The sequence below is a fragment of the Priestia sp. JNUCC 25 genome (genome assembly GCF_053667915.1).
This window is the reverse complement of the sequence record NZ_CM132211.1, coordinates 154,616-212,286: the sequence shown is the minus strand read 5'-3', so window position 1 is coordinate 212,286 and position 57,671 is coordinate 154,616. Positions and strand designations below refer to the sequence as shown.

General features: G+C 39.3%; 50 protein-coding genes, 20 tRNA genes, 4 rRNA genes and 1 pseudogene (2 of these 75 running past the window's edge). 8 read left to right on the top strand and 67 right to left on the bottom strand.

The window, feature by feature from the left end; translation table 11 throughout:
* The 13 genes from JNUCC25_RS01260 to JNUCC25_RS01200 all read right to left on the bottom strand — a co-directional run.
* Positions 1-303, bottom strand: a 16S ribosomal RNA gene (locus JNUCC25_RS01260) (it extends 1,249 nt beyond the left edge of the window).
* 81 nt (positions 304-384) lie between these two features.
* A tRNA-Gly gene (locus tag JNUCC25_RS01255) sits at positions 385-458 on the bottom strand.
* 4 nt (positions 459-462) lie between these two features.
* Positions 463-539 (bottom strand) — tRNA-Arg (locus tag JNUCC25_RS01250).
* Between the two features lie 90 nt (positions 540-629).
* Positions 630-715 (bottom strand) — tRNA-Leu (locus tag JNUCC25_RS01245).
* A 22-nt stretch (positions 716-737) separates the two neighbouring features.
* Positions 738-820, bottom strand: a tRNA-Leu gene (locus tag JNUCC25_RS01240).
* A 12-nt stretch (positions 821-832) separates the two neighbouring features.
* A tRNA-Lys gene (locus tag JNUCC25_RS01235) sits at positions 833-905 on the bottom strand.
* 4 nt (positions 906-909) lie between these two features.
* A tRNA-Gln gene (locus JNUCC25_RS01230) sits at positions 910-984 on the bottom strand.
* A gap of 10 nt (positions 985-994) precedes the next feature.
* Positions 995-1,070, bottom strand: a tRNA-Asp gene (locus JNUCC25_RS01225).
* Positions 1,071-1,098: 28 nt separating this feature from the next.
* Positions 1,099-1,174, bottom strand: a tRNA-Val gene (locus JNUCC25_RS01220).
* Between the two features lie 24 nt (positions 1,175-1,198).
* Positions 1,199-1,273, bottom strand: a tRNA-Glu gene (locus JNUCC25_RS01215).
* A 9-nt stretch (positions 1,274-1,282) separates the two neighbouring features.
* Positions 1,283-1,373, bottom strand: a tRNA-Ser gene (locus JNUCC25_RS01210).
* A gap of 3 nt (positions 1,374-1,376) precedes the next feature.
* Positions 1,377-1,451 (bottom strand) — tRNA-Asn (locus tag JNUCC25_RS01205).
* Between the two features lie 134 nt (positions 1,452-1,585).
* Positions 1,586-2,035, bottom strand: coding sequence for a SprT family protein (locus tag JNUCC25_RS01200; RefSeq protein ID WP_013055015.1), 450 nt, complete (start codon positions 2,033-2,035; stop codon positions 1,586-1,588).
* A 109-nt stretch (positions 2,036-2,144) separates the two neighbouring features.
* Here JNUCC25_RS01200 and cmpA point away from each other — a divergent pair, with 109 nt between their 5' ends.
* Positions 2,145-2,261 carry a cortex morphogenetic protein CmpA gene (cmpA, locus tag JNUCC25_RS01195; protein ID WP_013055014.1) on the top strand — a complete coding sequence of 39 codons (117 nt, stop codon included), beginning with the start codon at positions 2,145-2,147 and terminating at the stop codon, positions 2,259-2,261.
* Between the two features lie 57 nt (positions 2,262-2,318).
* Here cmpA and JNUCC25_RS01190 read toward each other — a convergent pair whose 3' ends face one another.
* From JNUCC25_RS01190 to acpS, 14 genes are all read right to left on the bottom strand, one after another.
* Positions 2,319-4,493 (bottom strand): Tex family protein, encoded by a 2,175-nt coding sequence (locus JNUCC25_RS01190; protein WP_140456581.1) that lies wholly within the window; start codon positions 4,491-4,493, stop codon positions 2,319-2,321.
* A gap of 84 nt (positions 4,494-4,577) precedes the next feature.
* A complete protein-coding gene (locus JNUCC25_RS01185; protein WP_013081423.1) occupies positions 4,578-5,183 on the bottom strand; it encodes a PP2C family serine/threonine-protein phosphatase in 606 nt (201 codons plus the stop codon).
* Positions 5,183-5,977 carry an RNA polymerase sigma factor SigB gene (gene sigB, locus JNUCC25_RS01180; protein WP_013055011.1) on the bottom strand — a complete coding sequence of 265 codons (795 nt, stop codon included), beginning with the start codon at positions 5,975-5,977 and terminating at the stop codon, positions 5,183-5,185. The genes JNUCC25_RS01185 and sigB overlap by 1 nt, the downstream gene beginning before the upstream one ends.
* The gene (gene rsbW, locus JNUCC25_RS01175; RefSeq protein ID WP_013055010.1) at positions 5,943-6,428 is read right to left on the bottom strand and encodes an anti-sigma B factor RsbW; all 486 of its coding nucleotides are present in this window, start codon (positions 6,426-6,428) and stop codon (positions 5,943-5,945) included. Before rsbW ends, sigB begins: the two co-directional genes overlap by 35 nt.
* Positions 6,425-6,757 carry an anti-sigma factor antagonist gene (locus JNUCC25_RS01170; protein WP_013055009.1) on the bottom strand — a complete coding sequence of 111 codons (333 nt, stop codon included), beginning with the start codon at positions 6,755-6,757 and terminating at the stop codon, positions 6,425-6,427. Before JNUCC25_RS01170 ends, rsbW begins: the two co-directional genes overlap by 4 nt.
* A gap of 59 nt (positions 6,758-6,816) precedes the next feature.
* On the bottom strand, positions 6,817-7,827 hold the full coding sequence (locus JNUCC25_RS01165; RefSeq protein WP_013055008.1) for a PP2C family protein-serine/threonine phosphatase: 1,011 nt from the start codon (positions 7,825-7,827) through the stop codon (positions 6,817-6,819).
* A 13-nt stretch (positions 7,828-7,840) separates the two neighbouring features.
* The gene (locus tag JNUCC25_RS01160) at positions 7,841-8,242 is read right to left on the bottom strand and encodes an anti-sigma regulatory factor (protein ID WP_013055007.1); all 402 of its coding nucleotides are present in this window, start codon (positions 8,240-8,242) and stop codon (positions 7,841-7,843) included.
* 3 nt (positions 8,243-8,245) lie between these two features.
* Positions 8,246-8,602, bottom strand: a complete 357-nt coding sequence (locus JNUCC25_RS01155) for an STAS domain-containing protein (RefSeq protein ID WP_013055006.1) — start codon at positions 8,600-8,602, stop codon at positions 8,246-8,248.
* 2 nt (positions 8,603-8,604) lie between these two features.
* Positions 8,605-9,441: an RsbT co-antagonist protein RsbRA gene (locus tag JNUCC25_RS01150; RefSeq protein ID WP_013055005.1), complete on the bottom strand. Its 837-nt coding sequence runs from the start codon at positions 9,439-9,441 to the stop codon at positions 8,605-8,607.
* Positions 9,442-9,598: 157 nt separating this feature from the next.
* A complete protein-coding gene (gene ndoA, locus JNUCC25_RS01145; RefSeq protein ID WP_013055004.1) occupies positions 9,599-9,949 on the bottom strand; it encodes a type II toxin-antitoxin system endoribonuclease NdoA in 351 nt (116 codons plus the stop codon).
* Between the two features lie 4 nt (positions 9,950-9,953).
* A complete protein-coding gene (locus JNUCC25_RS01140) occupies positions 9,954-10,235 on the bottom strand; it encodes a CopG family ribbon-helix-helix protein (protein WP_013055003.1) in 282 nt (93 codons plus the stop codon).
* A gap of 200 nt (positions 10,236-10,435) precedes the next feature.
* Positions 10,436-11,596: an alanine racemase gene (alr, locus tag JNUCC25_RS01135; protein WP_407728263.1), complete on the bottom strand. Its 1,161-nt coding sequence runs from the start codon at positions 11,594-11,596 to the stop codon at positions 10,436-10,438.
* A gap of 143 nt (positions 11,597-11,739) precedes the next feature.
* Complete coding sequence (locus JNUCC25_RS01130) at positions 11,740-12,798, bottom strand: LolA family protein (RefSeq protein ID WP_013055001.1); 1,059 nt, start codon at positions 12,796-12,798, stop codon at positions 11,740-11,742.
* A gap of 58 nt (positions 12,799-12,856) precedes the next feature.
* Positions 12,857-13,222, bottom strand: coding sequence for a holo-ACP synthase (gene acpS / locus JNUCC25_RS01125; protein WP_029325479.1), 366 nt, complete (start codon positions 13,220-13,222; stop codon positions 12,857-12,859).
* A 64-nt stretch (positions 13,223-13,286) separates the two neighbouring features.
* Here acpS and JNUCC25_RS01120 point away from each other — a divergent pair, with 64 nt between their 5' ends.
* Entirely contained in the window at positions 13,287-13,889 is a 603-nt protein-coding gene (locus tag JNUCC25_RS01120) for a rhomboid family intramembrane serine protease (RefSeq protein ID WP_013054999.1), read from the top strand.
* 8 nt (positions 13,890-13,897) lie between these two features.
* Here the strand turns inward: JNUCC25_RS01120 and uvsE are convergent, their stop codons facing one another.
* From uvsE to JNUCC25_RS01100, 4 genes are all read right to left on the bottom strand, one after another.
* Positions 13,898-14,869 (bottom strand): UV DNA damage repair endonuclease UvsE, encoded by a 972-nt coding sequence (gene uvsE, locus JNUCC25_RS01115; protein WP_035439664.1) that lies wholly within the window; start codon positions 14,867-14,869, stop codon positions 13,898-13,900.
* A gap of 94 nt (positions 14,870-14,963) precedes the next feature.
* Positions 14,964-16,475 (bottom strand): DEAD/DEAH box helicase, encoded by a 1,512-nt coding sequence (locus tag JNUCC25_RS01110; RefSeq protein ID WP_029325477.1) that lies wholly within the window; start codon positions 16,473-16,475, stop codon positions 14,964-14,966.
* Positions 16,476-16,671: 196 nt separating this feature from the next.
* Positions 16,672-18,054: a UDP-N-acetylmuramoyl-tripeptide--D-alanyl-D-alanine ligase gene (locus tag JNUCC25_RS01105; protein WP_029325476.1), complete on the bottom strand. Its 1,383-nt coding sequence runs from the start codon at positions 18,052-18,054 to the stop codon at positions 16,672-16,674.
* Positions 18,055-18,150: 96 nt separating this feature from the next.
* A complete protein-coding gene (locus JNUCC25_RS01100) occupies positions 18,151-19,233 on the bottom strand; it encodes a D-alanine--D-alanine ligase (RefSeq protein WP_013054995.1) in 1,083 nt (360 codons plus the stop codon).
* A gap of 293 nt (positions 19,234-19,526) precedes the next feature.
* On the opposite strand from JNUCC25_RS01100, the gene JNUCC25_RS01095 reads away from it, so the two are divergent.
* Genes JNUCC25_RS01095 through JNUCC25_RS01085 form a run of 3 tightly spaced genes read left to right on the top strand, consistent with a single transcriptional unit; the run spans position 19,527 to position 21,854 of the window.
* Positions 19,527-20,039: an FMN-binding protein gene (locus JNUCC25_RS01095; protein WP_029325475.1), complete on the top strand. Its 513-nt coding sequence runs from the start codon at positions 19,527-19,529 to the stop codon at positions 20,037-20,039.
* 11 nt (positions 20,040-20,050) lie between these two features.
* Positions 20,051-20,983 (top strand): FAD:protein FMN transferase, encoded by a 933-nt coding sequence (locus JNUCC25_RS01090; RefSeq protein ID WP_064471258.1) that lies wholly within the window; start codon positions 20,051-20,053, stop codon positions 20,981-20,983.
* Positions 20,967-21,854: an RnfABCDGE type electron transport complex subunit D gene (locus JNUCC25_RS01085; protein WP_029325473.1), complete on the top strand. Its 888-nt coding sequence runs from the start codon at positions 20,967-20,969 to the stop codon at positions 21,852-21,854. The genes JNUCC25_RS01090 and JNUCC25_RS01085 overlap by 17 nt, the downstream gene beginning before the upstream one ends.
* A 16-nt stretch (positions 21,855-21,870) precedes the next feature.
* Here the strand turns inward: JNUCC25_RS01085 and JNUCC25_RS01080 are convergent, their stop codons facing one another.
* The 10 genes from JNUCC25_RS01080 to mscL all read right to left on the bottom strand — a co-directional run bounded on the left by JNUCC25_RS01080 (position 21,871) and on the right by mscL (position 32,449).
* Positions 21,871-23,106, bottom strand: coding sequence for a sensor histidine kinase (locus JNUCC25_RS01080; RefSeq protein WP_029325472.1), 1,236 nt, complete (start codon positions 23,104-23,106; stop codon positions 21,871-21,873).
* Entirely contained in the window at positions 23,099-23,776 is a 678-nt protein-coding gene (locus tag JNUCC25_RS01075; protein WP_140456580.1) for a response regulator transcription factor, read from the bottom strand. The genes JNUCC25_RS01080 and JNUCC25_RS01075 overlap by 8 nt, the downstream gene beginning before the upstream one ends.
* A 145-nt stretch (positions 23,777-23,921) precedes the next feature.
* Complete coding sequence (locus tag JNUCC25_RS01070; protein WP_029325471.1) at positions 23,922-25,034, bottom strand: acyltransferase; 1,113 nt, start codon at positions 25,032-25,034, stop codon at positions 23,922-23,924.
* Between the two features lie 218 nt (positions 25,035-25,252).
* The gene (locus tag JNUCC25_RS01065; protein ID WP_029325470.1) at positions 25,253-26,326 is read right to left on the bottom strand and encodes an ABC transporter substrate-binding protein; all 1,074 of its coding nucleotides are present in this window, start codon (positions 26,324-26,326) and stop codon (positions 25,253-25,255) included.
* Positions 26,323-27,129 carry an ABC transporter permease gene (locus JNUCC25_RS01060; RefSeq protein WP_013054988.1) on the bottom strand — a complete coding sequence of 269 codons (807 nt, stop codon included), beginning with the start codon at positions 27,127-27,129 and terminating at the stop codon, positions 26,323-26,325. Before JNUCC25_RS01060 ends, JNUCC25_RS01065 begins: the two co-directional genes overlap by 4 nt.
* A gap of 1 nt (position 27,130) precedes the next feature.
* Positions 27,131-27,931, bottom strand: coding sequence for an ABC transporter permease (locus tag JNUCC25_RS01055; RefSeq protein ID WP_013054987.1), 801 nt, complete (start codon positions 27,929-27,931; stop codon positions 27,131-27,133).
* Entirely contained in the window at positions 27,921-29,030 is a 1,110-nt protein-coding gene (locus JNUCC25_RS01050; protein ID WP_025601794.1) for an ABC transporter ATP-binding protein, read from the bottom strand. Before JNUCC25_RS01050 ends, JNUCC25_RS01055 begins: the two co-directional genes overlap by 11 nt.
* Before the next feature lie 20 nt (positions 29,031-29,050).
* Complete coding sequence (locus JNUCC25_RS01045; RefSeq protein WP_013054985.1) at positions 29,051-29,593, bottom strand: helix-turn-helix domain-containing protein; 543 nt, start codon at positions 29,591-29,593, stop codon at positions 29,051-29,053.
* A gap of 195 nt (positions 29,594-29,788) precedes the next feature.
* Positions 29,789-31,858 (bottom strand): LTA synthase family protein, encoded by a 2,070-nt coding sequence (locus JNUCC25_RS01040; protein WP_029325468.1) that lies wholly within the window; start codon positions 31,856-31,858, stop codon positions 29,789-29,791.
* Positions 31,859-32,053: 195 nt separating this feature from the next.
* Positions 32,054-32,449, bottom strand: coding sequence for a large conductance mechanosensitive channel protein MscL (gene mscL / locus JNUCC25_RS01035; RefSeq protein ID WP_013054983.1), 396 nt, complete (start codon positions 32,447-32,449; stop codon positions 32,054-32,056).
* 280 nt (positions 32,450-32,729) lie between these two features.
* On the opposite strand from mscL, the gene JNUCC25_RS01030 reads away from it, so the two are divergent.
* On the top strand, positions 32,730-33,266 hold the full coding sequence (locus JNUCC25_RS01030) for a L,D-transpeptidase (protein WP_454222669.1): 537 nt from the start codon (positions 32,730-32,732) through the stop codon (positions 33,264-33,266).
* 37 nt (positions 33,267-33,303) lie between these two features.
* Here JNUCC25_RS01030 and JNUCC25_RS01025 read toward each other — a convergent pair whose 3' ends face one another.
* The 12 genes and pseudogenes from JNUCC25_RS01025 to sigW form a co-directional block, all read right to left on the bottom strand.
* Complete coding sequence (locus JNUCC25_RS01025; protein WP_013054981.1) at positions 33,304-33,789, bottom strand: VOC family protein; 486 nt, start codon at positions 33,787-33,789, stop codon at positions 33,304-33,306.
* Positions 33,790-33,878: 89 nt separating this feature from the next.
* A complete protein-coding gene (locus tag JNUCC25_RS01020) occupies positions 33,879-35,021 on the bottom strand; it encodes a mannitol-1-phosphate 5-dehydrogenase (RefSeq protein WP_029325466.1) in 1,143 nt (380 codons plus the stop codon).
* 5 nt (positions 35,022-35,026) lie between these two features.
* Positions 35,027-37,117 carry a BglG family transcription antiterminator gene (locus JNUCC25_RS01015; RefSeq protein ID WP_035439658.1) on the bottom strand — a complete coding sequence of 697 codons (2,091 nt, stop codon included), beginning with the start codon at positions 37,115-37,117 and terminating at the stop codon, positions 35,027-35,029.
* Between the two features lie 60 nt (positions 37,118-37,177).
* The gene (locus JNUCC25_RS01010; protein ID WP_013054978.1) at positions 37,178-39,070 is read right to left on the bottom strand and encodes a PTS mannitol transporter subunit IICBA; all 1,893 of its coding nucleotides are present in this window, start codon (positions 39,068-39,070) and stop codon (positions 37,178-37,180) included.
* Positions 39,071-39,230: 160 nt separating this feature from the next.
* On the bottom strand, positions 39,231-40,550 hold the full coding sequence (locus JNUCC25_RS01005; RefSeq protein ID WP_454222667.1) for an SH3 domain-containing protein: 1,320 nt from the start codon (positions 40,548-40,550) through the stop codon (positions 39,231-39,233).
* 159 nt (positions 40,551-40,709) lie between these two features.
* Positions 40,710-41,427: pseudogene (locus tag JNUCC25_RS01000) on the bottom strand (YebC/PmpR family DNA-binding transcriptional regulator).
* Positions 41,428-42,320: 893 nt separating this feature from the next.
* Complete coding sequence (gene glmS, locus JNUCC25_RS00995; RefSeq protein ID WP_013054974.1) at positions 42,321-44,123, bottom strand: glutamine--fructose-6-phosphate transaminase (isomerizing); 1,803 nt, start codon at positions 44,121-44,123, stop codon at positions 42,321-42,323.
* A gap of 430 nt (positions 44,124-44,553) precedes the next feature.
* On the bottom strand, positions 44,554-45,900 hold the full coding sequence (glmM, locus tag JNUCC25_RS00990; protein ID WP_013054973.1) for a phosphoglucosamine mutase: 1,347 nt from the start codon (positions 45,898-45,900) through the stop codon (positions 44,554-44,556).
* A gap of 28 nt (positions 45,901-45,928) precedes the next feature.
* Positions 45,929-47,482, bottom strand: a complete 1,554-nt coding sequence (locus tag JNUCC25_RS00985) for a CdaR family protein (protein ID WP_029325464.1) — start codon at positions 47,480-47,482, stop codon at positions 45,929-45,931.
* Positions 47,475-48,296, bottom strand: coding sequence for a diadenylate cyclase CdaA (cdaA, locus tag JNUCC25_RS00980; RefSeq protein ID WP_013054971.1), 822 nt, complete (start codon positions 48,294-48,296; stop codon positions 47,475-47,477). Before cdaA ends, JNUCC25_RS00985 begins: the two co-directional genes overlap by 8 nt.
* Before the next feature lie 192 nt (positions 48,297-48,488).
* The gene (locus JNUCC25_RS00975) at positions 48,489-49,094 is read right to left on the bottom strand and encodes an anti-sigma factor family protein (protein WP_013054970.1); all 606 of its coding nucleotides are present in this window, start codon (positions 49,092-49,094) and stop codon (positions 48,489-48,491) included.
* A gap of 14 nt (positions 49,095-49,108) precedes the next feature.
* Positions 49,109-49,672: an RNA polymerase sigma factor SigW gene (gene sigW, locus JNUCC25_RS00970; RefSeq protein WP_013054969.1), complete on the bottom strand. Its 564-nt coding sequence runs from the start codon at positions 49,670-49,672 to the stop codon at positions 49,109-49,111.
* Positions 49,673-49,836: 164 nt separating this feature from the next.
* On the opposite strand from sigW, the gene JNUCC25_RS00965 reads away from it, so the two are divergent.
* A complete protein-coding gene (locus tag JNUCC25_RS00965; protein WP_013054968.1) occupies positions 49,837-49,998 on the top strand; it encodes an aspartyl-phosphate phosphatase Spo0E family protein in 162 nt (53 codons plus the stop codon).
* Positions 49,999-50,080: 82 nt separating this feature from the next.
* Here the strand turns inward: JNUCC25_RS00965 and rocF are convergent, their stop codons facing one another.
* The 14 genes from rocF to JNUCC25_RS00895 form a co-directional block, all read right to left on the bottom strand.
* Positions 50,081-50,980, bottom strand: a complete 900-nt coding sequence (gene rocF, locus JNUCC25_RS00960; protein ID WP_013054967.1) for an arginase — start codon at positions 50,978-50,980, stop codon at positions 50,081-50,083.
* Between the two features lie 163 nt (positions 50,981-51,143).
* Positions 51,144-51,219 (bottom strand) — tRNA-Ala (locus JNUCC25_RS00955).
* A 21-nt stretch (positions 51,220-51,240) separates the two neighbouring features.
* Positions 51,241-51,315: transfer RNA gene (locus JNUCC25_RS00950), tRNA-Gly, on the bottom strand.
* A gap of 9 nt (positions 51,316-51,324) precedes the next feature.
* Positions 51,325-51,397: transfer RNA gene (locus JNUCC25_RS00945), tRNA-Lys, on the bottom strand.
* 4 nt (positions 51,398-51,401) lie between these two features.
* Positions 51,402-51,476, bottom strand: a tRNA-Gln gene (locus tag JNUCC25_RS00940).
* A gap of 7 nt (positions 51,477-51,483) precedes the next feature.
* Positions 51,484-51,567 (bottom strand) — tRNA-Tyr (locus tag JNUCC25_RS00935).
* Between the two features lie 8 nt (positions 51,568-51,575).
* Positions 51,576-51,651, bottom strand: a tRNA-Thr gene (locus JNUCC25_RS00930).
* A 4-nt stretch (positions 51,652-51,655) separates the two neighbouring features.
* Positions 51,656-51,731, bottom strand: a tRNA-Val gene (locus JNUCC25_RS00925).
* Positions 51,732-51,754: 23 nt separating this feature from the next.
* Positions 51,755-51,829, bottom strand: a tRNA-Glu gene (locus JNUCC25_RS00920).
* Between the two features lie 3 nt (positions 51,830-51,832).
* Positions 51,833-51,907, bottom strand: a tRNA-Asn gene (locus JNUCC25_RS00915).
* 9 nt (positions 51,908-51,916) lie between these two features.
* Positions 51,917-52,032, bottom strand: a 5S ribosomal RNA gene (rrf, locus tag JNUCC25_RS00910).
* 110 nt (positions 52,033-52,142) lie between these two features.
* Positions 52,143-55,078, bottom strand: a 23S ribosomal RNA gene (locus tag JNUCC25_RS00905).
* A gap of 226 nt (positions 55,079-55,304) precedes the next feature.
* Positions 55,305-56,856 (bottom strand): 16S ribosomal RNA (locus JNUCC25_RS00900).
* Together the 16S, 23S and 5S rRNA genes with 9 tRNA genes alongside form the textbook arrangement of a ribosomal RNA operon.
* 255 nt (positions 56,857-57,111) lie before the next feature.
* Positions 57,112-57,312 (bottom strand): hypothetical protein, encoded by a 201-nt coding sequence (locus JNUCC25_RS00895; RefSeq protein WP_014462000.1) that lies wholly within the window; start codon positions 57,310-57,312, stop codon positions 57,112-57,114.
* A gap of 135 nt (positions 57,313-57,447) precedes the next feature.
* Between JNUCC25_RS00895 and pdaB the strand changes: the two genes are divergently transcribed.
* Positions 57,448-57,671, top strand: partial view of a polysaccharide deacetylase family sporulation protein PdaB gene (gene pdaB, locus JNUCC25_RS00890; protein ID WP_014462001.1) — the 5' end (the start) only. Its footprint extends 541 nt past the window's final position; 224 of the gene's 765 nt are visible here — the first part of the coding sequence; its start codon is at positions 57,448-57,450; the stop codon falls past the right edge of the window.

Below are 57,671 nucleotides of genomic sequence, written 5' to 3'. Positions count from 1 at the left end.
GGTCGGCTATGCATCGTTGCCTTGGTGAGCCGTTACCTCACCAACTAGCTAATGCACCGCGGGCCCATCTGTAAGTGATAGCCGAAACCATCTTTCAATCATCTCCCATGAAGGAGAAGATCCTATCCGGTATTAGCTTCGGTTTCCCGAAGTTATCCCAGTCTTACAGGCAGGTTGCCCACGTGTTACTCACCCGTCCGCCGCTAACGTCATAGAAGCAAGCTTCTAATCAGTTCGCTCGACTTGCATGTATTAGGCACGCCGCCAGCGTTCATCCTGAGCCAGGATCAAACTCTCCGAAGAAATGTTTGACTTGCTCATTTAAAAAATAAAAATTAACGTTGACGTTTGTCGCTTTGTTCAGTTTTCAAAGTTCAATATATTTGGAGCGGGTGATGAGAATCGAACTCACGACATCAGCTTGGAAGGCTGAGGTTTTACCACTAAACTACACCCGCAATATGGCGCGCCCGAGAGGAGTCGAACCCCTAACCTTTTGATCCGTAGTCAAACGCTCTATCCAATTGAGCTACGGGCGCTTCTTATGATGTTTACCGCCGTTGTTTTGGCGACTTTATTATAATATCATTTCTATTTTCTTATGTCAACACTTTTTTAAAAAGTTTTTTTGGTGCGGCCGAGAGGACTTGAACCTCCACGGGGTCGCCCCCACTAGGCCCTCAACCTAGCGCGTCTGCCATTCCGCCACGACCGCTAAATACATAAAATGAATAAGATGCGGGTGAAGGGACTTGAACCCCCACGTCGTAAAGACACTAGATCCTAAGTCTAGCGCGTCTGCCAATTCCGCCACACCCGCAAGAAATGAAAATGAGCCATGAAGGACTCGAACCTTCGACCCTCTGATTAAAAGTCAGATGCTCTACCAACTGAGCTAATGGCTCTTTATGGCTGGGCTAGCTGGATTCGAACCAACGCATGACGGAATCAAAATCCGTTGCCTTACCGCTTGGCGATAGCCCAATAATTTAAATGGCGGTCCCGACGGGAATCGAACCCGCGATCTCCTGCGTGACAGGCAGGCATGTTAACCGCTACACCACGGGACCATCCAAAATTATGTATAAAACAGTCAAATGGTGGAGGATGACGGGATCGAACCGCCGACCCCCTGCTTGTAAGGCAGGTGCTCTCCCAGCTGAGCTAATCCTCCACAGAATATGTAAATAAAAATCAATGGTGACCCGTACGGGATTCGAACCCGTGTTACCGCCGTGAAAGGGCGGTGTCTTAACCGCTTGACCAACGGGCCATTATAAAATGGCGGAGAAGGAGGGATTTGAACCCTCGCGCCGCTTACACGACCTACACCCTTAGCAGGGGCGCCTCTTCAGCCACTTGAGTACTTCTCCATATGGCTCCACAGGTAGGACTCGAACCTACGACCGATCGGTTAACAGCCGATAGCTCTACCACTGAGCTACTGTGGAATAATATTCATCAGACTTCTTACATTGTAATCGACATTATATGTAATGTCAATAAGTTTTTGTAATTTCTTTGCCGTTTATTTGAGACGGCTTTATTAATTTATCATAATCAATCTATTTTAGTCAAGCATCTTCTACATTTTTTTTAATTTACCTTTACACTTTCCACAAACATATTTAACCGTGTTCACTTTTCTTTTTCGAACATATTTTTGATCACACTGCATACATACATATATGTGCTCTTTTTTCTTTCCATCACTTTCTTTTTTCAATGCCTGACAAAAGCGGGGGGCGCCTACTTCTTTCATTAGCCTTTTAAAGTCTTGATCTCCATGCTTATACCCTTTCCCCTCAATATGCAAATGATAGTGACAGAGCTCATGTTTAATAATTTCTACTATTTCTTGTCTGCCATATTGTTCAAAGTATTTGTAGTTTACTTCTATATTAGATGTACGTAATAAATACCTTCCACCTGTCGTACGTAAACGAGAATTAAAAGTGGCTTCATGACGAAATGGTTTGTGAAACAGCTTCAATGAAATTTCTTCTACAAGTATTTGTAAATCCTTATCATTCATCTTATATACTCCTCTACTGTATGAAATCACCTGACTAGCTCTTTGGGCATACACTTCATTACATACTCACTATTCACCTTATCATAAATGAAAAGGAGTGATTGTCCTTATGCCAATGTGGCTACAAAAACAAATGAGGCGCGCTTATTCTGAAAAAGACCGTGCACAAATAAAATTGCTCAATCAATGTTGGTTTTTTTATCAAAAAAATAATTCCGCTTCTTAAATCACTTCTTTTTACAAATAAAATTGCCTTTTCAGATTTTCTGAAAAGGCAATTTTATTATTGATGAGGCGGAATCATCGTCAGTGCGACTCTTCCTTTTTTCATATCTACGTCTTCTACCCACACATTCACCAAATCTCCTACTGAAACGACATCGAGGGGGTGCTTAACGTACCGATTCGTTAATTTAGAAATATGGACTAGACCATCTTGCTTAACTCCTATATCGATGAACGCTCCGAAGTCTACGACGTTTCGCACCGTACCTTCAAGCTGAATACCTTTGGCAAGATCCTCTAACTTCAAAATATCCTGACGGAGCAAAGGTTTTGGCAGTTCATCACGAGGATCTCTTTCCGGTCTTACGAGCGCTTCTATAATGTCTTTTAAAGTAAGCTCCCCTATACTTAGTTCTTCTGATATTTCAGGTAAAGAAATATGTTTTAATGCTTCTTTTACTTTCTCCGTTCCAAGCTCAGTCTCTTTCACTTCCGCCTTCTTTAAAAGCTTTTTAACGTCTCCATACGTTTCAGGATGGATACCCGTTCTGTCTAAAGGTTCTTCACCTTCTATAATACGTAAAAACCCAATACACTGCTCATACGTTTTAGCGCCTAGACGCGGAATTTTCTTCAACTGTTTTCGGTTAGAGAATTTTCCGTTTTCATCCCGATATTTTACAATGTTTTGAGCAACTGTCTTATTTAGACCAGCAACGTATTGTAGAAGCGAAGCAGAAGCCGTGTTTGCATTTACTCCTACCTGATTTACTACTGTCTCTACAATAAAAGTCAGTGAATCATTTAATTGCTTTTGGGACACATCATGCTGATACTGCCCTACTCCTACCGACTTAGGATCGATTTTCACAAGTTCAGCCAGCGGATCTTGCAGCCTTCTGGCAATCGATACAGCGCTTCGCTCTTCTACTTGAAAATCAGGAAATTCCTCTCTAGCAACATCAGAAGCCGAATATACGCTTGCTCCCGCTTCATTCACAATCAAATAATAAACTGGGTTTTCAATTTCTTTAAGAACATCCGCTACAAATTGCTCCGTTTCGCGAGATGCCGTTCCGTTTCCAATGGCTACTACTTCAATAGGGTATTCAGCGAACATTTTCTTTAATTTATTTTGCGCTTCAGCTGCTTTTCTCACAGGAGGATGTGGATAAATAACATCAATTTTTAATACCTTGCCTGTTTCATCTACTACAGCTAATTTGCAGCCTGTTCGAAAAGCTGGATCTACTCCTAATACCACTTTCCCTTTCAATGGAGGCTGGAGAAGAAGTTTTCGTAAGTTTTCAGAAAAGATGTGAATGGCTCTTTCTTCCGCTTTTTCTGATAGCTCTTTACGGATTTCGCGTTCAATAGATGGTTCTATTAAGCGTTTATAAGCATCTTCTATAGCTGAGATGATATAACTTTCAGCTGAAGAATCCCTTTTTTTGATTACTTGTTTATGTAAATATGAAAGAATACGATCTGTAGGCGCATCAATACTCACTTTTAAAATACCGTCTTTTTCTCCTCTATTCATAGCTAAGATACGATGAGGAACGATTCGCTTTACCGCTTCTGTATATTCGTAGTACATTTCATAGATATTTTTTTCATCTTTTTCCGGATCTTTGACTGAAGTAACAATTATGCCATCTTTTACAGTGATCGTACGAATCCATTGACGGTAAGATGCTTCGTCAGAAATTTGTTCCGCTACAATGTCTAGGGCTCCCTGAATAGCTTCGTCAGAAGATTGAACTCCCGCTTCTTCATTTATGTATGTTTGCGCTTCATTCTTTACGTCAGAACGTGGAAAACTTAGTAGCCAATCTGCTAATGGTTCAAGACCTTTTTCTTTTGCTACAGTTGCTTTTGTACGTCGTTTTTGCTTAAAAGGGCGGTATAAATCTTCTACTTGCTGTAATTTCTTCGCTTGATGAATTTGAGCAGCCAGTTCCTCAGTTAATTTCCCTTGCTCTTCAATTAATCGAAGAACTTCCTCTTTACGCTCCTCTAAATTCATTAAGTAGTTCCAGGAATCTAAAATATTCCGGATTTGGACTTCATCCAAAGCACCAGTTTGTTCTTTTCTATATCGAGCAATAAAGGGAACTGTATTACCTTCTTCTACTAAAGCAATTACGTTTTGTACTTGCTTTTGTGAAATCTCCACCTCTTTACTTACACGTTGAACAATTTGATTATCTAATTTCGTTGCAACAGACACAGCTTATCCTCCTACCTAAATGAAACTTTGTCTCTATTGTAACAAAACTCACATGCAATAACACATGTGAGCTAAAAAGAAAGGCTATGCAGTTGGAAGATGACCAGCGATATAAGTAATATCGTCATTATGAGATCGAATTGCTGCCTGTAGCCGTGTCGACAATTGATCTACATTCATCGAGTTAGCAAAAACAGATTTAATCTCTTTTAATTCTAAGCCATCTGTATGAATCAAAAATTTAGAACCGGAGTCATATGGGAAGGTTTGTGTGCGGAACTTTTGAATTTTCCCTGATAAAAAACCTTGAATTGGCAGAGGGTACGTTAATTTCCCCTCCGGAGAATACAGATAAAAGCGGATATTGCCTACATTTGTATAATGAAATTCGTTATGTTTTTTATCAATTTTCAAAATAGCTACTGCCGCGCCTCTTGTATGTCGAGTAGCTTTGTTGCACTTAGAAATGATTTCATCCACATCTAGATGATGATGAGCTTTCGCTACATCCGTAACAGCTACAGAAGCGGCTCTAGCTTGTTCACCGCTTCCTAATCCATCTGCCACTGCACATAGAAAATAGTCATCCGTTTCTTTGACATAGTAACTATCTCCACAACATACGTTCCCTTGCTTTGGCTCTTGGTATATATGAGTTTGAATCAACTTTGTATTAGGGTCTACTGTCATCACGACATATACTCCGAATCGTTAGAATCCGAGCGAGCTGCAGTCCTTAGCTTATCAAGAGCTCTTCTTTGCAGTCGAGATACATGCATTTGAGAAATCCCTAACTTCTCACCGGCATCTTTTTGACTCAGATTTTCAATAAATGTATAGCGAATCACTTCTTTTTCTCTATCGCTTAATACATGAAGAATCTTTTCTAACACTAAGCGCTGATCAGTTTTCTCATAACCCGACTCTTGTTCACCTACTAAATCAAGGATTGTAACAGTACTTCCATCAGAGTCTGCTTCAATGGAATGATCAACAGACAACGCTTGATAACTTTGCCCCATCTCCATCGTTTCTAAAATTTCTTCCTCTGTCACTCCGATATGATCAGCAATTTCTTTCACTTGAGGAGATCGCTGTAAACGGGTTGTTAGCTCTTCGACAGCTGCTTTAATTTTAGGACCTAATTCTTTGATGCGGCGCGGTACGTGAACACTCCACGTTTTATCGCGTAAAAATCGCTTAATCTCTCCAATGATTGTAGGAACAGCAAACGATTCAAAGCTTCTTCCAAATGAAGCATCATACCTTCTAATAGCTCCTAACAGTCCTAGCATCCCTACCTGCACAATATCTTCATGTAAGCTTCTGCCTTTTGAATAACGACGTGCAATAGATTCAACAAGGTTCTTGTAATGTACTACTAGATCACTTTGTGCTTCTTCATCCTGCGTTTTTTGAAAGCGCTCAATTCGTTCCTGAACCTGTTCTTTAGTTAATTTCATAGGTTGAGACTGTGTTTTCATCACTCTCCACCTGCTCTCTTTGCACATACTTAGTCATCATTAGCGTTACACCTTTTGAATTGACCATTTTCACTTCGTCCATTAGTGTTTCAATTAAATATAAACCTAGTCCACCTTCAGGAAGAAATTCAACTTCTTTTGATGTTTCATAAGGTCCTATATGTTCCTTAAGCTCTTCAAAATTAAAACTTTCACCTTTATCGACCACCATGATTTCTAAACGGTCATCAAATAAACCAAAACCTACTCTCACTTCACCATTTTCTTCATTCTTGTAAGCATGCTGCACGGCATTCGTACATGCCTCACTCACAGCAATTTTCATATCTTCAATTTCATCATAAGAAAAACCCATCCGGTTCGCTACACCAGACAGCGTCAGTCGAATAATCGCTACGTAGTCTGGCTTAGCAGGAATCTTCATCTCAACAAAGTCATAAGGCTGTTTCATTTTACGCCACCTTCTACTTGTGAATTCACGTTTAAAATGTCTGTGAGGCCCGTAATATCAAATAAGCGCTTGATGCGCTCTGATACACCAACAAATTTCAAAGAGCCGTTATTTTTCTTATTGGCTTTTAACAATGCAATAAATACACCTAGTCCTGTACTATCCATGTATGATACATCGGTTAAATCGACTATAATTTCCGGTTCAGTATGTTCAGTAATTTCCATGAATTTTTCTTTTAGCTTAGGTGCTGTATATGCGTCAATCTCTCCAGCCAGCTTAATACGATATGCTTGACCGTCCTTTTGTATATCTATTTTTAAATTCATCGTATTAGTAGACCCCCTCTAATTTTGTGCTATCTTTTCTGTACCCTTTTTTAGAATACTTAAACTAAACTCTTCAAAATAATCAATGTAAAGTCATCCCTCAATTGAAAATGCTGTAATTTTTCCAGCTCTTTATATACAGATTCTACAATTTCTTGAGGAGACAAATGCATGTATTTTCGAATTAATTTTATGATGTCCAATCTTTCAATAAATCCTTCTTCAGTTCTGCATTCTGTTACGCCATCTGTTAACAGAACAATCATATCGCCTTTTGAAAGCTGCTGCTCGTACTGAAGATATTTCACATGGCGATCGACTCCTAGCACGAGTCCTTTTGCCTCCAAATCTTCAAATGAATCAGCTTTTGCATCATAATAAAAACCTGGCTCATGCCCTGCAGAAGCATAATCAAATAAGTTTGTCTCGGGATTATAGCTTCCGTAGAACATCGTAATAAACATACTTGGATCTACGTTTCGCTCTACAATATTATTCAAGTTCTCTAATACATAACTTGGATTTTTTCTTGAGTCTGGTAAGCTGTCCATTGCATATTTGATCATAGACATACACATTGCAGCTGGAATTCCTTTTCCGATCACATCGGCAATGGCAATACTTAACCCACCGTGCTCTTCTTCTACAAAGTGAAAATAATCTCCGTTCATCTGTTTAGCCGGTACGCTAATCGCACCAATTTCTAAAGTTGAACTAGCCGGAACCTTTGTCCCCAACAGCGTCTGCTGGACGTTAGCAGCAACTTCAATCTCAGAACGAAGTTCCCGCTGCTTATTTTTTAATGTTTGATGCTCACGAAGAGCAAGACCGTAGCTAATCATTACCTCAAGTAAAAAGTCCAGAGAATGCAGCACTTTTTCTGGAATATCAGAATAAATTTCTTCAATCACTTCTTTATGAATGCTCACAATATCTTCTGGCGATATTTCATTCTCTAAAGATTTTCTACTTAGTTTTTGTCCTTGATACAAAATTTGTTCATTTTGTGTTTGGATATAGTTCCCCAAAATATCTTTGTATAAATCTCTCATCTCTTTATCAAAAGACATTATCTATTTCCTCCTACCGGAGCCACTTAACTGCTTTAATCTCAGTACCTTCTCCGACATTTGTTTCGATGTCAAACTCATCCATCAATCGTTTTACCCCAGGAAGCCCAGCTCCTAGTCCACCCGATGTTGAGTATCCATCCTCCATTACTTTGCGAACGTCGGGGATACCTGGCCCTTCATCTGTTGCTACGACAAGAAGACCGTTTTTTCCTCCACGATTTAATTTCTCAATATAGATTTGACCCTTACCCGCATATAGGTAAATATTACGAGCTAATTCAGAAATGGCGGTTGTAATACGAGCTTGGTCAACTGTTCCAAACCCTAGCTCTTTCGACACATTTCTACCTAATTGGCGTGCCGCTACGATGTCCCATTCTGTTACGATTTTTACGCTGGATTGGAATTCCATATACTAATCCCCCAATTCCGATTGGAGTTTCTCAAGACCTTTTTCTAAATCGAGTGCAGTAAGAACATCATTTAGGCCAATCCCTAACTCAACAAGTGTAATAGCTACTGCAGGCTGGATACCTGTTAATACTACTCTAGCCCCCATCAAATTAGACATGCTAACCACGTCACCTAACACTTTTGCGATGAATGAATCGATCATATCAATTGAAGTTAAATCGATTACCACTCCTTTTGCTCCAGTTTGATGAATTTTACTTAGCAAATCTTCTTGGAATTGAATAGCCGTTTGATCATCCAGCTCCCATTGAATGGATACCAATAAATAGTCGTACAATTTCAAAATGGGTATTCTCACGTTTATTCCTCCGATTCTATATCAACTATTTTCCGCTCAGTCATTTCTAACGCAAACTCTACGCCTTTTTTTAATGAGTTTTTCGTAATAATTTCGTTTAAGTTAATACCTAAGTTCACAATAGTCTGAGCAATTTCCGGACGAATTCCTACTAACAAACACTTGGCTCCAACCAAACGTACGGCTTCAGCAGCTTGAATGATATGATGGGCAACCATCGTATCCACTACTGGTACTCCGGTAATATCTATTAATACGACCTCTGATCGGTGCTTTACGACACCCTGCAATAAATTTTCCATAATTTTCTTCGCGCGATCAGTGTCAATTGTTCCCACAAGCGGCATTACTGTAATTTTATCAAATACCGGTATTAATGGAGCAGACAATTCTTGAAGTGCAACTTTTTGCAACATAACTGTATTTTCCCACGAGTTGGAGTATTGTTCTACTATTTTGTTATAAATAGGGCTTAACCACTTATCAAACCGATAGAATAATTCAGAATGAGTTTGGTCCGCCTTCACATGTTCACTGTTTACATACCCTTCAACCACTACGTGACCCAAGTTACGTACACCCTGTGTCAAATAAGCAAGAGGCCATCCTAAACTCACGACTCGTCCTACTACTTCCTCTAGTTCCTCTGCAAAATTTTCCTGATCACGGAATGCTTTTGCCAAAAGTAAATTTACAAAATCAGAGCTTACATTTACGTACACTTGCTCGGATACAATATTTTTAATCCGCTCTGTTTCCACATCATTCATTAACACTAGCCATCGATCAAAAATTTCTGATTTATGATTTTGTATATAATTGAATAAATCTTGATTCATGAGGTCCTCCTTGTGAGTCAATACACTCATTTATATCTATATATATATTATCATTTTTAAAACGTTTCTTATTACAATATACGTTTACTGATTATTCCTAGTCAAATTAAAAAAGTTGCTCATAAAGGAGCAACTTAGTATAAATGGAAGTATAATTCTAAAAGTCGATAAGTCCTACACTGATTTGCAAGGCTTCATCCACTCTGTCCATCATTTCATCATCTAAATGGGTAATCTTGTCTGTTAGCCTCTGTTTATCAATAGTACGAATTTGTTCTAGTAAAATAACTGAATCTCGCTCAAATCCATAGCGCTTTGCATCAATTTCAACATGCGTAGGTAACTTTGCCTTTTGAATTTGAGCAGTGATCGCAGCTACAATAACAGTTGGGCTAAAACGATTGCCTATATCATTTTGAATGACAAGTACAGGGCGAACGCCTCCTTGTTCTGAGCCAACAACAGGAGATAGGTCAGCAAAATAAACGTCGCCACGTTTGACTACCAAGTCATTACCCCCCGCTTACTAAACGATCCACAGTATGATCAGCTTCATACTCTGCTAGAAAAGCCTCGGAAGCAATATTTAAGTTTATCTTTGCCATCTCCATATATCCACGTCTCATTGATTCGCGAATATGGCGTTTTTTTCGCTCACGAAGGTACAATTTTGTTGCTTGGTGAATAAAATCACTTCGGTTGCCATTTTCTTGTTTAACCATAAGATCGAGCTCCGATACTAAATTTTTCGGTAATCTTACTAGGATTTCTGTAGTTGCGCTCGCTTCAGACACAAACATACACCTCCAACATCAATACACACACCAATAGTCTCATCTTTCCTTATCATAACATTGATTAGCTTTAATGGAAAGTTAATTCTGTCAATTTCTACACTATTATCGTCAATTGATACCCTCTTTTATGCATGGAAGTTATTATTTTATTGTCTTTTGTTCGCAGACTTTTTATGTTGACTCAGGAAGATGTATATTCAGCGCAAGATATAATTATTAACATCAATATGCTGCGAATCTCTTGTATAAACCCTCGGAACCCTTGCTGCAACCATGCAAGGGATTTCATAATTAATTGTTTCAAGATGCTTCGCTACTTCATCAATTGTAATTTCAGCACCTTTTTGTTTTCCAATAAACGTTACTTTTGTACCCATTTTATACATTTTAGGTAATTTAATCATCAATTGATCCATGCAGATTCTACCAACAATTGGCACTTTAACTCCATCTACTAATACTTCAAAATTGCTTAATTTACGAATCCAGCCGTCTGCGTATCCTACTGGAATAGTAGCAATCCATTCATCTTCTTTAGCTTCATAAGTAGCTCCGTAACTGATATGACTCCCTTTTTTGACTTTTTTAACATGCACAATACGGCTGTGCAGCGAAAAAGCTTGTTTTAACGGAATTGGCAAGACTTCTTTTAATTCCTCAGAAGGACTCAAGCCATACATAGAGATACCTAAGCGTACGCCATTAAAGATATCTTTCGGACGACGAAGCAAGGCTGCGCTATTTGCACAGTGAATCATCGGAGGTGTAAAATTATACTCTTTCACAATTCGAACCATTTCTTCAAAGAATGTGTATTGTTCTTCAAAATAAGACGAGTTTAGCTCGTCTGCTGTTGCAAAGTGTGTAAACACTCCATCCAGCACGAATCCCGAATGAGAAGCGATGATCTTCATCGTTTCGTGTAATTCTTCTTTTGTTCTAACTCCCAAGCGACCCATGCCTGTATCTATTTTTAAATGCATATGCAGCTGACTGTTTTCATCTAGAATGGACGCCGCTTCTTCAATCCAAGCTTTGCTATAAGCAGTGACCGTTACATCCCACTCCAATGCAGTTTGAATGTGTAGGGTAGGCACGGCGCCTAATACTAAAATGGATTCCTTTATCCCTTTTTTCCGAAGAGCAATAGCTTCATCCAAAAAAGCTACGGCTAGCATATCAGCACCAGCTTGAAGCGCAATCTCTGCTACTTCTTTATCTCCATGCCCGTACGCATTCGCCTTCACTACGGCCATTAACGTTTTATGCCCCGGTATCAATTCTCTTACATGATTCACATTTTGAAAAATGGCTTCTACATCAATTTCTGCCCATGTTTCTCTATAAAATGCATCCATTACTACGACACTTCCTTTTTTCAGAACCATTCTAAACGTACTTTCCTCTGTTAGTATAATACATCTATAGCCAAACTTCATCTCGATCTTTATTCAAATTAAGCAAGAACAAGCCTACATATATGCAGGCTTGTAAGCTTCTCTTATTTTCCCATCTGACTTTGCACAGATCTAGCAACTGTACTCAATTCATCTGGTGTTAGCTGATCAGAAGCCAGCATAAAGTCTACTCCATTATATGTCCAAGATAGACTTTTATCCGTTAAAGCTCCCACAGTAAAACCTAAATCAAACGGCTCTCCGGCAGTAACTGTAGATGTTGCTGTTTTAGCTACTTGCGCTTTTTCTTGTACAAGCGTAAACGGCTTTTCTCCTTTGTACATTAAAACGACTCTCTCGCCATTTTCCGTCTCAATTTTCTTTTCCTTGGACAGCTTTGTACCTTTTGGAACATCCTTAGGATAAAGGACGCTAAATGATTTCTGCTGAGCTAATGTCGGAACGTCAATCTTTGCACTTGTCATGTTTCTTTTTGTATCAAAAGCCCCTTTATCAAACTTAGAATCGAATTTCACCTTAGAGAAATCAACTTTTATTAACACTTTATTATCCGTATCCATAATTTTAACAGAAACAGGCGCTAAATCACTTTTGTTCAGCGTAATTTCTTGTTTAGGAAGCATCGTGCTATTTTGATAGTTGGTTTTTGTTTCAAAAATATAATGCTTATCCGTTGATTTAAAACTTGCCTTTTCATCCTTCACAATATCTTGGACCAGGGATTCATACAAATAAGCTTGGCTGCTATTTTGCGGCCAGTCACTTTGAAAACGAAAGCTTTTATTTAAGGCAGGCGTTAAAACAAAAACCCCTTCATCATTACGCAAAATCATTTGGCTTTGATCTTTCTTTGTATTTTTCAAATTCACTCGATAATACATAGGCTTACTATGCCAAATCTCTACATCGTATACTTGAGCATCTTTCCCTGTATTCAATGTCATCTTAGCATCTGATTTATACCCCGCCATTTCTTGTACCTTGGCATCCAATGCATCTGTTACATCCTGCTGACTTTTTTCACCGCATGCTGATAAGGCTAAGAGAAAAAAGGCGCAAACAAATAAGCCAATCCATTTTTTATGCATTTCCCCAACTCCTTTATTTCGTATATTCACAGCTAAACGGAGAAGCAAGAACATATCTTGTCTCCCCTATCCACACTATGAATATATGAACAAGAAATAGTGAATATGCAGACTAGCTTGACAAGCGTTCAATAATTACTTGAGCAATCGCATAGTGTGCACTGTGGGAAATAGATACGTGTACGGACGCGTCCAGTGGTTGTTTTGTAACAATGTGGGGTTTTCCTCTTTCATCATTCATAATTTCGATATCTTGGAAGCTGAAATCTTTTCCTATTCCTGTTCCAAGAGCTTTCGAATATGCTTCCTTCACAGCAAACCTTCCTGCTAAAAATTCGACCTTACGTCGGCTTGATAGCTTTTCATAGCGTTCTCTTTCATTTTTTGTTAAAATCCGAGTAACAAAAGCACTTTGACGCTGCACCATTTTTTCAATCCGCTCTAACTCTGTAATATCAATTCCAGTTCCTATAATCATTTTCATTTAATCCTCTCTTACAGAATAGTATATAAAAATGCCTTTATAAAAAGGAGTGACAAATATGTTCGTACGCACAGAAAATGCAGCTGAATTTAAACGTTTTTACCCTGTTACCTTCACGCTTATCTGCATCCACATTGCGCTATGGTTACTTGCCGCTCTTCCCTCACACCTTGCAGAATCTTTTATACATCAGCTTATTGGTGTGAATAGCTTAATTTCTCAAGGAGACTACTGGCGACTTTTCACACCTATCTTTTTGCATCTAAGCTTTTCACACCTTCTTTTTAACTCATTTTCATTGTTCTTGTTAGGGCCAGGTGCTGAGCGTATTCTTTCTTCTTATAAGTTTCTTCTATTCTACCTTACGTGTGGATTGCTTGGAAATATCGTTACATTTTTAATCCAATCTTCTTTTTACAGCCATGTGGGTGCATCCGGTGCCATTTTCGGGCTGCTTGGGTTTTACCTCTACCTTGTAATAAAACAAAAGCATATGCTTTCTCAAAGTAACCAGCAAATCATTGTCGTCTTTTTAATTATTGGATTACTTTCAGGTCTGCTAACGCCAGGAACCAACAACACAGCTCATTTCGTTGGAGGTATTGCTGGATTTCTTCTCGCTTTTCTCGCGTTCAAACAGAAAAACAAGCCACAGATATGAGGCCTGCTTTAAGATTTAATATAAAAAGTGGATGAGTTAATAAATTCCACATCTTCATAAGACTTCAAGTCTCTTACTAACTGAAAGAGCGCTTCATCTTTTTTCTTAGCTTCAATCATGCAATCAATTTGCGGTATCGTTCCATTTACTTCTTTTAAAAAGCTGTAAAACCCATTGACATCGATATAATCTGCATGGGCTCTAAATTCTTTATCACTTTTAGGACTAGATATATGCATTTTTAGAGGAAGCGTTTCCTGTTCCCACGTTCTAATGATACGGTCCCAATGCTCTTGCCATGAAGTTTCATCATTGTTTGCCTGATGATGATGAAGATCAAAAATGATTGGGACATTTAGTTTTTCACATAAATACAAGACGTCCTTTATATGAAAGGTTGTATCGTCGTTTTCTAACATAATCATTTGCTGAAGGGATTGAGGTACAAGCCCCCAATTATGAATAAACTGCTCCAGTGCTTTTTCTTTATCATTATAAGCCCCTCCCACATGTAAAACACAGCGATTTTTAAGCGGAATGTCCATTCCTTTTAGCAACTTTTGATGCATGCGAAGAGTTTGGATAGAATGCTTAAAAACCTCTTTATCCGTTGAGTTTAAAACAACAAAATGATCCGGGTGAAAATCTACTCGCATTGGATGTTCCTTCAAAAATACAGAAATACGCTGAAGAGCATCCTTTAAAGGAGCTATGTAGTTCCAATCTTTTAGCGCCTCATGGTTAGCTAACGGAATTAACTTAGAACTGAATCGAAAAAACTCAATTTCACTCCACGCATTATGTTTTAATAACCGTAAGCAGTTTTCTAAGTTGGATATTGCAATACGTTCGAGCTTGCGAATGGCCGCTTCATGGTCTTTCACACGCTGAAATTGTGCAAAAGTCATTGTTTGAGAAGGAGAACTATTTTCCAAATGAACGCTCATCGCCACATAACCTAAACGAACAATGGTCGACATCAGTGAACACCCCATTTTATTTTACTCATAGTGTGCACCAATAAAATAGCAATTAACACATAAAAAAACGAGCCTTAACAGGCTCGTTTTTATTTTACGCTTTGCTGCGAGAATCTTTACGATTACTGCTGCTATTACGATTTCTATTATCACTGCCGTTGCTTCCACCGCGACGCTTGTCACCAAAACGCTTTGAGTTTCCACGACGATTTTGCTGTGAGTAGTTTTTAGAGTTAGAACGTGAACGACCTCCGCCATTTCCACGTTTGTTTTTATCACCTTTTGCAATTACCGGTGGTTCAGCAGTTAATTGAATTGGTGATTCGTTTGGTTCTTTTGTAAATAATTTGATTGCTGCTGCCACTAATGAAACTGAATCGTGCTCTTCAAGTAACTCTTCTGCCAACTGTTTGTAGTAAGATAAGTTGCCTTGTGTCACAGATTCTGTTAATTTGTCAGCTGCAATACGCTGTTGACCTTCCATTGCTTCATCAAGCGTTGGAGGAGTAAGACGCTCCATTTTACGTTTTGTTGTACGCTCAATATTGTGTAACTGTCCAGTTTCTCTTGGCGTTACAAATGTCATAGCAGCACCCATTTTACCAGCACGTCCTGTACGTCCGATACGGTGTACATAGCTCTCTGGATCTTGAGGGATATCAAAGTTGTATACATGAGTAACACCAGAAATATCAAGTCCGCGTGCAGCTACGTCCGTCGCAACTAATACATCAATAGAACCTTCTTTAAATTGACGTAGTACAGATAGACGTTTCGATTGCGTCAAGTCACCGTGGATACCTTGTGCAGAATAACCACGCATATTTAATGCTTCTGATAGCTCATCAACACGGCGCTTTGTACGACCAAAGATGATAGCTAATTCAGGTGATTGCATATCTAAAAGACGAGTAAGGATATCAAATTTACGCTTTTCTTGTACTTCTAAATAATACTGCGTAATGTTTGGCATCGTTACTTCTTTTGCTTTTACTTTTACCACTTTTGGTTCGTTCATGAATTTTTCAGCAATGCGACGGATTGGAGTAGGCATTGTTGCTGAGAATAAAAGTGTTTGGTGGTTCTCAGGTACGTTTGATAAGATTTTTTCAATGTCTTCGATGAATCCCATGTTTAACATTTCATCTGCTTCATCTAAAATAACTGTATGAACATCTTGTAGACGAAGTGTACGACGATTAATATGATCTAGCATACGCCCTGGTGTCCCTACGATGATATGAGGGTACTTTTTCAATGCACGAATTTGACGACTGATATCTTGACCACCGTAAATTGATAGCACGCGTACGCGCTTTGTTTGACCAATTTTGTAAAGTTCTTCAGATACCTGTACAGCAAGTTCACGAGTAGGAGCAATAATTAACCCTTGAATTGCATCTACGTTTACATCAACTTTTTCAATAAGAGGAATACCAAATGCCGCTGTTTTCCCTGTTCCTGTTTGTGCTTGTCCGATCAAATCGTGACCTTCTAGTGCTAATGGGATAGTTTCTGATTGAATTGGTGTTGCTTCTTCAAAACCCATTTTACTCACAGCTTTATTAAGCTGTTGACTTAATCCTAAATCTTGAAATAATGCCAAGTTTTTCAAACTCCTTTTATATTTAGACTATCTATATTTTACAAAAAAAAGCATTCTCCGAGGAAACGGAAAATGCTCTAAACGACTACTTCAATAAATTCAACGTTTAGAGTATAAGCGCCTCAAGACACTCAGACTACATCATAACACTATGGCTTTCCGTTTGCAATAGAGCTTACTTATACTCTTTTTAATATCACGGTAATTTATGCATCATTTTTGAGATAACTTCCTCAAGCTTCATCCCTCGAGATGCTTTCACTAAAACCACATCTTCTCTTGTTGTAATCGCTGTTAATTTTTTAACAAGCTCATCTTTCTCCTCAAAGTGCATTACCTTATCTTCTGCAAAATTATTTTTTGCTCCTTGCTCAATTTCAACAGATAAGGGGCCGTATGTTAGAACATAATCAATTTTTTCTGCTTGAATAAACTCTCCCACTTCTTTGTGGAACTCTTTTTCCTGATCACCTAATTCAAGCATATCGCCGAGAACAAGAATTTTTTGCTTATAGCCTTCTAAATCATGCATCAACGTGATAGCAGCTTTAACGGACGTTGGGCTTGCATTATATGCGTCATTAATGAAGGTCAGGCCATCTGTTCTTTTCACGAGCTCCATACGCATATTGGTTAGCTTTAATTCTTTTAATCCCTTAGCGATTGTTTCATTGTCTAGTCCAAAATAATGACCTACCGCAATAGCAGAAAGCGCATTGTGAACATTATGTTTACCTAATACCGGGATAAAGAATGAACATGTTGTTTCACGTGAAACAGTGAATGTTGTGCCTAACTCTTCAGCTGAAATAGCACTTGGATACAAATCGTTTTGTTCTGAGCTGCCAAATGTCACCGTTTCAAATACTGGATTAACAACGCGCGACGTTAAAAGTGGCTCATCACCATTATAGACAAGCTGACCTGTTGGCGCTAAGCCGCTTGTAATTTCTAATTTTGCCTCCGCAATTCCATCACGGCTTCCTAAGTCTTGAAGGTGCGATTCTCCGATATTTGTAATAATGGCCACATCAGGCTCCGCTAAATTAGAAAGAAACTCAATTTCCCCTCGGCTGCTCATGCCCATTTCTAAAACTGCAATATCATGAGTTTCATCTAAACGCAAAATAGTAAGCGGCATGCCAATGTGATTATTAAAGTTTCCATCTGTTTTCAGCACACGATAAGTTGTATCGAGCACAGCTTTCACCATGTCTTTTGCCGTTGTTTTTCCGTTACTTCCTGTAATGCCCACTACTTTAATATCTAACTCGTGACGATAAGATTTCGCTAATTGCTGAAGAGCTACTAGCGTATCATCGACTAAAATAACACTAATGTCTGTCGGTGGATTTTCTTCATCTTTGTTCCACAGTGTAGCGATCGCTCCGTTTTCAATTGCTTTATGAACAAATGTATGCCCGTTAAAACGTTCCCCTTTGATTGGGATATATAAATTACCTTGCTGAATGGTTCTCGTATCAATTGAGACTCCCTCAATTACAGCTGCTTCGTTCCCGCTATGAAATACACTTCCTGGAATCATTGTAGCTAGCTGTTTAAGCGTACGTTTAATCATTGTTGGTTTGCTCCTCTCGATATAAAGTAAACTATGGATAACATTAATTGAAACTAAACACAGAAACACTATTCATGATGAATAGTGTTGTGTGAGTTACATTGTGTGTTTAATTTGCTGCTTTTCGGTATGACGTTCAATTGCTAGTGATACAAGTTTTTCAATTAAATCTGGATATTCAACACCTGCGTGTTTCCACAATAACGGGAACATACTGAAAGGTGTAAAACCAGGCATCGTATTCACTTCATTAATAATGAATTTACCTTCTGATGTTAAGAAGAAATCTGCACGTACAAGACCAGATCCATCAATTGCTTTAAATGCTTTGATTGCTAGTGCTGACATTTCTTGATGCTGCTCTTCTGTAATTTCAGCTGGAATAATAAGACCTGTATCGCCGTCTTCATATTTGGCTTTGTAATCGTAAAACGCTTTTTTAGGTAAGATTTCTCCAACTACTGAACAAGCTGCTTCATCATTCCCTAACACACCAATTTCAACTTCACGACCAACTGCTGCTGCTTCTACAATGATTTTCCGATCGAATAAGAAAGCTTCAACAAATGCCGCTTCTAACTCTTCGCGGTTATCACATTTGCTAATCCCAACGCTTGAACCTAAGTTTGCTGGTTTAACAAAGCAAGGGTATCCAAGTGTTTCTACTTTTTCATAAGCAGCCGTTCGATCTGCTTCCCACTCGCGGCGGATAAATGATACGTACTCTACTTGAGGCAGACCTGCCTGTGCAAACAGCTGCTTCATTACAACTTTATCCATACCAGCTGCTGAAGCTAATACACCGTTTCCAACATAAGGAATATTCAATAATTCTAATAATCCTTGTACCGTACCATCTTCTCCATTTGGACCATGAAGAAGTGGGAAAATAACATCTAGCTGATCATCTGTTTTTGAATCTGTTAATGCAAACATTTCCGTATTCAATGAAACTGGTGAAATAGCAGTTCCGTTATCTTGAATTTCTAATTGAGCAACTGTTTCAAGCGGACCAGTCAGCTGTGTGCCGCGAATCCACTTTCCTGTTTCTGTAATGTAAATTGGATGCACTTCATATTTATCGTGGTTAATTGCTTTTGAAACTGCTAGAGCTGTTTGTAAAGATACTTTATGTTCAGCGGATTTTCCTCCGTATAAAAGGCCAAGCTTAATTTTCACTGATGTTCCTCCTAACACATATTCATCTTTTCTATTTTATCATGCACGTTTAGATAGTAAACAGAAATATTAACTATTATTACGTATGTCAAAATAGCTAGGCTTGTGAAAGAAATTCCATCGCCTACCTTTATTATTTAGAATCATCTTTTCCTTTGGCCCATTTATTTTTGAAAAAACTTTCTTGATTTTAAATCTTTTTTAAAAGTTTATTTGTAAAGTTTATTTATGCTAAAGACAACCATCAATAATCGAAACTATAGTTCTGGTACAAATCAGGAGGTTCAACAAACATGAGTAAAATGGGAAAGAAGATGATTGCTGCATGCAGCGTAGCCATTGGAAGTATTTATGCAACTGGTTATATAAACACTCTATCTGATGCACAAGCTGTTCAAGTCACACCTGCTCATCATCAGAAGAAAACGACAGATCAGACAGACAATCAAACGATTGTCAATGACAGCTGGGGAGAAGATATTGCTTCCTCTCATAAGAAACAGTCATCAGCGAGTGCCGAAAGTTCTGCTCCTAAAACAAAATACAAAGATGGAACGTATTCTGGCCAAGGAAGCAACCGTATCGGAACTGTCTACGTATCCGTGACCATTAAAAACGACCGAATTGATACCGTTGAAATTACAGAAGTGGATACTCACTATTCGGAAAGTTACATTGAGGGCCTTCCGACTCAAGTCGTACAAAGACAAAGCTCAGATGTCGACGTCGTGAGCGGAGCAACGCTTAGTACAGAAGATTTTCAAAATGCCGTGGACGACGCACTTCAGCAAGCAATGAATGCATAAGGGAGAAACGAATGATGTCCATAAAAACGTATAGCCGCTCTGTCTTATGTATGGGAACAACCGTGTCCATTCAAGTAATTGCTCCGCAATCAGATGAGGCAAATGTCCTTCACCACATCTCAAAGGCATTTACTATTTTTAAAACCGTTGAAACGACGTGCAGTCGATTTGATGCCAAAAGCGAAGTTATGAAACTAATTAGACATGTCAAAGAACCCGTTTCTGTTAGTGCTCTATTATTTGAAGCCCTTCATTTCGCTGTCTTAGTAGCAAATGAAACAAATGGAATCTTTGACCCAACGGTAGGAAAACAATTAGAAAACCGCGGTTTTAACGAACACTACTTATATGGAAAGCCCGTACAAGTGGACGAAGCAGTCGATTCTGGAAGTTATAAAGATATCGTATTGGATACACATAAAAAAACGGTTTGTTTACAAAAACCGATGATTATAGATCTTGGAGCGGTCGCCAAAGGGTTGGCGATTGATTTGGCTGCCCGCTCCCTTCCTTATCAGCATTTTATGATTAATGCAGGAGGAGACATCCTAGTTAAAGGACGCAATCAACACGGAGAGTTATGGAAAGTCGGGATTCAGCACCCTGGAATTCAAACGCAGTCATTACTGACTTTACGTGTAACAGATACGGCTGTCTGCACATCAGGAAATTATGCTAGAAAAAATAAGACGCAACCATTCATGCATCATTTGGTTAATCCCTTATCTCCATCCACTGGAAGCAGTCTACTGAGTTGTACAGCTATTTCTCCTTCTGCCATGCTGGCCGATGCATTATCTACGTCAGCTTTTATTTTAGGAGCGGAAAAAGGAATAAATTTATTGAATGATGCCGACATAGGCGGCGTACTCTTCGATTCTAGTTTCACTCCTTTTTTTACATCAGATATGGAGGAATTAATGAATTATGACCACACGTTCTGAACGAAGAAGCGGTGTTAAATATATTAGTACACCAAAAGGTTATATTATTGTAGATAAAAACAAACCAAAAGAAATAAGTCCTTGGGCGCAGCTAGTTAAAACACCTAAAAGATACGTGATGGCTATGCTGCTGCTTTTAACCTTATTAGGTGAATTCAACTCTTCTGCCTTTCAAGGATTAGGACACCTACTGCTTGCCGTATGCTCGGCAGCCGCCTTAGATTTAGGATTTTCTTTTGCCTATAAAAAGAAAATTCAGCTTCCTGACGGCGGAATTATTACTGGATTAATTATTGCCTTAGTGCTCAGCACCTCTACACCTGCTTGGGTCACATTTTGCACTGTAGCTGTTGCGATTTTATCGAAGCACTTAGTAAAAGTAAAAAAGAAGCCTATTTTTAACCCTGCCGCTTTTGGTCTTCTCTTTTCACTTATTGTCTTTTCAAACGGCCAAAGCTGGTGGGGAAGCTTATCTTTACTACCCGTATGGCTCATTGTATTCGTGTTTGTGACGGGGTACCTTGTGACCAGCAAGGTAAATAAATTCCCTCAAGTATTTGCTTTTTTGGGCGTGTATTTTGCTATTTTTACGATTATGTCATTAATAGGAGTAGGCGATGTAGCGGATGCTTTACGAGCTCCTTTTGTCAATTCCGCTTTATTTTTAGCCTTCTTCATGGTGACTGATCCGCCAACTTCTCCTGCCAAGTATAAAGACCAAATAAAATTTGGACTGCTTGCGGGGGCGATTAGCGCTGTAGATTACTTAGTTTTTGGCGGCCTTGCCTATTTATTAATTGGCCTGTTACTTGCTAATGCATGGAAAGCGTGGAAGACTGCCAACAAAAAAGTGATGAAAAAAGCTGCCTGATAATAGGCAGCTTTTTTCATAGCGGAATTTTCACATGAAATTTCGTACCCACGTTTTTTTGGCTAAAAACCTTAATTTCTCCGTCATGAGCTTGTACAATCCATTTGGCAATCGCGAGACCTAAACCTGACCCTCCTTCGGCACGTGCTCGGCTCTTATCACTTCGATAAAAGCGATCAAACACATATGGAAGGTCTTTCGCTTCAATTCCAACGCCTGTGTCCCTAACGATTAACGTCATAGAGTGATGGTGTTTCTTTAGACAGATGTGAATGCTTTCTCCAGATGGGGTGTATTTAAAAGCGTTATCTAATAAAATCATACATAGCTGATGAAGTCGTTCTTGATCTCCTCCGCACATTAACGATTCAATTTCCCTTGTGAAGTGTAGCTCCTTTAGTTCAAATATGGGCTCAAATTGATTAGCTACTTTATCAACCAGCTCGCCCATATTAAAGACCGTTTTGTTTAGCAGCTGCGCACTTGAATCAGATCTAGCCAGTGTTAGTAAGTTACCCACCAGCTTCGTCATCCGCTTCACTTCGTTTAAGCTTTGATAAATATTTTCGCTTTCTTGCTCGATCGTATGATTTGGTCGTCTAAACAATAGCTCGAGATGCGTTTGCATCACGGAAAGAGGCGTTCTTAACTCATGGGAAGCATCTGCAATAAATTCGACCTGTTTGTTCCACGACTTTTGTATAGGTACAAGCGCTCGATTAGCTAAAAACAAGCCAGCTACAAGCGAAAGAAGCAGTCCAATAAACGCTGAAATGATAAGAAGAAAAGCAAGGTGCTCTAAGGTTTGAGTTTCTGGATCTACGTTTAAGACAAGTTGAATCGTTGAAACGCCTTGGTCTTTTATGTATCCTTCGTTTTTCACATTCATCACTCGATAAGCATGACCGTTTACCTCTTGCGACGTTTGGTTTTTTCCTTCTGAGAGCGCAGGCTTAAAGTCGTCAATATCGTTTGTATATAAACCTTTTTTAGGTGTGATTTTGATTAGTTTTTTATCACTGCTCCAAAGTAAAAACGCAACGCGTCTTTCTGTTTCTCTCTCATTGTTTTCCTGAATTTCATGTAAGTTTCTTTTTTTAATTTGCTCGCTCATCTCACTTAACCGATTGTCTGGATTTAAAAAAATAACATGCTGCATATAAACATATAAAACTAAACTAAAAATGCTCAAAATAACCATCAGCACGATTGTGTTAAATAACACAAGCCTGATTCTCGTCTTTTTAAACATGCTCTTCCCCTTTTAACATAAAGCCTACGCCTCTCACTGTACGTACATAACCGTCACAATTAAAAGGCTGAAGCTTCTTTCTTAAATGGTGAACATAGACATCTACTACACCCACTCCTACGTCAGATGTAAATCCCCATACCCGATTAAAAATTTGATCTCGAATAAGGATTTGTTCTTTATTTCGAATAAAGTATTCCAAAAGCTGAAATTCTTTAATCGTTAACGTTAGGGCACTCCCATTTATCATAACTTCATGATTGGCTTCTCGTATAGAAATGGGACCATATGAAATCATGCCTTCTTCTGCCTGCAAGTCTCTGAGCATCACCCTTAACCTTGCAAAAAGTTCAGCCATAGCAAAAGGCTTAACCAAATAATCATCAGCTCCATAATCGAGCCCTTTCACTCGATCTTCTACACTATCTTTTGCAGTGAGAAAAATAACTTTCGTCAGCACCTTTTGTTTTCTTAGCCTTTTTAGTATGTCAAGCCCTGTCATACCCGGCAGCATAATATCTAAAATCAAGGCATCATAAATATTCTGCTCTGCTAAAAACAAACCTTCATCTCCTTCAGACGCACAATCAACTTCATATCCTTCTTCTTTTAAGCCTTCTACGATACCGTGTAATAATGAAGCATCATCTTCTACCACAAGTACACGCATATCAAACTCCCCCTTTTGTGAGTATCTAAGTAAGCATTATCTTAGCATGTCACTTTTAAAAATATTTTAAAACTAGCGTGTTATCATCTCTTATACTTTATAAAAAAAGTTATGCCTGCAAGCAGACATAACTTTTAACTAAACGCTATTTATGATCCGGACGTCGGTAAATGAACACCGCTTCTTTTGGCAGTTTACCAAACAAAAAGCTAGCAAACGGTAAAAGACGATGACATCCCCAAATGATGAGGTAACAGCCCGCTAATGTTAGAATATAGCGTGCCAAGGTTTCAAAGTGAAACATGTAGTTGCCTTGTATTGGTAATGCTTTTGCCACAAAGTTTAAAACCATTGGGTGAATCAAGTAAAATCCAAACGAGTACATGGCAATATTTTTAACAATCGTCACAGACTTCACAGAAAGCTTTTCAGCTAATATCTCTGCAATTCGGAAGAAGAAATAACTTCCAGCGACCAAATAAAGCGTATTAACAGCCTCATACGTAAAGCCTGAAATTTGGATTGTCTTCATTGTGTACAAGTGATAATTTAACAGTGAAATAGCTATTCCCGATCCGAGCGTCACTAGAAATAATACAATATTCGAACGACTGTACTTTTTATCCACTTGCTCACGATAATAAATGCCAATCCAACCGCCGAGTAAAAACGTAGCCATTGTATTTAAAAATAAATTAAATGAAGTGATATGATACGCATTGTTAAGCATTAAATAACCAAGCTGAATGATAATGCCAAACAGCCACATGTATTTTTTAAAAATGGTTACTTTTTGTGCTAGCCATACAAAAACAGGCAGCACGAGATAAACTTGTACAATTAAAAAGATAAAATGAAGCTGATAGTAGGACTCTCCGCGTAAAATACGTTTCACAATATCCGCTGCATTTAATTCTGTTGCTCCTACATAGTACGAATAAAATTCATAAATAAGTGCCCAAATAATATAGGGAACCAAAATATATGTCACTCTTCGAGCATAATACGTTTTCCATAAAGTCTTTGTTAAAGGCTTGTTAATATAACTATAAAAGAAAACCAAACCTGTGATCACAATAAAGATCCCTGCTTCAATTCGAACAATTCGGTTAAGAAAATGATATTTCTGATAAGCTTCGCTTGCAAATGGCAGTACCGTTGCATATGCTGCTGTTACATGTACGAGCACAACCATCATCATAGCGAATAATCGTAAAAAATAAATGGATTGAATATGCTGCTTTTGTTTTTGCTTCACTTTTTCTCTCCTATATAATGTGAAATATAAATTCTAGATGAATAATAGAACATTCAATTTTTTCTTATCTTTCCCGTTTTACAAATAAAAAAGCTAATAACATAAAATAAATGTTATTAGCTTTACTCGTTTGTATTTTATCTTTCCTCTTTCTATCACGCAACTGAATTTACAAAAACAATAAAGAACTTAAGTATAAAGACCTAATTAAGTTCCTTTTATTTACGGTGCATTTTAAATTCTAAAAATAATTCATTGTAATAAGCAAGCATTCGTTTGCCTAAGTTATTATATACTTCAAGCTTTTTTGTTAGTTCTTCCTCTGGATAAAAACGTTCATCTTCCGCTACTTCTTTCGGCAAATAATCTAACGCTTGTTTATTAGGCGTAGAATACCCTACATATTCCGCGTTTTGAGCAGCGTGTTTAGGATCTAACATAAAATTCATGAATTTATGTGCGCCTTCTACGTTTTTAGCCGTTTTGGGAATAACCATGTTATCAAACCATAAATTTGAACCTTCTTCTGGAACAACGTAATTCAGCTTATCGTTTTCACTCATAATTTCAGAAGCATCGCCTGACCAAACAACGCCAATTGCCGCTTCTTCATTTGCTAGGAGCATCTTAATCTCGTCTCCTACAATGGCTTTAACATTTGGTGTTAATGTATCAAGCTTTCTTTTTGCTTCTTGAAGATGGGCTTTATTCGTATCATTTAATGAATAATTTAAGCTGTTTAGCCCCATTCCCATCACTTCTCTAGCGCCATCTGCAAGTAAAATTTGATTTTTCAGCTTAGGATCCCATAAATCATCCCAACTTTTTATCTTCTTACCATGAATCATATCAGAGTTATACACAATACCCACAGTTCCCCAAAAATAAGGAATAGAGTACTTATTGCCAGGATCAAAGGATAAGTCTAAAAAACGCGGATTAATGTATTTTAGATTAGGCAGCTTCGAATGATCAATTGGCAATAGTAAATTTTCTTCACGCATCTTGCTAATCGCGTACTCAGAAGGCACAGCAATATCAAATGTCGTACCGCCTTGTTCAATTTTGGTCATCATTGCTTCATTCGAATCAAAAGTCTGATAAATGACTTTAATTCCGGTTTCTTTTTCAAACTGATTCACTAAATCAGGATCAATATAATCTCCCCAATTATAGACAGTCAGCGTATCTCCTCCAGAGTATCCTTCGGCATTGTTCAAATGATGAACCACATACATAAGAACGAAAGAAAGGATGACGATGAAGATAAACGGCTTTGCTAATTGCTTCATTTTCCAGTCGCCACCCCTTTCACTTTATTGCTATATCGCTGACTGATAAAGTAATAACCAATTACAATCAGCACGGTAAACATGAAAATAAGAGTAGAAAGAGCATTGATTTTCAGCGAGACCCCTCTTCTTGCTAACGAGTAAATTTCTACTGAAAGCGTGGAAAAACCGTTCCCGGTCACAAAGAACGTAACCGCAAAGTCATCCAAAGAGTAAGTTAAAGCCATAAAAAAGCCTGCAAAGATACCAGGACGAATAAATGGCAATACCACTTTCGAAAGTACTTCAAAGCGGCTTGCTCCCAAATCACGGGCTGCATCGAGCAGTGTGGGACTCATTTCCTGCAGCTTAGGCAGAACCATGATGACCACAATCGGTACACTGAATGCAATATGCGCTAATAATACCGATATAAATCCGAGCTTTACACCGATAATGGTAAATAGAATTAAAAAAGATGCTCCAATAATAACATCTGGACTCACAATTAACACATTATTAAATGTTAACAGCGTATTTTGAACACGTCTGCGCTTCACGTATACGATAGCAAGTGCCCCTATCACGCCAATAATAGTTGAAATAACCGAAGACAATAGAGCAATAATAAGGGTATTCAAGACAATAATAAGCAAACGTGTGTCTTGAAACACTTCTTTGTACCAATCTAACGTAAACCCTTCAAATTCACGCATGTTCCCTCCGCTGTTAAAAGAGTAATACATTAAATAAAAAATGGGCGCGTATAAAATGAAAAACACAAAAAATAAATAAAGGTGGCTGAACTTCCACTTTCTCTTCATTTTACACACCTCTCTTTCCAGTGCCTGTTATGAGCATCATAACGGCCATCGCAATAATTAAAAAGACGGCTATTGTGGCGCCCATGCCCCAATCCTGCGTCACTAAAAAATGTTGTTCAATCGCTGTTCCCAGTGTAATGACGCGGTTTCCAGCAATTAAACGCGTAATCATAAAGAGTGATAGTGCTGGAATAAAAACAGCCTGACAACCTGATTTAACCCCTTCTAGCGTTAGCGGAAATACCACGCGCTTAAATGTCACCCATGAAGATGCCCCCAAGTCTCGCGAAGCGTAGATAAGCGAGGGATTAAGTTCTTCTAAAGAGTTAAAGATCGGCAAAATCATAAAGGGGATAAAAATATACACCGATACAAATACAAAACTAAAGTCAGTAAATAAAATTTGATGAGTACCAAGTCCCAGAAATTCAGTAAACTTATTAACCGTACCATACGTGCCAAATATACCTAAAAAAGCATAAGCTTTTAATAATAGGTTAATCCACGTCGGTAAAATAATCAGTAGAAGCCAAAGCTGCTTGTGCTTAAGCTTCGTTAGTAAATAAGCTGTAGGATAAGAAAAAACCAATGAAAATAACGTAATTAAAAAAGCATACCAAAATGAACTCAGTGTCATCTGTAAATAAACTGGGGTAAAAAATTTCTTATAGTTTTCAAGCGTCAGCTCATTATCGATGCTGAAAAAAGAATAATAGACAACTAATACAATGGGAGCAACTACAAAAAGCAAAATCCATAACACGTAAGGGACTAAGTAAATATTTCTTGATTTAGTTTGCATCGTAATCCTCTTCATAACCTTCGAGTCGCTTATCGAATTCTTCTTCCGTTTCATTAAATCGCATAACATGAATAGCTTCAGGTTCAAAATATAAACCAATTTCTTCGCCAACCGTTGCCTTTTTCGTAGAGTGAACGAGCCACTCATTCCCTGCATGGTCATAGCCTAAAATTTCATAATGGACTCCTCTGAACAGCTGTGAATCTACACGAACCTGCAGCTTTCCTTGATCGGAGCTTGTAATGGCTAAATCTTCAGGACGAATCACAATTTCAACCTGCTCATTTTGGTTTAATCCTTGATCCACACATTCAAATTGCTGGCCGCCAAACTCCACTAAAAAGTCAGCAATCATTTTACCTGGTACAATATTTGATTCACCAATAAAATCGGCAACAAAACGATTAATTGGCTCATCATAAATATCTGTAGGTTCCCCGCTCTGCTGAATTCTTCCTTTATTCAAAACAAAGATTTCATCGGACATCGCAAGCGCTTCTTCTTGATCGTGCGTAACAAAAATGAACGTAATACCTAGACGACGCTGTAATTCTCTTAACTCGTATTGCATTTCCGTACGCAATTTTAGATCAAGAGCTGAAAGCGGCTCGTCCAGCAAAATGACTTCGGGCTGATTTACAATTGCTCGTGCAATTGCTACGCGCTGTCTTTGGCCGCCCGACATTTCCTTTATTTCTCTGTTTTCATATCCTTCTAAGTTAACAAAACGAAGGGCTTCTTTAACTTTTATTGTAATATCAGCATTTTTCATCTTCTTGATTCGAAGACCAAATGCTACATTTTCAAATACATTCAAATGGGGGAAAAGCGCGTAGTCTTGAAAAACCGTATTAACCTGACGTTTGTTAGCCGGAACATCATTAATTCTTTTCCCATTAAAATAAATCGTTCCGCTTGAGGCTTCCGTAAAGCCTGCAATTAATCGTAAAATCGTTGTCTTTCCACATCCCGATGGACCTAAGAGGGTATAAAATTTCCCTTTTTCAATTTCAAAGCTTACATGATCCAATACAACTGAATCATTATCATATTGCTTGGTCACATTTTCAAATTGAATAATTGTATTCGTAGATGTCATTTCACTTCACCTCTTTTGTTCTATAAATAAGACTCTGTCGCCACGATAATTAACTCTGTTATTCCGTCATGAGCATTTAAAATCTGATGTTCTTCAGAAGCTTGAAAATAGATGGTTTCTCCTTGTTTGGCTTCATATATTCTGCCTCCAAGCTTCACCTTCACACACCCGCGCAAAATGTAGCCAAACGTTTCTGAAAGGGAAGGCTCAAATCTCTTAAATGCACCTTTTTCATGAAGAATAAGACGAATTGGCTCCATTTCTTTTTCATTTGATTCATGCACAAGCCACTGAATATGGTAACCTTTTTCATCTTCGCAATAACTCGTGTAGTCTTCCTCTCTGTATACAACCTTTTGAACATGCGTATCAATTTCGAAGAATTCTTTCGGTTCGCATCCTAGCACTTCCAAAATACTAAAAAATGTTTCTAAAGACGGCGAACTTAAATCGCGCTCTAGCTGCGAAATATAGCCTTTGCTTAAATCAGTACGTTCTCCTAGCTCTTCTTGTGTTAAACCTTTTTTTAATCGTAAATTTTTAATTTTCTTTCCTATTTCCATACTCTCGATCCTCAACTGTATTTAAAATTAGCAAACAGCATGAATGATTGTTCATGCTGTTCCAAACTCAAGTTTTGTTTTACTTAACTTAAAGTTTACTTTTAACCTTAAAATATTATACATGAATTATTTTTTAGTACAACCTTAAACACTTAAAAAATAAAAACTCCTTTTATTTAAAAGGAGTTTTTATTTTTATTTATACAACTTATGCGTTTCGTACTGTTTCCCGGATAATGTATCAAACTCAACTTCATGGTAATCTTGAAGGTCTTTTGCAGCTTTTTTAGATAGCGCTGCCGGATCATCCACTAGCTTTCCTTTTGAATCTATATACATATTTGAACGAAAAGCCGGCACTTCTGTTTTCATTTGATTCAACTGATCGTAGAACAGATTACTTTTGTAACCAAGAGATTGAGCAAGCGTCGGAGCAATATAAATAGGACTCATCGTACCGAGATTTTTATCTATTTTCGTATCGTAATTAGATAAAAATAAGAGCGGCGTCTCATAAAATTTTTGAGATGTTTGCTGTGTTTTCTCGTTTCCAAAACCCGTTTCTTTGTAAGCTTGAAGGTTTTGTCCAAGTGCTGGCAAATGATCTCCCCAAAATACTACAATGGTTGGCTCGTCCAGCTTTTGAATTTCATCGTTCAATCGTTTTAAAGCAGCATCTGAACGTTTAATTCCTTCAGCATAAATTTCAATTTCCTTTTGCATTTCCGGTGATAACCCTTTACCGGTTACTTTAATGGTTTCCTGACCGTTATACTTATCCGCTGAATAAGGAAGATGATTTGCAATCGTTACAGCATGCACAAATGCAGGCTTTTTCGACTGACGAAGCGTATCGAGTACTTCATCAACTACCGCTTCATCAGAAACAAATTCTTTGTTATCTTTTTGCGTATGCTTCATTTGATCAATAAACTTCACTTGATCAAATCCCAAATTTGGATACACATTTTGCCTCATATAAAGCATACCGCTGTTTGGATGCATAGCTGTTGTAGCATAGCCTTGTTTTTCTAAATAAGAAACAAAAGACGGATATTCTTTTTTACTCAATACATGCTGATAAGGAAGGCCTCCAGGGTTAAAGAAAGACAAAGAGTAGCTCGTCAGCGCTTCAAATTCCACATTAGCTGTCTCCCCGCCAAATGAAGGACTTAAAGACCACCCAGAAGGATATTTCTTTTGAAGTTCTCTTGTATTTTTCATTGGATCTTCAGAGAACGTCACGCTAAGCTTTGTTGGGTCCCAAAACGTTTCGTTCATCACAAACACGACGTTTGGTTTGACTTCAGCATTGCTTTCTTGTGTTTTCTCTTCCTTTGACTGAATCCGCTTTGCCACTTTGGCCATTACTTCTTGTGAGTAGTCATCCGGCTCTTGCAGCACATCTGTTTTAACATTTGAAATCATGCCAATAACAGGTCCATTATAGTAATAATTATTTTGCTGATTCCAAGGCATCAGCGCAGCATATTGATCATAATATTTTTGAGCAAACGAGTGTTCAAAGAATAAAAATGATTTCATTAAAAAGATGAGCGGCAGAATCATAATAATTCGAAGAAACCATCGAATTTTAATTTTCGGCAACAAAAACCAAAGAGCGATCAGTACGACAATGGATCCAATAACTCCTATTACAATAGGAATTGAAATCGAATCTTTAATCATCGGAATAACTTCTTTTAACTGACTCGCCTGAATAAAATCGTTCGGGAACAATGGTTCATTTCGAAAGATTTTTTTATAATAGTTTACAAGAGCTAAAATAAAATACAGAACAAAGGTAATCCCAGCCCCTAAATAAGCTTCTCCTACTAGCATAATGATCGCTAGTGTTAACAGCGAAAGTAAAAATACCGTAAAAAGATAGCGTTCGGGATATGCTTGCATCCACTCTATTGTTTTGCCTGGATTATGTATATCAATATGATATATAACAAAAACCATAGCAGAAACCGCTGCTACCGCAATTGAAAACACAATTGCCGTAAAAATGGCATACCACTGCGAACCTTGTATTCTCTCTATCTGATTAAATCGAAGTAGCAAATAGAAAGTGAGCGCCCATAAGACAAGTGAGCATCCCCCTATTAATACTACGAACCCAGCTGTATGGATTTGGGCCCAGTCAAACAACATTTTTGTGTCATTTGATACATTAAACATAACAACACTGTATAAAAAAACGCTAAGCAGGCCATACGCTGCCAGCATTGGCAAAGAACGATACAAATGTTTAAACATAACCTTAAGCCTCCTATTTACAATATCTTAACACTTTTAATATGATTTTAACATTCCTATCTCTCTCACTTTCACGCCTAATTTTCCCATGATTATACCACTAACATTTCCCGAGAAATTCCACACGAAAAAAGCCCGCTTTTCTTATGAAAAGACGGGCCTCTTAGCCGTTTTATACATATGTAAAAATTGTTGTTATGAACGCTCTTTCACTGCTTCTGCTTTTAGCAGATCACGAATTTCTGTTAAAATCTCTTCTTCTTTTGACAGAACAGCCATTTCCTCCTCTACTTTCTCTTCTTCTTTTCTCTTAAAACGATTAAAGAAACGAACAAATAAGAAAATCGAGAATGCGACAATTAAGAAATCAACAATTGTTTGAATAAAAGATCCATATAATACCGTAGCTTTTCCAACCGTGAAGGATAAATCTTTAAAGTCTATCCCTGCTAACAACAAACCAATCAGCGGCATAATAATATCATTTACAAGAGACGTTACAATTTTTCCAAATGCCGCTCCAATAATAACACCGACAGCTAAATCCAATACATTTCCACGCAAAGCAAACTCTTTAAATTCTTTAAGCATCTGTTTCTTCCACCTCCTGCCCTTCATTTCAAACTTTCATGATAATACATCCTAAATTAAACATACAAGGTGCATTTTCACTTTTCTCTTTTTTATGAGATATATACCAGACCTTTAGTTGTATTTCTGCCCAGATTTTTACTTTATATTCGCTTATAAATAAAATGCACTTTCAGTTTTCCTTCAGGAAAGGTTCATATTCAGTCCATTTTCCTTTTATACACTAATAGCATGTAATTCATCAAATATGTAAACGAACAATAGAGGAGATGGCTAGAACGTGAGAAAAATTATACTGCGAGCAGCTGCTTTATGCCTCGCAGCTATTATCAGCATTTCTTATACAGCAAGTGCGGCGAATGCAAGTGAAAACGCAACAAGTGGAGATTTAATTATTATTAATAAAAAAACAAATCAGCTTGCTTATTTTCATAATGGAAAGTTAGAAAAGACGTATTCAGTAGCTACGGGAAAAACATGGAGCGATACGCCGGTAGGCTTTTTCAAGATTGTTAACAAAATTAAAAATCGCCCTTACTATACAGGGCATATTGCAGGAGGCGCTCCTAATAATCCTCTTGGCTCTCGCTGGCTAGGGCTTAATGCAAACGGCACAACCGGCGACACATACGCTATTCACGGCAATAACTCAGAAGATAGCATCGGCAAATATGTAAGCCACGGCTGCGTACGAATGCATAATGCGGATATCGAAGAATTATTTGATAAAGTGGCAGTAGGAACATCTGTAACTATTACCTATTCATCAAAAACCTTCGAAGAGCTGGCAAAGGTATACGTCTACGGGCAGCCATGAAAGAATAAAAGCTTATCCAAGAAATCTGGATAAGCTTTTATTCTTCTCTATTCCCATACATGAGCTCCGTACTGTGTGAATATAGCTCAATAATATTCCCAAACGGATCTTCGCAATAAATTAAGTAATAAGGTTTTTCAGGTCTTGTATTCCATACTTGGCTGCGCTTTTTACCGCCTGATTGTTCAATTTTATCCGCTAATTTTTCCACGTCATCGGCTATTAAACACATGTGAAAATAACTTTGATACTGCTCATCGCTGTCTTTTAATACAAGCGGCATTTGCGGCTTATTAAATTCAAACAGTTCAATGCCTACCTGGTTGTCAGCTGTCATGTGAGCATTTTTCATTTTTTTGATATGAGACCCCAGTAAATCTTGAGTCATATTTTCAGCTTGTTCTTCCTCCGCATTAAACGTATAGGGACCAGCAATCAGCTTAAAACCTAAAACTTTTTCATACCACTGCACGGCTTCTTCTACATCAGGCACAGCTAACCCAACGTGTGTAATAGCTACCATTTTATCATCCTCCTATACACAAACATTCCCTTTCTGCTAAAAGAAAAACAGCCCATTTAAAATGGACTGTTTACACGCACTAAATTCATTCACGACTTTAAAGCATTATATTGAGCAATGATTTCTTTTGTTAAATCATCACTTGCCTCTAACCCACTAACCTCTTTTAACACGTACTCAATACCATACTCATGAATATTCGCTTGAAGCTTCATAGCCTCTTTATCTTCTTGCGGGTTAAATAAAAGCGCAGCGGCGATAGCCTTTGCCAAGTAGGTGTAAGAAAGGCCCACTTTTTTTGCTTCTAGCGCTGGACGAATCAAGCGATCCTGAGGTCCAAGCTTGCGAATTGGCGCTCTTCCTACCCTTTTAACTGAATCATTTAAATGAGGATTTTTAAAGCGTTCAATGATTTTAGTAATATAGGCTTCGTGTTCCTCTCTATCTAAGTCATATCTTTTAATTAGATAGTTTCCTGTTTCTTGTAGCGTTTGCTGTACTTGTTCGTAAATATCTGAATCTCTTAACGTTTGATCAATCGTTTCTTTTCCTTTTAAATAACCAAAATATGCAATTACCGCGTGTCCCGTATTCACTGTAAATAACTTTCTTTCAATAAAAGGAGCAAGGTCAGGCACAATCGTCATTCCTTCTACAAAAGGAATATCTTCAGGTGCCTCTACTACCCATTCATAATAGGATTCTACTAAAACATCAAGCGAACCTTGGTTATGCTGAATAGGCACGATACGATCTACAGCTGAATTAAAGAAAAAGACCTTATTTATCATATGAGCTTTTGTCTCTTCATCCAGCGCGTCAAAAATATAGCCTTTTAATAAATCTGTCGCAGAGATTTGATTTTCACATGCAATCACATATACATTTTCGTCGCTTGTTTTTACACGTTCAGCCAAACCTTTAGCAATTAAAGGAGCAATTCGCGGCAGAACGTTCGGTCCGATGGCCGTCGTAATGTACGTTGCTTCTTTAATCGCTTTAATGACGGCTTGTTCTTGTGTCAGATTATTTAAACCAGATACGTTTTGAACAGCTAATGTCTCCGCGTGCTCTGCAGCTGTCACTACGTTATACCCTTTATCTGCGTTTAACTGATTAATAACCTTTTCAGCAATATCTACGAATGTGACGTGATAGTTGCTTTGAGAAAACAATGCCCCAATGAATCCTCGACCAATATTGCCTGCTCCAAAATGAACTGCTTGCTTCACAAAAATCATTCCTTTATCAAATTATTTCGAAGGTACTCATGAAACGTATCCTCTAGCTTTTTGCGAATTATCTCTTCGTTCGAAGACGAAAAAATCATCATTGCTTCATGGTCTTCAATTAAACTGGTACTAATTAAACTTAAGATTTCTTGCTGTGCTTCACTTAACTCTTCAGGTGCGAGCATTAATAGAAGGTTACGCGCCTGCATGTTTGTTCCGTCCATACCTTTAACTGTGCAAGGCTGTTCTAAATGTGAAACTTGAAAAATCAGCTCTTTCACGTGATGTTCACGGCAATGGAACAGTGCCATACTCGTTTGCGGAATGCCTAAACCGCCCTTGTTTTCTCGTTCCTTAAGCTGATGAATAACGCAGCTGGCATTGGTTATTAAACGTTCTTTTTCAGCGGCGCGTACTACGTGCGAAATCACTTGATCGTGACTCACTGCATCCGAAAATCGATACATTCTAAGGTTTTGAAGAATTGATTCGATACTTCCATGCACATCTTTAATTTGTTTCATCGTTTCCTCAAAAGACGGCTTTTTTGTAGAAACGGTCTTATTTTTATATTGGAACGAACGATAGTCCTTATCCTTGGTTAACTTTTGAATGTTTTTCTGTAAAAAATTCTGGACGGATTGAATATCCTCTTCGGTTAAGAGTGGATTGACTAAAATGTAATCGACATTTAAAAAAGGCAGTCTTACTGTTGAAATCACTACGTCATACCCTTCAAGCGCGGCTTCTTTGATTTCTTTTACCGATTTAATGACAACTGAATTAATCTCCGGAATCTCTTTACGAATACGGCTAGCTAACATTTTCGAGGTGCCAATTCCAGTTGGACATACAATCAGTGCCTGAATTTCCATGACTTCTTCTTTTAGCACTAGCGTTGAACCAAAATGCAAAACAAGATATGCCACTTCATCATCTGGAAAAACTAAATCCGGCAGCTCTTGATCGATACTGTTTCTCACAGCCATAAATAAAACAGGATACTTTTTCTTAATCTCTTCTGTTAATGGATTAAAAAGCTCCATTTTTTGCTTAAGGCGAAAAATTGCCGGTTCCATATGAGCAAGTAACCCTTGATAAAGGGAAAAATCACCGGTTAAGTCGGTGTTAAGCTGAACAGAAACATGAGCAATCATATTCTTAATAATCTGCCCAACCACTACGCTGTCGTAATATACGTCTCTAGTAGTTTGGAATTTTGCTGCACGTAGCCGCACTGCTAAGAAATGAATATCTTTTTCTGTAAAAGAAAGAGAAAATACCCTTTCAATTTCGCGGCAAATATCCTTCATTAAGAACATTTCACTTACCAGCTCTTCCGTTTGGCCGCCGTCGTCTTCTAGATACATTTGCTTTTTCGTTCGCTGTATCATAATGCAAATATGAACAATGAGCCCTATATAATCGCTGTCAGCCAGCTTAGAATGATGCTGATTAATCGCTTGATGTACAATTCGGTCTACTTCTGCCAAATAATCCGGATAAAAATAATGCAAAATTGTTTCATCCGTATGCTGCTGATCTTCTGCTAAAAACAAGCACTCAATTAACTCTTCATTAAAGTGAACAAGAAAATAATTAGCTAATGCTTTCCGTTTATTGGCTTCAGTAGCTTGAACCTCTACTCCCACCCCTCTTTTTCGATGAAGGAGAACGTCAAATGTGGTTAACCACTCTGTTAATTCATCTAAATAAGCAGTTAGTGTAGTGATACTTACTTCTAAGTCTTTGGCCAGCGTTTGTAATTTAAATGAATCTCCTTCTTCTAGAAGAAGAATTAAAAGAATTAATTTTCTTTCCTGTGGAGACTGATCCGTCGTTTTAATCTTCATCAGCTCTTGGATAAGACGAAAAATTTGTTCATTTTTACCTTCAATCATTAGGCCTTCATCTTGTGTACGAATCAGCTCCAAATCAAATTTTTTAAGTATTGATTCAATTGCCTTCAAATCTCGGTGAACGGTTCTTACACTTACATTCAAAAAAGTAGCAAGTGTAAGTGCTGTATGCTTTCCTGCCGTTTTAATAATTAACTCAATGATTGATTTTTCTCTTGAAGTAATAAACAAGAACATCAACTCTTTTCTTATTTATAAACAAAGGATAAAAAGGCATCTTCATGCCTTTCTATCCCGTTAGTTACTTTGAATAATAGCCATTAATTCTTTAGCTGATTTGGCATGAACCATCTTTTCAATATTGTCCATATCAGAACATGTAATCGCGATACCAGATAAAATTTCTAAATGGGTGCCGTCTTTTCCGGCAATTCCAAAAATCAAACGAACTTTCTCACCATCAAAATCAACGCCTTCTGGCACTTGAATCACTGTAAAACCGGATCTTAAAACGTTCTTTTTCGCTTCTTCTGTACCGTGCGGAATCGCTACGTCATTTCCCATATAAGTAGAAGTCATATTGTCGCGATCAATCATCGCTTCAACGTAGTTTTCTTCTACATATCCGCCTTTTACTAACACGCTTCCTGCAAATCGAATTGCTTCTTCCTTAGAAGAAAAGTGCTGATTCAAGAAAACGTTTTCTTCTTTTAATAAACCATCATTACTATCTGTATTATTTTCTGCAGATACTCTCTTTTCTTCTTCCGCTTTAGAAGTAGTATGATCATTTTTTAGTTGATCAATTAGTTTGTCATATTCCGGACTAGATAGAAAATTATCAACCGAGATATGATACGCATCTGGAACTTTGTTTTGAGCTCTTGGCGTTAGCTCTTCCTGTGTAATAACGATTTGAGCATCACTTGGAATATTACTGATCGCTGTATTCGTTACCGAAATATTTAAATCTGCTTGTTTAACTTTCTTGCGAAGAAGAGAGGCGCCCATCGCACTCGATCCCATACCTGCGTCACAGGCAAAAACAATTTTCTGAACGCTTGCTGGTACTTCGCCTTGCTGTTTTGTAAAGCTTCCTGCTACAGAACTCTTCTTGCCCTTCATCTCTTGCATTTTGCGAGCTGCTTCATCTAAATCTTCGGACTGCTTACCTGTTTTTAAAATGAGTGATCCTACAATAAACGATACGACGGCTGCAACGAGAACACCTGAGATATTTGCAACATAGCTGCCTGCATTACCTGGTGTAGCAGCCAAAATAGCTAAGATACTTCCTGGTGAAGCAACCGCTTGTAAGCCTCCGCCTAAAAGAACAAATGTAAATACGCCGCTCATTCCTCCTAAAATAGCCGCAATGATTAGAAGCGGACGCATTAAAACGTAAGGGAAGTAAATTTCGTGAATTCCGCCAATAAAATGAATGATGGCCGCTCCCGGCGCTGACTGTTTTGCTGTTCCTTTTCCAAAGAAGCAATACGCTAACAGAATTCCTAACCCCGGACCAGGGTTTGTTTCTAATAACAATAGAATGGACTGTCCATTTGTTCGAATTTGTTCTGCTCCGATCGGAGATAAGATACCGTGATTAATAGCATTGTTTAAGAATAAAATTTTAGCTGGTTCAATTAGAATACTTGTAAGTGGAAGAAGGCCATGTGCAACCATCCAATCTACACCCACTACAAGCGCACCTGTAAATCCGTCCACTGCTGGACTAACTCCTAAAAAGGCTAGAATTGCTAGAATTCCTCCAAGAATACCTGCTGAGAAATTATTAATTAACATCTCGAATCCTGTTTTGACTTTACCTTCAATAAACTGATCAAACTTCTTGATGATATAACCGCCAAGCGGTCCCATAATCATAGCGCCTAGAAACATCGGAATATCAGATCCAACGATGACGCCCATGGTCGCGATAGCACCTACAACGCCTCCGCGCTGATCGTGTACAAGCTTTCCTCCTGTATAGCCAATTAGCAGCGGAAGCAAATACTTGACCATTGGATCCACTAGTTTGGCAAGGCTTTCATTTGGAAAAAAGCCTGTTGGAATAAATAAAGCAGTAATAAGTCCCCATGCAATAAATGCTCCGATATTTGGCATAACCATTGAACTTAGAAAGTTCCCAAACTTTTGTACAGCTACTTTTATATTAGATTGAGCCATTTGCTCTCTTCCTTTCTCTACGTGATGATACTTTAATCGTAAGAGATTAAACGCTTTCATTCAATGAATAGGAAAACTAACTTTGTCGTACCACAGACAGACAAAGCTTTTAATTACATAAAAAAGCAGCTGAACTGTAAAAGTTCAGCTGCTTTCTAACTTAATATTTATCTAATTCACTTACAGGAGATTGAATAATAACCGGATTTTTCTCTGGATTTAACCATTTTAAAATAGAGACAACTTGTTCTTTAGAAGTAGCCGTACATCCTGCGGTATAATTTGTTCCTACATGGAAGAAGATTGCACTTCCATTTCCTGGCGTTCTAGATTCATTATAATTAATGACAAACCCATAATCGTAAGCCGGGATGTCCATGTTCTCAGCGCTCGTCCAGCGGCCATTAGCCGGCTTTTGCTGCCACGTATTATATAGAGAACTTTTTGAATCGTCTACCCACACATCATTTGCTGTAATCTTTCGATATGGAAGCTTAGTTCCAGGATTTTCATAGCGTCCGAATGCTGTGCCAATTGTATATTTCCCTGTCGGAGATTCCATATCTCCTTCTTTTTTCGATAAAGTGAATCCTTTTTGCCCAAGTACACCGTTCGCAGTTAAAACTTGCTTCCATTTCCCATCAACTTTTTCAAACGTTTGAATTTTAGCAGACTTCGTATCGTAGTTATCTGCTGTAACCAAGATGACTTGCTGAGCGTTACCTAGCGTTTTAAAAGAATCGACTACGAGCTTTGGAGACGCTGTAGCTGAAGCCTGTACATAGTCACTGCTTACATAGCCTGTGCGGCCGTTGTAATTAATTTTGTACCAGCTTCCGCTTTTGCTCACTACAGACAGCTTCTGGCCTTTTGTCACACTTCCTATAGACGCATAGCTAGTGCCCGCTCCGCTTCTTACGTTCAGCGTGCTTGCCGTTACTGTGTACGTTGTGCTTTCTGCTGGCGGCGTTGTTGTTCCTGATGCTTGTACATAATCGCTGCTTACGTAGCCCGTGCGACCGTTATAGTTAATTTTGTACCAGCTTCCGCTTTTGCTCACCACAGACAGCTTCTGGCCTTTTGTCACACTTCCTATAGACGCATAGCTAGTGCCTGCTCCGCTTCTTACATTCAGCGTGCTTGCCGTTACTGTGTACGTTGTGCTTTCTGCTGGCGGCGTTGTTGTTCCTGATGCTTGTACATAATCACTGCTTACGTAGCCCGTGCGACCGTTATAGTTAATTTTGTACCAGCTTCCGCTTTTACTCACCACAGATAGCATTTGATCTTTCACTACGCTGCCGATAATCCCGTAATTCGTTCCCGCTCCGCTTCTCACATTTAGCTTGCTTGCCGTTACTTTATATGTAACTGTCGCTGCATATGCCTTTCCTTGATTTCCCCCAATTGAGCCAAAGCCAGGCGTTACAGCCGTTGCAAGTGTAGCCGTTAACGCCATCCCCACCATTAATTTTTTCAACTGCTTTCCCTCCATTTATCTCTTATAAAATTCTACTATTTTCTATTCTTAATTCATTATCTTACCATATTCCAAACGAAGAGAAAGGGTCAATAGATGCTTTTCACACGGCCTATAAAAAAAAGACAGACCTCTTTGATAGGTCTGCCTCTTTCACTATTATCCTAAATCAACGTTGTGATATACTTGCTGCACGTCTTCTAAGTCCTCTTAATGCATCAATCATTTTTTCAAACTGAGCTTGTGCATCTTCAGGAAGAGTGACATCATTTTGAGCAAGCATCGTTTGCTCAGCTACTGTAAATTCCGTAATACCAGCATCGTTGAACGCTTTTTGTACCGCATGGAATTGATCCGGATCAGCATAAACAATTACAGAATCTTCTTCTTCTAAAATGTCACGCACGTCTACATCTGCTTCCATTAACAGTTCTAGCGTCTCTTCTTCATCCTTACCTTCTACACCAATAACAGCTGTTGGATCAAACATGTACGCTACTGATCCGCTTACTCCCATATTACCGCCGTTTTTACCAAAAGCAGCACGCACGTCTGAAGCTGTTCTGTTTACGTTATTCGTAAGAGCATCTACGATAACCATTGAGCCATTTGGTCCAAAACCTTCGTAACGAAGATTATCGTAATTTTCTTCTGATCCGCCTTTTGCTTTTTCAATCGCACGATCAATAATTGCTTTTGGCACATTGTATGTTTTCGCGCGTTCTAATACAACTTTTAACGCTTGGTTTGATTCTGGATCTGGCTCGCCTTGTTTCGCAGCCACATAAATTTCACGGCCAAACTTGGCATATATACGACTTGTATTAGCATCTTTTGACGCTTTCTTTTCTTTAATATTGTTCCACTTACGGCCCATATTGTTTCACTCTCTTTCAAAATTGAATCTAATAAAATAAATAGGCAATGATATATCCGTTTTTATTATACATCAATTCCCTCTTATCTTTCGAGTTTAATACTTAAAAAAGAAAAGCAATCTTTTGGTATATTTCGTTAACTAAATAAATGAGAAAACCATTTGAGAACAGGCTGAATGATTTTGATATACACTTTTTTAAGGGGGTTATATATACATGTCATCCAAAACCAGCGTAAAGGGTAATAGATTATATGAATTCCGATCCACTTAAATCCCTTCCAGAAACAGAAAAAGATACGCTGACAGAATGAAAGCACAGGAAGAACAATTTCATTGTAAAAAGGCAGCACAAGGTATTTCCAAAAAAGATAACAAGGGTAACAAACTAAATACAATATAGGATATACGGCATACCTCCATATAAATCTAGTTATAGGCAAAAAACATCGTTTCCAAACAAAGAGAATACAAGGATATATTATCTCATTCCATAGCCAAGAAATAGGGTAGACGAACAGAAAACGTATGATGTATATCCAAATGAAATAAAAGATAGGTTGAATGATTCTTTTTCCTATCCACATGAGGGGCTGAGCGATGAAATATATCCATATTTTACAAAAGACTTGAAATACAAAATAAAAGGGAAAATACAAGACAAAAAAGATGCCTCTCAACACGTACTTTATACTTTGAGCCAATCCACTAATGCTTTCCACATCCTTTTTAATAGCTGAGGTTCGTTCCTTTACCTATTTCATTATATAAAATAAATGGAGCAAGCAAATATATTTTTTAGCTCAATGAGACTTATGATAAAACAAGTGTTTGTTCTCTTTCTCGGATATACAAAAACACCCTTCTATAGTAGAAGGGTGTCTAGAACCTTATTATTCTACAGTAACTGATTTTGCTAAGTTACGTGGTTTATCTACATCACAATCGCGGTGCAGTGCAGCGTAGTAAGAGATTAATTGTAAAGGAATAACCGCTGCTAATGGTGAAAGTGTTTCATGAACTTTCGGAATCACGTAGCGATCTTCTTCTGTTTCTAATCCTTTCATTGAAATGATACAAGGATTAGCTCCACGTGCTACTACTTCTTTTACGTTACCACGGATGCTTAAGTTTACATGCTCTTGTGTTGCTAATGCAATAATTGGCGTATTGTTTTCAATTAAAGCGATTGTTCCGTGCTTAAGCTCTCCTCCAGCAAATCCTTCTGCTTGGATGTAAGAGATTTCTTTTAGTTTTAACGCACCTTCTAAACCTACATAATAATCGACAGAACGTCCAATAAAGAATGCGTTGCGAGTTGTTGCTAAGAATTGAAGAGCAATGCTTTCCATTTCTTCTTTGTCGTCGCAAAGTACTTCCATTGTGTTTGCTACGATTGCTAACTCTTGAACTAAATCAAATTCTAATTCAATGCCGCGTGTTTTTGCTGTTACAGCCGCTAGAATTGATAGCACTGCTAATTGAGCTGTGTAAGCTTTTGTTGATGCTACAGCAATTTCCGGACCTGCATGAAGTAATAACGTATAATCAGATTCACGAGATAATGTTGATCCCGGAACGTTTGTGATTGTTAACGCTTTGTAACCTAGTTCTTTAATTTGAACTAATACTGCACGGCTGTCAGCTGTTTCTCCACTTTGAGAGATAAAGATAAACAATGGCTTTTCAGATAAAAGCGGCATGTTATAAGAGAATTCACTTGCTACGTGCACTTCTACTGGAACCTTCGCCCACGTTTCAATGAATTGTTTACCTACTAGGCCTGCATGATAGCTTGTTCCACATGCTACGATATAGATGCGGTCTGCTTCATCCATTGCTCCTAAAATGTCTGCATCAATGTGCAGTTCATTGTTCTCATTTTGATACTCTTGAATGATTTTACGAACAACTAAAGGCTGCTCATCAATTTCTTTTAACATATAGTGAGGGTACGTACCTTTTTCAATATCACTTGCATCAAGCTCTGCTGTATAAGGTGCTCTTTCTACCACTTCACCATCAAGCGTTTTAATTGTTACGCCTTCTTTTGTAACAATTACTGTTTCTTTATCCATTAATTCTACGTATTGATCTGTTACTTGAAGCATTGCCATAGCATCGCTCGCTACAACGTTAAATCCTTCGCCAACACCTACAAGAAGCGGGCTTTTGTTTTTAGCTACGTAGATTGTATTTTTATCTTTGTTATCAACAAGAGCTAGTGCATAAGAACCGTGAAGCAAGCTCACTGTCTTACGGAACGCTTCTTCTACATCTAAGCCTTCTGCTGCGATTTTTTCAATTAACTGAACGATTACTTCTGTATCCGTTTCGCTTTTGAACGTTACATCTTGTAAATATTCACGTTTCAAAATAGCATAGTTTTCAATTACACCGTTATGCACAAGTGTGAAGCGTCCAGATGTACTTTGATGCGGGTGAGCATTTTCTTGGCTTGGTACACCATGAGTTGCCCAACGCGTATGACCGATACCTGCTGGTGCTACAACACTGTTATCTACTGCCTGACGCAATTCTGCAATACGGCCTTTTTCTTTGAATACGTGTACGCCTTCATTGTTAACAACTGCAATACCCGCTGAGTCATAGCCACGATATTCTAACTTTTCAAGACCACGTAATAAAATTTCTTTCGAATCTTCTGTTCCAATATATCCTACAATTCCGCACATAGATAAAATCCTCCTTCATGTATGAAAAGAGAGTCTCTTTTCATCATCAATGATTATCATCTCAATGCTTTTGTCCAATAAGTCACCTCATTGTTTTTCACATCAAGTTTTCGGCCGTGATAATCAACAACCGGGAGGCATCCGCCGATACTTCGATAAACCTCCTCCTCGTCAACTAAGTCGTTTCCGTCCCTTTACTTAGTTCAGGCGCTTTGTATTCACTTTTAAAATAGATTGTTCACTCCTTTACATAAATTAAGAGACGAACAGATTTAATATTACAATAAGAAGTGAGAAAACGTCAATTATCTTCTTTATTATCTGCAAAAACAGCCTTTGGCATCAGATAATTTCCAAGAATTTTTCTCAACAATATAAAAATATGCATAAACGGCTTGAAACGTCACCGCTTATGCATATAATTAATGAATTACTCTAAGCCCATTTCTTCTTTTACTACTTCTACGATACGCGTTACATAAGTTTCACATTCTTCTTGTGTTTGTGCTTCAACCATCACACGCACTAACGGCTCTGTTCCTGAAGGGCGTACAAGTACTCGGCCATTACCGTTCATTTCTTTTTCCACTTCTTCAATAACCACTTTTACCTTCTCGTTATCTGTAACATGATGCTTATCTGTTACTTTTACATTTACAAGAAGCTGAGGATATTTCTTCATTTCAGCTGCTAATTCTGATAAAGGCTTTTTCGTTGCTTGCATAATGTTTACAAGCTGAATAGCTGAAAGCATACCGTCACCTGTTGTGTTGTAATCTAAGAAAATAATATGACCTGACTGTTCTCCACCTAGGTTATATTGATTAGCTTTCATTTCTTCCACTACATAACGGTCGCCCACACCAGTTTGTGCACTTTCAATCCCGCTAGCTTCTAGTGCTTTATAGAAGCCTAAGTTACTCATAACGGTAGAAACAAGCGTGTTTTTCTTTAAACGTCCTTGTTCATACAAGTATTTTGCACAAATGAACATGATTTGATCACCGTCTACAATCTCGCCTTTTTCATCGATTGCGATTAAACGATCTCCGTCTCCATCAAATGCTAACCCAACATCTGCTCCTTTTTCTTTTAAGAAGGCACTTAATGCTTCCGGATGTGTAGATCCTACACCGTCATTGATGTTTAATCCGTTTGGAGATGCCCCCATTGTAGAAATATCTGCATCTAGATCTGCAAATAAATGTGCTGCTAAAGATGACGTTGCCCCGTGCGCACAGTCTAATGCCACATGAATACCTGAGAAGTCTTCATCAACCGTTTGTTTTAAGTATTGAAGATATTTTTGTCCACCTTCGAAGTAGTCATTTACCTGACCTAAGTCTCCCCCAACAGGTCTTGGTAATTGATCTGTGTCACTATCCATTAACGCTTCAATTTCATTCTCTTGGGCATCTGAAAGTTTAAATCCATCTGGACCAAAGAATTTAATTCCGTTATCTTGAACTGGGTTATGCGAAGCAGAGATCATGACTCCTGCTTGTGCGCCAAGTGCTTTTGTTAAATACGCTACCCCTGGAGTTGAAATAACGCCTAGTCGCATAACTTCTGCTCCAATTGAAAGCAATCCTGCAACAAGCGCTCCTTCTAACATATGACCAGAAACGCGTGTATCGCGTCCGATTAATACTTTTGGTCGCTCTGAATCTTTTGTTAGAACGTAACCACCTAAGCGTCCAATTTTAAAAGCAAGCTCAGGAGTTAATTCACTATTGGCAACTCCTCGTACTCCGTCTGTTCCAAAATACTTACCCATTAATTTTCTCTCCTTCATGTCAAAACATTTAGTTTCCTGATGTATTATCTGTCTGTCCATCTACGGGTGTAGAATTTTCATCACTTTGATTACTACTGTCGTCACCAGTTTCTGTACTATCTGTTGGTGTATCTGTATTGTCTTCAGGTGTATCAGTCTCTTCGCTTGGTTTATCAGCTGAATCACCTGAATTTCCCGTCCCAGGATTTGTTCCTGATCCAGTTCCCGTGTCTGGCTTTGTTTCTTTATCGCTCGTACTTCCACTTGTTTCTTTATCATCTGTTTGCTCATCATTTGTCCCTGATTGTTTTTTCGCTGTTACACGAACTTTTGCCTGTTTAGTCGATAGAGTTGATGTAACGGAGTCGGGACTATTTATTATAATAGGAACCGTGTGCTCCCCGGCAGATAAATTCCCTACATTCGCTGACAAGCTAATGCCGCTTTTCGTCAACTTATCTAAATCAGATTTTGGTCCTTTTACATCCGCATCTACTGAAGTAGGAGAAAGCAGTTCATACGTGTACTTTGAGGATTGACCAGTTAAAGAAACCGGTAAATTCTTAAATGACTTAGTCTCAGCTGCACTTGCGTCCGTTTCTTCTGCGTCTTTCTCATCACCTTGTTTGTCTACTTCCACATGAACGGTAATTTGTTTAGGACTTACACTATCTATTCCGTCTGGAACAGGGACGTTCACCTTAATATCTTTAGATTTCGTAATACCGGTAACATCGACTGGAATATTATCAATTTTATCGATTTTTTCTAAAGAATCAGATGGACCGATAATTTTCACTGTATCTGTTTTAGGCTCTAGCTTCGTAATGTTGACACCGTCGCCTGGCGTGCCTTCTTGAATCACATCGATCGGCACTTTTTTACTAATATTTCTCACTGGGATTGTTACATTGACCGTTTCTGGTTGAACTGTTACATTCAATTTATTTAAATTCTTGTCTAGTGCGACAACAGTTGCTTGTTTCGTCACTGTTTTTGAAGCATTATCTAAATCAATAATAGCTTTCACATAAGCAACTTGATCTAATTGACTTGATGCGCCCGTTACCGTGACGGCTCTTGGACTAACGCTTGCTTCCCCTGCTTCATATCCATTCTTGACCTTGTTTTTATCATAGCTTGCCTCTACTGAAAACTGTTTTGAATCGCGTTCTTCAATTGTTACGTTTACAATATCAGGCTTAACCACTACGTTTAAATTATCAGAGATATTTCGATACTGAACCTTGACTCTATGCTGCCCTAAGCTTAAATTATCAAGGTCAATATAAGCTTGATAATCTTTTTGTAACTTTGTTTGAGCCAAAATATTTTTAGGACCTTCCAGTGTCATAATAACCGTATCCGGAACACCTCTTACAATTCTGTTCTTCTCATTATAGGATACTTGAACTGGAACATCTGTTAATGTTTCTACTCCAGTGTTGGCAGAACTGCTTCGGTTCAGAATCTTATTTGATGAACTGGCACCATCATCTAAATTAACAGATAAATATAACATGAAGGCTAACAGCAACGCGATAATTTTCATAACCCACGATCGATTCATCAATTTATCCATTCTTCTTCAACCTCCATTGCCAACGAGTGGAAGAAGTTGCTTTAGAAGTTGTGACTAATTCTTTTTCTAGCATTTCTCTTAATGTATCAATTGTCAATTCACGATACAATTCACCATTTTTGGTAACGGAAATGCCTCCAGTTTCTTCAGATACAATAACAGTCACACTATCTGTTACTTCACTTATTCCTACAGCAGCACGATGGCGAGTACCTAATTCTTTTGAAATAAAAGGACTTTCAGATAAAGGTAAGTAACATGCTGCAGCGGCTACTTGATCCCGCTGTAAAATAACCGCTCCATCATGAAGTGGTGTATTTGGTATAAATAAGTTGATTAATAATTCAGAAGAAATATTCGAGTTGAGCGGTATACCTGTTTCAATATAATCACCCATACCCGTCTCTCTTTCGATTGAGATCAATGCACCTATGCGTCTTTTAGCCATATAATGCGTTGCTTTTATAATCGCCTCAATCGTAACGGTACGCTCATCTTCTTCAGGCAAATTACTGCGTGAAAACAAACGTCCTCTCCCAAGCTGTTCAAGCGCTCGGCGCAGCTCTGGCTGGAAGATAATAATGATAGCTAAAAACCCATACGTTAACGCTTGGTCCATTAACCATTGCAGCGTATTTAGTCCAAGGAAGTTACTTATAAAGCGAACAACTAAAATCACCGTGATTCCTTTTAAAAGCTGTACTGCTTTTGTACCTCTTATGACCATAATTAATTTATATATGACGAACCATACCAGGAGAACATCAACAATTTTTCCTAAATATGAGAGGATTGGCAGGTCTCCAATAGGCATCTTCTCACTTCCTCTATATATGTAATAAAGATAACATAACCGTTTTATTATACCATAAAACAAAATTACACTGTAAATTACATCTTATTTTTAAATCCTTGTTCCTATATAATGTAGCCTTCTTTTTATATAAATAAAACCGTCCACTGTTCCTCTCTAACAAGATAAGCGGACGATTTTATGTTTCAACTATTAAAAGTCAACAGCTTGTTTGGCGTGAGTTTTGACGTTATACCATACCCAGTCAAAAATCTTGTCTAACTCTTCAATATTGCCTGTCACTTCTCCTGCAGAAGCTAGATACTTATCACCATGTATAACAGTAACGTTTCCATCTACTTTTCCTTCAATTTTAATATCGCCATTTCTCACAGTAATATCACCTTTGACGGTCTCACCTTTTGGTACAACGACTGTTTTATCGTGAATGACCAAGTTCGACTGCTTTGAAACAGAAAAGTCTTCATCCGTTTCCCAAGCTGAAAACACGGTGCCGGACATTAACAGCACAAATACAGCAGCTGCACTAAGAATCGGGTGGTTTGTAAACCATCTATTCATTCGAATTCGATTCTTCTCACGTGGTAACCCAGCCATGACACCTGCTGTAAAGTTCATAGGTAATTCTATATGAGAAGTGCTTTGCACAAATGCAATGGTTCTTTTTAACTGATGCATATGCTGCTGACAATCTTTGCATTGATGCAAATGCTCTTTTAATAACAGTTCATTTTCTTTTGTAATATCTCCATCTAAATGCTCATGAATGAGATTTACATACATTTTTGGACATTTCATTCTTAGTTCACTCCTTACAAGTGGCGAAGTCGATTTCTTAAAGCTTCACGTCCTCTATGAATTCTAGTCTTTACCGTACCAAGAGGCAGGTCTAAAATATCGCTGATTTCTTTTAACGACAGCTCATCTATATATTTTAGGACAATGACAGTTCGATATTTCTCAGGTAGCTTTAATATTTCCGACTGAATGAATTCTTGCAATTCTACTTGCTCTAGTTCTTCTTCTGGTAAGGCCTGATCGGCAGCTATTTGAGAGTACATATTTAACCCGTCGGTCCCGGCTACTTCTGCATCTAAATAATAGTCTGGCTTTTTTTTACGAATTCGATCAATACAAAGATTTGTAGCAATTCGATATAACCAGGTGGAAAACTTTTTACTCGTGTCATAGCTATGAATATTTACATAGGCTCGAATAAACGCTTCTTGGGCAGCGTCTTGCGCTTCTTCCCGGTTTCCTAACATTCGATAACATAGATGAAAAAGTTTATCCTTGTGATATTCTACTATGTCAGCAAACGCATCCTGGTCACCTTTTTTTACTTTTTTTATTTTTCTTTTTAATAATAAATCCATGTAACGGTTACCTCCGCCCATTGCGGGATAGTATATATACGTGTACTTTATCATAAAGTTTCACTTATGCTTAATTATTTTAACAAAAATTTGTCAAATACGTTTAAAAAGATCGTACGTAGGTTATGTAATTAGTATAGATGAAAAGAAGAGGAGTGGAAAGCTTGACTCATACAAAAGAGAACCTTTTGAATCAAATTGAAGAATGTAGAAATAACATGGTCACTCTTGCAGCAGAAAACCCTTTATCATCACTAACAGTAGTGAGAGTAAGTTCAGAGCTAGATGGTTTATTAAATGAATATGAAAAGTTTTTCTCTATATAAAGAAGCTCTCGAATCCGAACTAAGAGCTTCTTTTTTTTATCTTCATATATATTTCATGTACCTTTTGGTAGGTACTAATGTTTTATACTAATTTCTCTCCTAAAAGTGAGCCCATTAATGCAACAGCTACGGTAGCTGTTTTATTCCGTTCATCTAAAATAGGATTTACTTCCACAAACTCAGCAGAAGTGATTAGCTGAGATTCTGCTAACATCTCCATAGCTAAATGACTTTCTCTGTAGCTTATTCCACCGATAACTGGCGTTCCTACTCCAGGTGCATCATGTGGATCCAATCCATCTAAATCGAGTGATAGATGAACGCCATCTGTTTTATCACGCAAATATAAAATTGTTTCTTCCATTACTTTTGTCATACCCATTCGATCTATCTCATGCATCGTATACACTTTAATCCCTTTTTCCTTTATTAACTCTTTTTCTCCTTCATCTAAAGAACGTGCTCCGATAATCACAATATTTTCCGGCTTGACTTTAGGTGTATAACCACCAATTCGAGTCAATGCGTCGTCTCCTATACCTATACTTGCCGCCAATGGCATACCGTGAATATTTCCTGAAGGAGACGTATCTGCTGTATTCAAATCTCCGTGTGCATCATACCAAATCACGCCCAAGTTTTTATAATGACGACTTACTCCTGCTAGTGTTCCGATAGCGATGCTGTGATCTCCCCCCAGTACTAAAGGAAACCTTTTATTTGTAATAACATCACTTACGGTCTGAGCAAGCCTCTCGCTAGCATCTGCTACAGCTTTTAAATTCTTTAAGTTTGTATTTTCATCACTATGTACTCGTTCAGCTAAGGCAATTTCAATATTCCCTTTATCTTCTACACTATATCCAATATTCTCGATGCGTTCAATAACACCTGCATATCGTATCGCACTTGGCCCCATATCGACCCCTCGGCGAGTTTGACCTAAATCCATTGGTACTCCAATAATTGAAAGCTTATTCATAATATGTCCCCCCATCACAAATGTTGCTACTCTCCTATTGTAACGGCTAAATGAGCGATGGCTCAACTCGACACTTTTTTGAATATATATACAATTCTAATTTGTAGAAACTACATAAAAAAACCTTTAAGCAATTTGCTTAAAGGTTGTATGTTTATATGTATGGTGGAGCCTAGCGGGATCGAACCGCTGACCTCCTGCGTGCAAGGCAGGCGCTCTCCCAGCTGAGCTAAGGCCCCAATATCTTTTTTATATAGAAATGGAGCGGAAGACGAGGTTCGAACTCGCGACCCCCACCTTGGCAAGGTGGTGTTCTACCACTGAACTACTTCCGCTTATTAAAATGAGCCATGAAGGACTCGAACCTTCGACCCTCTGATTAAAAGTCAGATGCTCTACCAACTGAGCTAATGGCTCTCTATGGCTGGGCTAGCTGGATTCGAACCAACGCATGACGGAATCAAAATCCGTTGCCTTACCGCTTGGCGATAGCCCAATAAAAATGGTGGAGGGGGGCAGATTCGAACTGCCGAACCCGAAGGAGCGGATTTACAGTCCGCCGCGTTTAGCCACTTCGCTACCCCTCCAATATAAATGGTGCCGGCAAGAGGACTTGAACCCCCAACCTACTGATTACAAGTCAGTTGCTCTACCAGTTGAGCTACACCGGCACGGTGGTGGAGGATGACGGGATCGAACCGCCGACCCCCTGCTTGTAAGGCAGGTGCTCTCCCAGCTGAGCTAATCCTCCACTATTATGTAGATAAAAATAAATGGTGACCCGTACGGGATTCGAACCCGTGTTACCGCCGTGAAAGGGCGGTGTCTTAACCGCTTGACCAACGGGCCAGTTGGCTCCACAGGTAGGACTCGAACCTACGACCGATCGGTTAACAGCCGATAGCTCTACCACTGAGCTACTGTGGAATAATAATAGCCTGGCAACGTCCTACTCTCACAGGGACAAAGTCCCAACTACCATTGGCGCTAAAGAGCTTAACTTCCGTGTTCGGTATGGGAACGGGTGTGACCTCTTCGCTATCGCCACCAGACATATTATATTATACATGATTTGATAAAGAAAGCAAGACTTTTTTGGAAAAGTTTTGTTCTCTCAAAACTAGGTAACAGTTTGCTGAGTAAAGCTTACGCTTTTAAAAGTTTGGTTAAGTCCTCGATCGATTAGTATCAGTCAGCTACACATGTCGCCACGCTTCCACCTCTGACCTATCAACCTGATCATCTTTCAGGGATCTTACTAGCTTGCGCTATGGGAAATCTCATCTTGAGGGGGGCTTCATGCTTAGATGCTTTCAGCACTTATCCCGTCCACACATAGCTACCCAGCGATGCCTTTGGCAAGACAACTGGTACACCAGCGGTGTGTCCATCCCGGTCCTCTCGTACTAAGGACAGCTCCTCTCAAATTTCCTACGCCCACGACGGATAGGGACCGAACTGTCTCACGACGTTCTGAACCCAGCTCGCGTACCGCTTTAATGGGCGAACAGCCCAACCCTTGGGACCGACTACAGCCCCAGGATGCGATGAGCCGACATCGAGGTGCCAAACCTCCCCGTCGATGTGGACTCTTGGGGGAGATAAGCCTGTTATCCCCGGGGTAGCTTTTATCCGTTGAGCGATGGCCCTTCCATGCGGAACCACCGGATCACTAAGCCCGACTTTCGTCCCTGCTCGACTTGTAGGTCTCGCAGTCAAGCTCCCTTGTGCCTTTACACTCTACGAATGATTTCCAACCATTCTGAGGGAACCTTTGGGCGCCTCCGTTACATTTTAGGAGGCGACCGCCCCAGTCAAACTGCCCACCTGACACTGTCTCCCGGCCCGATCAGGGCCGCGGGTTAGAATTTCAATACAGCCAGGGTAGTATCCCACCGACGCCTCCACCGAAGCTAGCGCTCCGGCTTCTCAGGCTCCTACCTATCCTGTACAAGCTGTACCAAAATTCAATATCAGGCTACAGTAAAGCTCCACGGGGTCTTTCCGTCCTGTCGCGGGTAACCTGCATCTTCACAGGTACTATAATTTCACCGAGTCTCTCGTTGAGACAGTGCCCAGATCGTTACGCCTTTCGTGCGGGTCGGAACTTACCCGACAAGGAATTTCGCTACCTTAGGACCGTTATAGTTACGGCCGCCGTTTACTGGGGCTTCGATTCAGAGCTTCTCCCAAAGGATAACCCCTCCTCTTAACCTTCCAGCACCGGGCAGGCGTCAGCCCCTATACTTCGCCTTGCGGCTTCGCAGAGACCTGTGTTTTTGCTAAACAGTCGCCTGGGCCTATTCACTGCGGCTCTCTCGGGCTATACACCCTACCAGAGCACCCCTTCTCCCGAAGTTACGGGGTCATTTTGCCGAGTTCCTTAACGAGAGTTCTCTCGATCACCTTAGGATTCTCTCCTCGCCTACCTGTGTCGGTTTGCGGTACGGGCACCTCCCGCCTCGCTAGAGGCTTTTCTTGGCAGTGTGGAATCAGGAACTTCGGTACTATAATTCCCTCGTCATCACAGCTCAGCCTTTATGATGAGCGGATTTGCCTACTCATCAGCCTAACTGCTTGAACGCGCATATCCAGCAGCGCGCTTACCCTATCCTACTGCGTCCCCCCATTACTCAAACGGCGGGGAGGTGGTACAGGAATATCAACCTGTTGGCCATCGCCTACGCTTTTCAGCCTCGGCTTAGGTCCCGACTAACCCTGAGCGGACGAGCCTTCCTCAGGAAACCTTAGGCATTCGGTGGACAAGATTCTCACTTGTCTTTCGCTACTCATACCGGCATTCTCACTTCTAAGCGCTCCACCAGTCCTTACGGTCTGACTTCACAGCACTTAGAACGCTCTCCTACCACTGACATCTAAGATGTCAATCCACAGCTTCGGTGATACGTTTAGCCCCGGTACATTTTCGGCGCAGAGTCACTCGACCAGTGAGCTATTACGCACTCTTTAAATGGTGGCTGCTTCTAAGCCAACATCCTGGTTGTCTAAGCAACTCCACATCCTTTTCCACTTAACGTATACTTGGGGACCTTAGCTGGTGGTCTGGGCTGTTTCCCTTTTGACTACGGATCTTATCACTCGCAGTCTGACTCCCATGGATAAGTCTTTGGCATTCGGAGTTTGACTGAATTCGGTAACCCGTTGGGGGCCCCTAGTCCAATCAGTGCTCTACCTCCAAGACTCTCACAACATGAGGCTAGCCCTAAAGCTATTTCGGAGAGAACCAGCTATCTCCAGGTTCGATTGGAATTTCTCCGCTACCCACACCTCATCCCCGCACTTTTCAACGTGCGTGGGTTCGGGCCTCCATTCAGTGTTACCTGAACTTCACCCTGGACATGGGTAGATCACCTGGTTTCGGGTCTACAACCACATACTAAACGCCCTATTCAGACTCGCTTTCGCTACGGCTCCGCCTTATCAGCTTAACCTTGCATGGGATCGTAACTCGCCGGTTCATTCTACAAAAGGCACGCCATCACCCGTTAACGGGCTCTGACTACTTGTAGGCACACGGTTTCAGGATCTCTTTCACTCCCCTTCCGGGGTGCTTTTCACCTTTCCCTCACGGTACTGGTTCACTATCGGTCACTAGGTAGTATTTAGCCTTGGGAGATGGTCCTCCCAGCTTCCGACGGAATTTCACGTGTTCCGCCGTACTCAGGATCCACTCAAGAGGGAACGAAGTTTCAACTACAGGGTTGTTACCTTCTTCGACGGACCTTTCCAGGTCGCTTCATTTACTTCGTTCCTTTGTAACTCCGTATAGAGTGTCCTACAACCCCAAGAGGCAAGCCTCTTGGTTTGGGCTAATTCCGTTTCGCTCGCCGCTACTCAGGAAATCGCATTTGCTTTCTCTTCCTCCGGGTACTTAGATGTTTCAGTTCCCCGGGTCTGCCTTCAATATCCTATGTATTCAGATAAAGATACTGTTCCATTACGAACAGTGGGTTTCCCCATTCGGAAATCTCCGGATCAAAGCTCACTTACAGCTCCCCGAAGCATATCGGTGTTAGTCCCGTCCTTCATCGGCTCCTAGTGCCAAGGCATTCACCGTGCGCCCTTTCTAACTTAACCATTAGCGAATAAATGGTACAACATAATGTTGTGTTATTTATTGATTTGATTAAAGAAAAGTTTCACTTTTCCTCAGCAATTACTGTTATCTAGTTTTCAAAGAACAATCGCAACCAAAATTCTTCTTATTTAGATAAGAAGAAAGTAGTGTGCTTTCTATAATTGAGAGATTGAACTCTCAAAACTGAACAAAGTGTCAAAACGTACGTCATGTAAAAATCCTTAGAAAGGAGGTGATCCAGCCGCACCTTCCGATACGGCTACCTTGTTACGACTTCACCCCAATCATCTGTCCCACCTTAGGCGGCTAGCTCCTTACGGTTACTCCACCGACTTCGGGTGTTACAAACTCTCGTGGTGTGACGGGCGGTGTGTACAAGGCCCGGGAACGTATTCACCGCGGCATGCTGATCCGCGATTACTAGCGATTCCAGCTTCATGTAGGCGAGTTGCAGCCTACAATCCGAACTGAGAATGGTTTTATGGGATTGGCTTGACCTCGCGGTCTTGCAGCCCTTTGTACCATCCATTGTAGCACGTGTGTAGCCCAGGTCATAAGGGGCATGATGATTTGACGTCATCCCCACCTTCCTCCGGTTTGTCACCGGCAGTCACCTTAGAGTGCCCAACTGAATGCTGGCAACTAAGATCAAGGGTTGCGCTCGTTGCGGGACTTAACCCAACATCTCACGACACGAGCTGACGACAACCATGCACCACCTGTCACTCTGTCCCCCGAAGGGGAACGCTCTATCTCTAGAGTTGTCAGAGGATGTCAAGACCTGGTAAGGTTCTTCGCGTTGCTTCGAATTAAACCACATGCTCCACCGCTTGTGCGGGCCCCCGTCAATTCCTTTGAGTTTCAGTCTTGCGACCGTACTCCCCAGGCGGAGTGCTTAATGCGTTAGCTGCAGCACTAAAGGGCGGAAACCCTCTAACACTTAGCACTCATCGTTTACGGCGTGGACTACCAGGGTATCTAATCCTGTTTGCTCCCCACGCTTTCGCGCCTCAGCGTCAGTTACAGACCAAAAAGCCGCCTTCGCCACTGGTGTTCCTCCACATCTCTACGCATTTCACCGCTACACGTGGAATTCCGCTTTTCTCTTCTGCACTCAAGTTCCCCAGTTTCCAATGACCCTCCACGGTTGAGCCGTGGGCTTTCACATCAGACTTAAGAAACCGCCTGCGCGCGCTTTACGCCCAATAATTCCGGATAACGCTTGCCACCTACGTATTACCGCGGCTGCTGGCACGTAGTTAGCCGTGGCTTTCTGGTTAGGTACCGTCAAGGTACGAGCAGTTACTCTCGTACTTGTTCTTCCCTAACAACAGAGTTTTACGACCCGAAAGCCTTCATCACTCACGCGGCGTTGCTCCGTCAGACTTTCGTCCATTGCGGAAGATTCCCTACTGCTGCCTCCCGTAGGAGTCTGGGCCGTGTCTCAGTCCCAGTGTGGCCGATCACCCTCTCAGGTCGGCTATGCATCGTTGCCTTGGTGAGCCGTTACCTCACCAACTAGCTAATGCACCGCGGGCCCATCTGTAAGTGATAGCCGAAACCATCTTTCAATCATCTCCCATGAAGGAGAAGATCCTATCCGGTATTAGCTTCGGTTTCCCGAAGTTATCCCAGTCTTACAGGCAGGTTGCCCACGTGTTACTCACCCGTCCGCCGCTAACGTCATAGAAGCAAGCTTCTAATCAGTTCGCTCGACTTGCATGTATTAGGCACGCCGCCAGCGTTCATCCTGAGCCAGGATCAAACTCTCCGAAGAAATGTTTGACTTGCTCAATTTAAAAAATAAAAATTAACGTTGACGTTTGTCGCTTTGTTCAGTTTTCAAAGTTCAACCGCCGCTCTTGAGCGACTTTTTTATATTAACAAGTTGTCTTTTATTTGTCAACAACTTTTTTAATATTTTATTTCTGATGAATTGCGATTGTTTTCCAATCACTCATCAGCGACATTTAATAATTTAACATCTATACTATATAAAGTCAACACTTTTTGAAAAGTTTTTTTCATTTCATCAAAAAACCTTATTTACTTCCCTGCTTTCACCGAACCTTAGCAAGATCTTTGAAAGGATTTGATACTTCTCTTGAATGTTTCGTTCAAGAACTACATGATTCAAACTTTGTTGAAAAGCAACGTTTGTTCTCTTCATTTCTTCTCTAAGTAGTGCTTCTAACTCTAAACACTCCACCTGATTAAATAAACAAATTTTCATTGATTCACCTGCTTTTTGCGACATTGATTCTCAAACATCAAAATAAAATCACTTCTTCTTTTCCTTACATGTTATTAATTGTAGACAAAACGCATACAAATTAGACAAGTACTACTTATTAAATGAGGTGACAAAATGAATATGTTTTATACTATTCGAGCCAAAAGAATCAAACAAACAATGCTTATCGTAGTTGCTGCGTTTTTTACAAGCTTTTTTCTCTATGCTCAGCAGACGTTTCACTTTCCCGTGTTTTCAACAGATAACGGTCCAAGAGCTGTTTATAAGGCGGATGACAAAAATCCGGAAGTTGCTCTTACATTTAACATCAGCTGGGGAGATGAAAGAGCTATTCCCAT

Coding starts and splice junctions, on each gene's coding strand:
- JNUCC25_RS01065 (WP_029325470.1), bottom strand. CDS start 26,326: ATGAAGCAATTAGCAAAGCCGTTTATCTTCATCGTCATCCTTTCTTTC.
- glmS (WP_013054974.1), bottom strand. CDS start 44,123: ATGTGCGGAATTGTAGGATATATTGGAACAGAAGATTCGAAAGAAATT.
- JNUCC25_RS01045 (WP_013054985.1), bottom strand. CDS start 29,593: ATGGAAATAGGAAAGAAAATTAAAAATTTACGATTAAAAAAAGGTTTA.
- rocF (WP_013054967.1), bottom strand. CDS start 50,980: ATGAATAAGCTTTCAATTATTGGAGTACCAATGGATTTAGGTCAAACT.
- JNUCC25_RS01160 (WP_013055007.1), bottom strand. CDS start 8,242: ATGGAATTCCAATCCAGCGTAAAAATCGTAACAGAATGGGACATCGTA.
- alr (WP_407728263.1), bottom strand. CDS start 11,596: ATGGATGCATTTTATAGAGAAACATGGGCAGAAATTGATGTAGAAGCC.
- JNUCC25_RS01165 (WP_013055008.1), bottom strand. CDS start 7,827: ATGTCTTTTGATAAAGAGATGAGAGATTTATACAAAGATATTTTGGGG.
- JNUCC25_RS00975 (WP_013054970.1), bottom strand. CDS start 49,094: ATGAAATGTCCAAAAATGTATGTAAATCTCATTCATGAGCATTTAGAT.
- JNUCC25_RS01080 (WP_029325472.1), bottom strand. CDS start 23,106: ATGTTTAAAAAGACGAGAATCAGGCTTGTGTTATTTAACACAATCGTG.
- uvsE (WP_035439664.1), bottom strand. CDS start 14,869: ATGTCGACCATTGTTCGTTTAGGTTATGTGGCGATGAGCGTTCATTTG.
- cmpA (WP_013055014.1), top strand. CDS start 2,145: ATGCCAATGTGGCTACAAAAACAAATGAGGCGCGCTTATTCTGAAAAA.
- JNUCC25_RS01200 (WP_013055015.1), bottom strand. CDS start 2,035: ATGAATGATAAGGATTTACAAATACTTGTAGAAGAAATTTCATTGAAG.
- JNUCC25_RS01085 (WP_029325473.1), top strand. CDS start 20,967: ATGACCACACGTTCTGAACGAAGAAGCGGTGTTAAATATATTAGTACA.
- JNUCC25_RS00895 (WP_014462000.1), bottom strand. CDS start 57,312: ATGAAAATTTGTTTATTTAATCAGGTGGAGTGTTTAGAGTTAGAAGCA.
- JNUCC25_RS01105 (WP_029325476.1), bottom strand. CDS start 18,054: ATGATTAAACGTACGCTTAAACAGCTAGCTACAATGATTCCAGGAAGT.
- JNUCC25_RS01040 (WP_029325468.1), bottom strand. CDS start 31,858: ATGTTTAAACATTTGTATCGTTCTTTGCCAATGCTGGCAGCGTATGGC.
- JNUCC25_RS00985 (WP_029325464.1), bottom strand. CDS start 47,482: ATGGATAAATTGATGAATCGATCGTGGGTTATGAAAATTATCGCGTTG.
- JNUCC25_RS01150 (WP_013055005.1), bottom strand. CDS start 9,441: ATGAATCAAGATTTATTCAATTATATACAAAATCATAAATCAGAAATT.
- JNUCC25_RS01120 (WP_013054999.1), top strand. CDS start 13,287: ATGTTCGTACGCACAGAAAATGCAGCTGAATTTAAACGTTTTTACCCT.
- JNUCC25_RS01170 (WP_013055009.1), bottom strand. CDS start 6,757: ATGAATTTAAAAATAGATATACAAAAGGACGGTCAAGCATATCGTATT.
- sigB (WP_013055011.1), bottom strand. CDS start 5,977: ATGAAAACACAGTCTCAACCTATGAAATTAACTAAAGAACAGGTTCAG.
- JNUCC25_RS01075 (WP_140456580.1), bottom strand. CDS start 23,776: ATGCGTGTACTTGTGGTAGAAGATGATGCTTCATTATTACACGGTATC.
- cdaA (WP_013054971.1), bottom strand. CDS start 48,296: ATGCCTATTGGAGACCTGCCAATCCTCTCATATTTAGGAAAAATTGTT.
- JNUCC25_RS01015 (WP_035439658.1), bottom strand. CDS start 37,117: ATGTTCTTGTTTATTACTTCAAGAGAAAAATCAATCATTGAGTTAATT.
- JNUCC25_RS01050 (WP_025601794.1), bottom strand. CDS start 29,030: ATGACATCTACGAATACAATTATTCAATTTGAAAATGTGACCAAGCAA.
- sigW (WP_013054969.1), bottom strand. CDS start 49,672: ATGGATTTATTATTAAAAAGAAAAATAAAAAAAGTAAAAAAAGGTGAC.
- JNUCC25_RS01090 (WP_064471258.1), top strand. CDS start 20,051: ATGATGTCCATAAAAACGTATAGCCGCTCTGTCTTATGTATGGGAACA.
- JNUCC25_RS01055 (WP_013054987.1), bottom strand. CDS start 27,931: ATGCAAACTAAATCAAGAAATATTTACTTAGTCCCTTACGTGTTATGG.
- rsbW (WP_013055010.1), bottom strand. CDS start 6,428: ATGAAACAGCCTTATGACTTTGTTGAGATGAAGATTCCTGCTAAGCCA.
- JNUCC25_RS01060 (WP_013054988.1), bottom strand. CDS start 27,129: ATGAAGAGAAAGTGGAAGTTCAGCCACCTTTATTTATTTTTTGTGTTT.
- acpS (WP_029325479.1), bottom strand. CDS start 13,222: ATGATTATAGGAACTGGAATTGATATTACAGAGTTAGAGCGGATTGAA.
- JNUCC25_RS01185 (WP_013081423.1), bottom strand. CDS start 5,183: ATGACAGTAGACCCTAATACAAAGTTGATTCAAACTCATATATACCAA.
- JNUCC25_RS01095 (WP_029325475.1), top strand. CDS start 19,527: ATGAGTAAAATGGGAAAGAAGATGATTGCTGCATGCAGCGTAGCCATT.
- JNUCC25_RS01130 (WP_013055001.1), bottom strand. CDS start 12,798: ATGTTCTTGCTTCTCCGTTTAGCTGTGAATATACGAAATAAAGGAGTT.
- mscL (WP_013054983.1), bottom strand. CDS start 32,449: ATGCTTAAAGAATTTAAAGAGTTTGCTTTGCGTGGAAATGTATTGGAT.
- glmM (WP_013054973.1), bottom strand. CDS start 45,900: ATGGGTAAGTATTTTGGAACAGACGGAGTACGAGGAGTTGCCAATAGT.
- JNUCC25_RS01010 (WP_013054978.1), bottom strand. CDS start 39,070: ATGGCTCAATCTAATATAAAAGTAGCTGTACAAAAGTTTGGGAACTTT.
- JNUCC25_RS01025 (WP_013054981.1), bottom strand. CDS start 33,789: ATGGTAGCTATTACACACGTTGGGTTAGCTGTGCCTGATGTAGAAGAA.